General features: G+C 65.9%; 53 protein-coding genes (2 of these 53 only partly in view). 23 read left to right on the top strand and 30 right to left on the bottom strand.

Annotated features, from left to right (window positions below; all coding sequences use genetic code 11):
- The 3 genes from AC1MH0_RS15080 to AC1MH0_RS15070 form a co-directional block, all read right to left on the bottom strand.
- Positions 1-124, bottom strand: partial view of a hypothetical protein gene (locus AC1MH0_RS15080; protein ID WP_480963452.1) — the 5' end (the start) only. Its footprint begins 1190 nt before the window's first position; only the first 124 of its 1314 coding nucleotides appear in the window; its start codon is at positions 122-124; its stop codon lies off the left edge, out of view.
- On the bottom strand, positions 121-363 hold the full coding sequence (locus AC1MH0_RS15075) for a hypothetical protein (RefSeq protein ID WP_480963451.1): 243 nt from the start codon (positions 361-363) through the stop codon (positions 121-123). Before AC1MH0_RS15075 ends, AC1MH0_RS15080 begins: the two co-directional genes overlap by 4 nt.
- Positions 364-880: 517 nt before the next feature.
- Positions 881-1213: a hypothetical protein gene (locus tag AC1MH0_RS15070; protein ID WP_480963450.1), complete on the bottom strand. Its 333-nt coding sequence runs from the start codon at positions 1211-1213 to the stop codon at positions 881-883.
- Positions 1214-1317: 104 nt separating this feature from the next.
- Between AC1MH0_RS15070 and AC1MH0_RS15065 the strand changes: the two genes are divergently transcribed.
- Both AC1MH0_RS15065 and AC1MH0_RS15060 read left to right on the top strand, forming a co-directional pair.
- Positions 1318-1551 carry a DUF433 domain-containing protein gene (locus AC1MH0_RS15065; RefSeq protein ID WP_480963449.1) on the top strand — a complete coding sequence of 78 codons (234 nt, stop codon included), beginning with the start codon at positions 1318-1320 and terminating at the stop codon, positions 1549-1551.
- Entirely contained in the window at positions 1548-1871 is a 324-nt protein-coding gene (locus AC1MH0_RS15060) for a DUF5615 family PIN-like protein (protein WP_480963448.1), read from the top strand. The genes AC1MH0_RS15065 and AC1MH0_RS15060 overlap by 4 nt, the downstream gene beginning before the upstream one ends.
- 64 nt (positions 1872-1935) lie before the next feature.
- On the opposite strand, the gene relB is transcribed toward AC1MH0_RS15060, so the two are convergent.
- A complete protein-coding gene (gene relB, locus AC1MH0_RS15055) occupies positions 1936-2112 on the bottom strand; it encodes a type II toxin-antitoxin system RelB family antitoxin (protein ID WP_480963447.1) in 177 nt (58 codons plus the stop codon).
- Positions 2113-2381: 269 nt separating this feature from the next.
- Between relB and AC1MH0_RS15050 the strand changes: the two genes are divergently transcribed.
- Complete coding sequence (locus tag AC1MH0_RS15050) at positions 2382-3137, top strand: hypothetical protein (RefSeq protein WP_480963446.1); 756 nt, start codon at positions 2382-2384, stop codon at positions 3135-3137.
- Between the two features lie 21 nt (positions 3138-3158).
- On the opposite strand, the gene uvrA is transcribed toward AC1MH0_RS15050, so the two are convergent.
- The gene (gene uvrA, locus AC1MH0_RS15045) at positions 3159-6059 is read right to left on the bottom strand and encodes an excinuclease ABC subunit UvrA (RefSeq protein WP_480963445.1); all 2901 of its coding nucleotides are present in this window, start codon (positions 6057-6059) and stop codon (positions 3159-3161) included.
- Between the two features lie 167 nt (positions 6060-6226).
- On the opposite strand from uvrA, the gene AC1MH0_RS15040 reads away from it, so the two are divergent.
- Positions 6227-6814, top strand: a complete 588-nt coding sequence (locus AC1MH0_RS15040) for a hypothetical protein (RefSeq protein WP_480963444.1) — start codon at positions 6227-6229, stop codon at positions 6812-6814.
- 50 nt (positions 6815-6864) lie between these two features.
- Here AC1MH0_RS15040 and AC1MH0_RS15035 read toward each other — a convergent pair whose 3' ends face one another.
- The 12 genes from AC1MH0_RS15035 to AC1MH0_RS14980 all read right to left on the bottom strand — a co-directional run bounded on the left by AC1MH0_RS15035 (position 6865) and on the right by AC1MH0_RS14980 (position 21059).
- On the bottom strand, positions 6865-8016 hold the full coding sequence (locus AC1MH0_RS15035; protein ID WP_480963443.1) for a GGDEF domain-containing protein: 1152 nt from the start codon (positions 8014-8016) through the stop codon (positions 6865-6867).
- Positions 8017-9076: 1060 nt separating this feature from the next.
- Complete coding sequence (gene lpdA, locus AC1MH0_RS15030) at positions 9077-10471, bottom strand: dihydrolipoyl dehydrogenase (RefSeq protein WP_480963442.1); 1395 nt, start codon at positions 10469-10471, stop codon at positions 9077-9079.
- A gap of 97 nt (positions 10472-10568) precedes the next feature.
- Positions 10569-10856 carry a GIY-YIG nuclease family protein gene (locus AC1MH0_RS15025; RefSeq protein WP_279388894.1) on the bottom strand — a complete coding sequence of 96 codons (288 nt, stop codon included), beginning with the start codon at positions 10854-10856 and terminating at the stop codon, positions 10569-10571.
- Between the two features lie 94 nt (positions 10857-10950).
- Entirely contained in the window at positions 10951-12201 is a 1251-nt protein-coding gene (gene odhB, locus AC1MH0_RS15020; protein ID WP_121903545.1) for a 2-oxoglutarate dehydrogenase complex dihydrolipoyllysine-residue succinyltransferase, read from the bottom strand.
- A 100-nt stretch (positions 12202-12301) separates the two neighbouring features.
- Positions 12302-15235 carry a 2-oxoglutarate dehydrogenase E1 component gene (locus AC1MH0_RS15015; protein WP_480963441.1) on the bottom strand — a complete coding sequence of 978 codons (2934 nt, stop codon included), beginning with the start codon at positions 15233-15235 and terminating at the stop codon, positions 12302-12304.
- 160 nt (positions 15236-15395) lie between these two features.
- Positions 15396-16280, bottom strand: a complete 885-nt coding sequence (sucD, locus tag AC1MH0_RS15010; protein WP_056047458.1) for a succinate--CoA ligase subunit alpha — start codon at positions 16278-16280, stop codon at positions 15396-15398.
- A gap of 34 nt (positions 16281-16314) precedes the next feature.
- On the bottom strand, positions 16315-16605 hold the full coding sequence (locus tag AC1MH0_RS15005) for a GIY-YIG nuclease family protein (RefSeq protein ID WP_480963440.1): 291 nt from the start codon (positions 16603-16605) through the stop codon (positions 16315-16317).
- A gap of 90 nt (positions 16606-16695) precedes the next feature.
- Positions 16696-17658: a malate dehydrogenase gene (gene mdh / locus AC1MH0_RS15000; RefSeq protein ID WP_056060667.1), complete on the bottom strand. Its 963-nt coding sequence runs from the start codon at positions 17656-17658 to the stop codon at positions 16696-16698.
- Between the two features lie 127 nt (positions 17659-17785).
- Positions 17786-18877, bottom strand: coding sequence for a cell division protein ZapE (zapE, locus tag AC1MH0_RS14995; protein WP_480963439.1), 1092 nt, complete (start codon positions 18875-18877; stop codon positions 17786-17788).
- 97 nt (positions 18878-18974) lie between these two features.
- A complete protein-coding gene (locus AC1MH0_RS14990; protein ID WP_480963438.1) occupies positions 18975-19427 on the bottom strand; it encodes a PaaI family thioesterase in 453 nt (150 codons plus the stop codon).
- 122 nt (positions 19428-19549) lie between these two features.
- Positions 19550-20344 (bottom strand): succinate dehydrogenase iron-sulfur subunit, encoded by a 795-nt coding sequence (locus tag AC1MH0_RS14985; protein WP_480963437.1) that lies wholly within the window; start codon positions 20342-20344, stop codon positions 19550-19552.
- Between the two features lie 133 nt (positions 20345-20477).
- Complete coding sequence (locus AC1MH0_RS14980) at positions 20478-21059, bottom strand: ClpP family protease (protein ID WP_480963436.1); 582 nt, start codon at positions 21057-21059, stop codon at positions 20478-20480.
- A 99-nt stretch (positions 21060-21158) separates the two neighbouring features.
- Between AC1MH0_RS14980 and AC1MH0_RS14975 the strand changes: the two genes are divergently transcribed.
- Positions 21159-21407 carry a type II toxin-antitoxin system Phd/YefM family antitoxin gene (locus AC1MH0_RS14975; protein ID WP_107964063.1) on the top strand — a complete coding sequence of 83 codons (249 nt, stop codon included), beginning with the start codon at positions 21159-21161 and terminating at the stop codon, positions 21405-21407.
- Positions 21394-21687, top strand: a complete 294-nt coding sequence (locus AC1MH0_RS14970; protein ID WP_480963435.1) for a type II toxin-antitoxin system RelE family toxin — start codon at positions 21394-21396, stop codon at positions 21685-21687. The genes AC1MH0_RS14975 and AC1MH0_RS14970 overlap by 14 nt, the downstream gene beginning before the upstream one ends.
- Positions 21688-21803: 116 nt before the next feature.
- Here the strand turns inward: AC1MH0_RS14970 and AC1MH0_RS14965 are convergent, their stop codons facing one another.
- The 4 genes from AC1MH0_RS14965 to sdhC are packed head-to-tail and all read right to left on the bottom strand — an operon-like array spanning position 21804 to position 24677.
- Entirely contained in the window at positions 21804-22079 is a 276-nt protein-coding gene (locus AC1MH0_RS14965; protein WP_480963434.1) for a hypothetical protein, read from the bottom strand.
- A complete protein-coding gene (sdhA, locus tag AC1MH0_RS14960) occupies positions 22079-23881 on the bottom strand; it encodes a succinate dehydrogenase flavoprotein subunit (RefSeq protein ID WP_056047438.1) in 1803 nt (600 codons plus the stop codon). Before sdhA ends, AC1MH0_RS14965 begins: the two co-directional genes overlap by 1 nt.
- The gene (gene sdhD / locus AC1MH0_RS14955; RefSeq protein ID WP_480963433.1) at positions 23881-24267 is read right to left on the bottom strand and encodes a succinate dehydrogenase, hydrophobic membrane anchor protein; all 387 of its coding nucleotides are present in this window, start codon (positions 24265-24267) and stop codon (positions 23881-23883) included. Before sdhD ends, sdhA begins: the two co-directional genes overlap by 1 nt.
- The gene (sdhC, locus tag AC1MH0_RS14950) at positions 24267-24677 is read right to left on the bottom strand and encodes a succinate dehydrogenase, cytochrome b556 subunit (RefSeq protein ID WP_480963432.1); all 411 of its coding nucleotides are present in this window, start codon (positions 24675-24677) and stop codon (positions 24267-24269) included. Before sdhC ends, sdhD begins: the two co-directional genes overlap by 1 nt.
- Before the next feature lie 288 nt (positions 24678-24965).
- Between sdhC and AC1MH0_RS14945 the strand changes: the two genes are divergently transcribed.
- The 3 genes from AC1MH0_RS14945 to AC1MH0_RS14935 all read left to right on the top strand — a co-directional run bounded on the left by AC1MH0_RS14945 (position 24966) and on the right by AC1MH0_RS14935 (position 27992).
- Positions 24966-26309, top strand: coding sequence for a methyl-accepting chemotaxis protein (locus tag AC1MH0_RS14945; protein ID WP_480965761.1), 1344 nt, complete (start codon positions 24966-24968; stop codon positions 26307-26309).
- A gap of 68 nt (positions 26310-26377) precedes the next feature.
- Positions 26378-27067 carry an SDR family NAD(P)-dependent oxidoreductase gene (locus AC1MH0_RS14940; protein WP_480963431.1) on the top strand — a complete coding sequence of 230 codons (690 nt, stop codon included), beginning with the start codon at positions 26378-26380 and terminating at the stop codon, positions 27065-27067.
- Positions 27057-27992 (top strand): 50S ribosomal protein L11 methyltransferase, encoded by a 936-nt coding sequence (locus AC1MH0_RS14935; RefSeq protein ID WP_480963430.1) that lies wholly within the window; start codon positions 27057-27059, stop codon positions 27990-27992. The genes AC1MH0_RS14940 and AC1MH0_RS14935 overlap by 11 nt, the downstream gene beginning before the upstream one ends.
- A 241-nt stretch (positions 27993-28233) precedes the next feature.
- Here AC1MH0_RS14935 and phhA read toward each other — a convergent pair whose 3' ends face one another.
- Positions 28234-29112, bottom strand: coding sequence for a phenylalanine 4-monooxygenase (gene phhA / locus AC1MH0_RS14930; protein ID WP_480963429.1), 879 nt, complete (start codon positions 29110-29112; stop codon positions 28234-28236).
- Between the two features lie 22 nt (positions 29113-29134).
- Here phhA and AC1MH0_RS14925 point away from each other — a divergent pair, with 22 nt between their 5' ends.
- Positions 29135-29800, top strand: coding sequence for a TIGR02117 family protein (locus tag AC1MH0_RS14925; RefSeq protein WP_480963428.1), 666 nt, complete (start codon positions 29135-29137; stop codon positions 29798-29800).
- 253 nt (positions 29801-30053) lie between these two features.
- On the opposite strand, the gene AC1MH0_RS14920 is transcribed toward AC1MH0_RS14925, so the two are convergent.
- A complete protein-coding gene (locus AC1MH0_RS14920; RefSeq protein ID WP_480963427.1) occupies positions 30054-30332 on the bottom strand; it encodes a hypothetical protein in 279 nt (92 codons plus the stop codon).
- The gene (locus AC1MH0_RS14915) at positions 30333-31349 is read right to left on the bottom strand and encodes a glycerophosphodiester phosphodiesterase (RefSeq protein ID WP_480965760.1); all 1017 of its coding nucleotides are present in this window, start codon (positions 31347-31349) and stop codon (positions 30333-30335) included.
- Between the two features lie 141 nt (positions 31350-31490).
- On the opposite strand from AC1MH0_RS14915, the gene AC1MH0_RS14910 reads away from it, so the two are divergent.
- From AC1MH0_RS14910 to AC1MH0_RS14885, 6 genes are all read left to right on the top strand, one after another.
- Positions 31491-32054, top strand: a complete 564-nt coding sequence (locus AC1MH0_RS14910) for a 2Fe-2S iron-sulfur cluster-binding protein (protein ID WP_480963426.1) — start codon at positions 31491-31493, stop codon at positions 32052-32054.
- Positions 32051-33031, top strand: coding sequence for an FAD binding domain-containing protein (locus AC1MH0_RS14905; RefSeq protein ID WP_480963425.1), 981 nt, complete (start codon positions 32051-32053; stop codon positions 33029-33031). Before AC1MH0_RS14910 ends, AC1MH0_RS14905 begins: the two co-directional genes overlap by 4 nt.
- Before the next feature lie 2 nt (positions 33032-33033).
- On the top strand, positions 33034-35265 hold the full coding sequence (locus AC1MH0_RS14900; RefSeq protein WP_480963424.1) for a xanthine dehydrogenase family protein molybdopterin-binding subunit: 2232 nt from the start codon (positions 33034-33036) through the stop codon (positions 35263-35265).
- A 215-nt stretch (positions 35266-35480) separates the two neighbouring features.
- The gene (locus AC1MH0_RS14895) at positions 35481-37700 is read left to right on the top strand and encodes a molybdopterin cofactor-binding domain-containing protein (protein ID WP_480963423.1); all 2220 of its coding nucleotides are present in this window, start codon (positions 35481-35483) and stop codon (positions 37698-37700) included.
- Positions 37701-37798: 98 nt separating this feature from the next.
- A complete protein-coding gene (locus tag AC1MH0_RS14890) occupies positions 37799-38722 on the top strand; it encodes an XdhC family protein (RefSeq protein ID WP_107964075.1) in 924 nt (307 codons plus the stop codon).
- Positions 38709-39326 (top strand): nucleotidyltransferase family protein, encoded by a 618-nt coding sequence (locus AC1MH0_RS14885; RefSeq protein ID WP_480963422.1) that lies wholly within the window; start codon positions 38709-38711, stop codon positions 39324-39326. The genes AC1MH0_RS14890 and AC1MH0_RS14885 overlap by 14 nt, the downstream gene beginning before the upstream one ends.
- Here the strand turns inward: AC1MH0_RS14885 and AC1MH0_RS14880 are convergent.
- The 4 genes from AC1MH0_RS14880 to AC1MH0_RS14865 all read right to left on the bottom strand — a co-directional run bounded on the left by AC1MH0_RS14880 (position 39301) and on the right by AC1MH0_RS14865 (position 44281).
- Positions 39301-40509 carry an ABC transporter permease gene (locus tag AC1MH0_RS14880; protein ID WP_480963421.1) on the bottom strand — a complete coding sequence of 403 codons (1209 nt, stop codon included), beginning with the start codon at positions 40507-40509 and terminating at the stop codon, positions 39301-39303. The genes AC1MH0_RS14885 and AC1MH0_RS14880 overlap by 26 nt on opposite strands.
- A 190-nt stretch (positions 40510-40699) precedes the next feature.
- Positions 40700-41494 carry an ABC transporter ATP-binding protein gene (locus AC1MH0_RS14875; protein ID WP_480963420.1) on the bottom strand — a complete coding sequence of 265 codons (795 nt, stop codon included), beginning with the start codon at positions 41492-41494 and terminating at the stop codon, positions 40700-40702.
- Positions 41427-42809, bottom strand: a complete 1383-nt coding sequence (locus AC1MH0_RS14870) for an efflux RND transporter periplasmic adaptor subunit (RefSeq protein WP_132896869.1) — start codon at positions 42807-42809, stop codon at positions 41427-41429. Before AC1MH0_RS14870 ends, AC1MH0_RS14875 begins: the two co-directional genes overlap by 68 nt.
- Positions 42809-44281 (bottom strand): efflux transporter outer membrane subunit, encoded by a 1473-nt coding sequence (locus tag AC1MH0_RS14865; RefSeq protein WP_480963419.1) that lies wholly within the window; start codon positions 44279-44281, stop codon positions 42809-42811. Before AC1MH0_RS14865 ends, AC1MH0_RS14870 begins: the two co-directional genes overlap by 1 nt.
- A gap of 614 nt (positions 44282-44895) precedes the next feature.
- On the opposite strand from AC1MH0_RS14865, the gene otsB reads away from it, so the two are divergent.
- Genes otsB through AC1MH0_RS14850 form a run of 3 tightly spaced genes read left to right on the top strand, consistent with a single transcriptional unit; the run spans position 44896 to position 48865 of the window.
- Complete coding sequence (gene otsB / locus AC1MH0_RS14860; protein ID WP_480963418.1) at positions 44896-45687, top strand: trehalose-phosphatase; 792 nt, start codon at positions 44896-44898, stop codon at positions 45685-45687.
- A complete protein-coding gene (locus AC1MH0_RS14855; RefSeq protein WP_480963417.1) occupies positions 45684-47480 on the top strand; it encodes a glycoside hydrolase family 15 protein in 1797 nt (598 codons plus the stop codon). Before otsB ends, AC1MH0_RS14855 begins: the two co-directional genes overlap by 4 nt.
- The gene (locus tag AC1MH0_RS14850; protein WP_480963416.1) at positions 47477-48865 is read left to right on the top strand and encodes an alpha,alpha-trehalose-phosphate synthase (UDP-forming); all 1389 of its coding nucleotides are present in this window, start codon (positions 47477-47479) and stop codon (positions 48863-48865) included. Before AC1MH0_RS14855 ends, AC1MH0_RS14850 begins: the two co-directional genes overlap by 4 nt.
- Positions 48866-49020: 155 nt before the next feature.
- On the opposite strand, the gene AC1MH0_RS14845 is transcribed toward AC1MH0_RS14850, so the two are convergent.
- Positions 49021-50100 carry a mechanosensitive ion channel family protein gene (locus tag AC1MH0_RS14845; protein WP_480963415.1) on the bottom strand — a complete coding sequence of 360 codons (1080 nt, stop codon included), beginning with the start codon at positions 50098-50100 and terminating at the stop codon, positions 49021-49023.
- Positions 50101-50162: 62 nt separating this feature from the next.
- Between AC1MH0_RS14845 and AC1MH0_RS14840 the strand changes: the two genes are divergently transcribed.
- The 3 genes from AC1MH0_RS14840 to AC1MH0_RS14830 all read left to right on the top strand — a co-directional run bounded on the left by AC1MH0_RS14840 (position 50163) and on the right by AC1MH0_RS14830 (position 53382).
- The gene (locus tag AC1MH0_RS14840; RefSeq protein ID WP_480963414.1) at positions 50163-50948 is read left to right on the top strand and encodes a phosphocholine cytidylyltransferase family protein; all 786 of its coding nucleotides are present in this window, start codon (positions 50163-50165) and stop codon (positions 50946-50948) included.
- On the top strand, positions 50945-52060 hold the full coding sequence (locus AC1MH0_RS14835; protein ID WP_480963413.1) for a hypothetical protein: 1116 nt from the start codon (positions 50945-50947) through the stop codon (positions 52058-52060). Before AC1MH0_RS14840 ends, AC1MH0_RS14835 begins: the two co-directional genes overlap by 4 nt.
- A gap of 197 nt (positions 52061-52257) precedes the next feature.
- Positions 52258-53382: a CDP-alcohol phosphatidyltransferase family protein gene (locus tag AC1MH0_RS14830; protein ID WP_480963412.1), complete on the top strand. Its 1125-nt coding sequence runs from the start codon at positions 52258-52260 to the stop codon at positions 53380-53382.
- A 191-nt stretch (positions 53383-53573) separates the two neighbouring features.
- Here the strand turns inward: AC1MH0_RS14830 and asnB are convergent, their stop codons facing one another.
- Positions 53574-55508: an asparagine synthase (glutamine-hydrolyzing) gene (asnB, locus tag AC1MH0_RS14825; protein ID WP_480963411.1), complete on the bottom strand. Its 1935-nt coding sequence runs from the start codon at positions 55506-55508 to the stop codon at positions 53574-53576.
- 114 nt (positions 55509-55622) lie between these two features.
- Here asnB and AC1MH0_RS14820 point away from each other — a divergent pair, with 114 nt between their 5' ends.
- Positions 55623-56175, top strand: the start of a protein-coding gene (locus tag AC1MH0_RS14820; protein ID WP_480963410.1) for a lipopolysaccharide biosynthesis protein. Its footprint extends 800 nt past the window's final position; only the first 553 of its 1353 coding nucleotides appear in the window; the start codon lies at positions 55623-55625; its stop codon lies off the right edge, out of view.

Below are 56175 nucleotides of genomic sequence, written 5' to 3'. Positions count from 1 at the left end.
CGATGCGTTCGAGAAAGCCGCGCTGGCGCTCGGGGGACCAGCCGTCGATGCGTTGGCGATTTTGCCGCGTGAAGGAGTCTATGGGCGGCGCGTCGACACCTTGATCCTGGAGAGCGGCGGTCACTTGCGCATGGTCCGGGCGAGCGCGGTCCAGCGGTCGCGGTTGGCGGCGATCTCGGGCGATACGGGGATGCGGGTGCCGATCCGGCCGGCGTCGACATGCGCTTGCCAGGCCATGACGTGGCGGACCGCGTCGGGGAGATGGTCGGGGATCGGGGGTTCGTAGCGCGGCCTGGGGGCGGGCACGGCGCGCTTGGCCAAGTGGCAGGGTCGCGGATCGGCCGGAGTGGGTGCGTTTGCCATGGTCGATCCTCGCCTGAGAGAGGACCGATCAGGTATGCCGGATCGGGGTGTGTAGGACAGCGGTTTTATGGGGTGGGTGCGGGGTGCCGCGATGGGTTGGAGCGGCTGCCTTGTTCCCCCGCGCACGCGGGGGCCCAGGAGCCACGAGTACTGTCCTGCTTGGTCCTGGGCTCCTGCGTCCGCAGGAGAACACTTGGGGAAATGACGGCCCCTCTCCCGTCATACCGGACCCTTCGGCTTTGCTCAGGAGAGCCTTGTTCCGGTATTCACCGTTCCGCACACCGCCGCTATCGAGTTCGCCGGACCGTGGGCCCCGGAACCAGTCCGGGGTGACGGAGCGCGGGTGGAGGCCTGAAAGCCGACGTAGACCGTCGGGCCTTACTTATCCTCCCCCGCCAGGGGGAGGTGGCACCGTAGGTGACGGAGGGGGAGGACACGCAACAGGGGTAGTCAACTCCCCCTCCGTCTGGCAGGCGCCAGCCACGTCCCCCTTGCGGGGGAGGATCAGGAAGGCACCTCAGCCGAGCGTCGAACCGCGATCCGCGGCGAACGACGGCGCCGGGCCGGTGGCGGGGCGGAGCGACTCGCGCTCGGCCTTGGTGGGGACCGCGGTGGGATCGGGGCGGAAGGCGTGCGGCGCGCGATCGGTCGCACCCGGGCGGGGCTTGTCGAGCGCGAGATCGGGCGCGGCATGCTCGGCGGGGTTCGCCCTCGACCGCAGGAACACCGCCAGCAACGCACCCCCGAGACCGATCGCCGCGGCCCCGATCGAAAGCGCATTGATGCCGAACGTCTTCGACTTGGGCTTCGGGGCGCGCTCGTGCGGGTGATGTGGGTGGGGCTTGGGCATGGGTTTGTCCGGTGCTGTTGATCTGGCAGGTTCAACGAGTTGGGGTAGTAGCCTGTTCCGCTGATGGGCTTGACGATAGTACCTGTCCGTCGCACCTTCTCACCATGACGCTCGCCGGCTTTCCCCGCATCTCGATAGACCCCGGCGTTTGCGGCGGTTGGCCCGTTGTCACGGGCACGCGTGTTCGGGTTACCGACGTTCTCGAAATGCTGGCGGGCGGCGCGACTATCTTGGAGATCGTTGCCGACTTTCCGTATCTTAGCGAAGCCGATGTGCAGGCGACATTGGGCTATGCAGCAGCGACGACCGATCATCCGGTGGTGCTGGCCGCCGAATGAAGTTCCTCGTCGATGCGCAGCTACCTCCGGCTTTGTGCAGGTGGTTGCGCGATCGGGGCGAGGACGCGACGCATGTTTCGGAGATCGAGATGCTTGCCGCGAGCGATCGGGCCATCGCCGCTCGTGCCGAGGCGGATGGATCGGTGCTGGTCAGCAAGGACGACGATTTCGGCCATCTCCGGCACCCGGACCGGTTCGTCCTGTTGTGGCTGCGCTGCGGCAATGCGTCCAACCGCGCGTTGCTCGCATGGCTAGAGCCACGATGGGATCAGGTCGCGGTGCTACTTCGGAACGGCGAACGGCTGGTGGAAGTTCGCTGAGAGGATAAGGTCTAGGACAAGAAAAGCCGCCGTGTCGCTTTATCCGTCCAGACGAGCGGCAGCGTCAATGCGGCTTGTGTTTGTCGAGGATTGCCTGCGCCAGCGCCATTACCTCAGCGTGTGGAATGCTAAGTATGTCCGACGTCATCGCACGCTCGACCTTGGCGCGGAACCACGCGTCATACGCGGCGGCGTCTTCGCTCGTCGCAAATTCGGACTCGAAGGTCGACAACTCATCCACCCTCTTGGTCTATCATATTAGATCAACAGGGAAAGGGATTGATTTTCACCAAGAATGTAGCGCGATCGATTTCGCATCATAATTTTCTAAATAACCAGCCGGATTATGCGATGCATATTTTAGGCAGTTTCTAAAAGGACCGATGTGTTTGATCTAAGGCATCGCGGCTATCAACTCATGATGATTTCAGCGTTCGATGTTGCAGCATTCGTTTTTTGCCGCCACGGAATAGCCGCTACAGTTAAAGCCAAACCCTTATCGGAGCTATCATGCAATCGAGATTGATTCGGATCGTTGCAGATGAAACACCAGACGCCTGGGGTGATTGGGCAACGGAAACCGCTCATGAGGGCTTGCGTCGCGGTTTCCTTGGCCGATTTACTCCGACTAGAAGTCAGATTAAATCGGCCGGGACTACGGTCGCCGCCACGGCAAGCGGAGTTTTTCGCTTGTTTAGCAAAAGCGGCTCGGAGCAGATCGAGGCATTAAACCGATCTCAGGCGGCGGATATGCACGACGCAGAGGGTAGTCAGCTAAGCGTCGGTTCGATTTATGCCGCGCATCCCCTTGTGCAGGGCACAATGGTCAAAGCTGATGCGCTTCATTCGTATATTATCAAAGAACAACGCGCACAAATAATCAGATACTTCCGAACTGCTGTCGCCCTCAAGAGTCTCACTATCGAAGTTATATCCGACAACAGTGGAAAGTATTACGCTGGCGGCGGATGGAAAATTGCCACCGCAGGCGCTGGCAAAAGTCAAAGTAGCGAGCAACGCCACTGGTTCACTGCGACTTACAGTACCCCCCGCAAAGAGGACTCAAAAGAGACCGATCTTCTTTTTTGGATGCCTTATTTCGACGAAATTATCGCAGCAACAAAAGATGCAACCGGCGGCACCATCGAAAGTATCACTACGCTCAACACGGCTTTTGGAATATCTGCGGAAGCAGCATCCATTGCTAACATAGACGCAAACTGGATATCAAACCAAAGCTTTATAATCAAAGCGGAGTACGTCTGACATCCGGCCACAAATACGTATTTAGATGGCTTGCTTGACCACCCGCTTCTCTAGCAAAGGCGCCAGATACTTCCCCGTAAAGCTGCCCTTCGCCTTCGCCACCTTCTCCGGCGTGCCTTCGGCGACGATCTCGCCGCCCTTGACGCCGCCCTCCGGCCCCAGGTCGAGGACCCAGTCGGCGGTCTTGATGACGTCGAGATTGTGTTCGATCACGACGACCGTGTTGCCTTGCTCGACCAGCGCGTGGAGGACTTCCAACAGCTTCCGCACGTCCTCGAAATGGAGCCCGGTGGTGGGTTCGTCGAGGATGTAGAGCGTGTTGCCGGTGGCGCGGCGCGAGAGTTCCTTGGCGAGCTTGACGCGTTGCGCTTCGCCGCCCGAGAGCGTCGTCGCCTGCTGGCCGACCTTGACGTAGCCGAGGCCGACCTCGACCAGCATCGCCATCTTGTCGCGGATCGGGGGGACCGCCTTGAAGAACTCGGCGGCGTCCTCGACCGTCATGTCGAGCACGTCGGCGATCGAATGACCCTTGAACTTCACCTCGAGCGTCTCGCGATTGTAGCGCGCGCCGTGGCAGACGTCGCAGGTGACGTAGACGTCGGGGAGGAAGTGCATCTCGATCTTGAGCACGCCGTCGCCCTGGCACGCCTCGCAGCGGCCGCCCTTGACGTTGAAGCTGAAGCGGCCGGGCTTGTAGCCGCGCGCCTGCGATTCGGGCAGGCCGGCGAACCAGTCGCGGATCTGCGTGAAGCTGCCGGTGTAGGTGGCGGGGTTGCTGCGCGGGGTGCGGCCGATCGGCGACTGGTCGATGTCGATGACCTTGTCGAGATACTGGAGGCCGGTGATCTTGTCGTGCTTGCCCTGGACGATGCGCGCGCCGTTCAGCTCGCGTGCGGCGGCGGCGTAGAGCGTGTCGATCGTGAAGCTCGACTTGCCCGAGCCGGAGACGCCGGTGATGCAGGTGAAGGTGCCGAGCGGCAGGCTGGCGGTGACGCCGCGCAGGTTGTTGGCGACCGCGTTGTGGACGGTGAGCTTCTTGCCGTTGCCCTTGCGCCGCGTGGTTGGGACCGGCACCTCGCGCGTGCCGTTGAGATAGTCGGCGGTGATGCTGCCCTTCGACTTGAGGATCTGCTTCAGCGTGCCCTGCGCGACGACCTGGCCGCCGCGGACGCCGGCGCCGGGGCCCATGTCGATGATGTAGTCGGCGGTGCGGATCGCGTCCTCGTCATGCTCGACGACGAGCACGGTGTTGCCGAGATCGCGCAGACGGCGGAGCGTCTTGAGGAGCATGTCGTTGTCGCGCTGGTGCAGGCCGATCGAGGGCTCGTCGAGGACGTAGAGCACGCCCGACAGGCCGCTGCCGATCTGCGACGCGAGGCGGATGCGCTGGCTTTCGCCACCTGACAGTGTGCCGCTGGTGCGTTCGAGGTTGAGGTAATCCAGGCCGACATTGTTGAGGAAGCCCAGACGCTCGACGATCTCCTTGAGGATGCGTTCGGCGATCGCGTTCTGCTGGTCGCCGAGGTGCTGCGGCATGTCGGTGAAGAACTGGAGCGCGTCGACCACCGAGAGATGCGTGGCGTAGGAGATGTCCTTCATCGCGATCTTGACCGCGAGCGCCTCGGGTTTCAGGCGCGCGCCGCCGCAGACTTCGCAGGGGGCGGCGGACTGGTACTTGCTGAGTTCCTCGCGCATCCAGGCGGAGTCGGTCTGGAGCATGCGGCGGTTGAGGTTGCCGATGACGCCCTCGAACGGCTTGGAGACGTCGTACTTCTTCTTGCCGTCGATGAAGGTGAGCGTGACGGGCTTGCCCTTCGAGCCGTGCAGGATGGTGCTCTGGACCTCGGGCGGGAGGTCGGACCAGGGCGTCTCGATGTCGAACTTGAACTCGCGCGCGAGGCTGCCGAGGACCTGCATGTAATAGGGCGACGGCGGATTGGATTTCGCCCAGGGGACGACCGCGCCCTTCTTGATGCTGAGCATGTGGTTGGGGACGACGAGGTCTTCGTCGAACAGCAGCTTCTCGCCGAGGCCGTCGCAGGCCGGGCACGCGCCTTGGGGGGCGTTGAACGAGAACAAGCGGGGCTCGATCTCGGAGATGGTGAAGCCGCTGACCGGGCAGGCGAACTTCTCGCTGAACACGATGCGGCCGTCGGGGGCGTTGTTGCCGAGGATTTCGGACTTGGGGGTGTGCGGTTCGACCGGGTCTGCGGGGTCGACATAGGCTAGGCCGTCGGCGAGTTTCAGGGCGGTTTCGAACGACTCCGCGAGGCGCGTGGCGATCTCGCCGCCTACCACCAAGCGGTCGACGACGACTTCGATGTCGTGCTTGTACTTCTTGTCGAGCGCGGGGGCTTCGTCGATGTCGTGGATCGTGCCGTCGATGCGGACGCGCGCGAAGCCCGCCTTCTGCCACTCGGCGAGTTCCTTGCGGTACTCGCCCTTGCGGCCGCGGACGACGGGGGCGAGCAGGTAGAGGCGCGTGCCCTCGGGGAGCGCCATGACGCGGTCGACCATCTGCGACACGGTCTGCGCCGCAATGGGCTCGCCGGTCGCGGGCGAGTACGGGATACCGACGCGCGCCCAGAGCAGGCGCATGTAATCGTAGATTTCGGTGACGGTGGCGACGGTCGAGCGCGGGTTGCGCGACGTCGTCTTCTGCTCGATCGAAATCGCGGGCGAGAGGCCCTCGATGTGGTCGACGTCGGGCTTCTGCATCAGTTCGAGGAACTGGCGGGCATAGGCGGAGAGGCTCTCGACGTAGCGGCGCTGGCCCTCGGCGTAGATCGTGTCGAAGGCGAGGCTCGACTTGCCCGAGCCCGAGAGGCCGGTGATCACCGTGAGCGTGTCGCGGGGGATGTCGATGTCGACGTCCTTGAGGTTGTGCTCGCGCGCGCCGCGTACGGAAATCTTGGTCAGCATGAGGCGGTCTGTTCCATATTTGTTCGGGTGCGGCAAGCCTTGTGCGGCGCCGTCAGGTCGAGTGCAGAGATGGGTAACGCGGGTGCCGAACGAAAGGGGGCATTGTGGCACGGGCCGACGATACTTACATGGTGTATTGGACAGGCAATACAGTATCGGAGTGTGTGATGGGCAAGAAGAAGGACGAGCGAAAGCGGCGCGAGCGCGAGGCCGAGATGGCGGCGGCTCAGGGGCACTCGGGTGCTGAGCATGAGGGCCATGCGCATGACGCGCACAAGCATGACGGGCATAAGCATGAGGGCCGGAAGCACGAGGGGCGCAAGCATGATGGCGGCGCGCCGTTCGCCGGGATCGCTGCGACGATCGCGCGGCAGATGGGGACGCCGGTCGGGCGGCAGATGATCGCGGCGGGGCTGATGGCTGCGGCGACGGCGATCTCGAAGCATGACGCGAAGTCAAGCGCCCGGCCGACGCCGCCGACGCCACCGACGCCCCCTGCCCCACCTTCCCCTGACTCGTCATCGGCACAGGCTGAGCCTGCAGCGTCGAAGGTCGAGCCGGACGTGGCGGCCGAGACGACGAAGCCGCAAGGCAATGGTCCGTTTGCCGGGGATACGCCGGAGCCGCCGCGGAGCGAGGCGAACGTGCTGCCGCCGGAGTTCGCCAAGGTGCTGGACTCGGTCACGGTGGGGCTGGAGCGGTTGTTCGTCGGGTTCGGCAAGCCGACCGCGAAGAAGGACCCGCCTGCCGCTTGAGTGTGCAGGGCCGCGACGCCGCGGGCGGCGTCGCGATCCGGTCGGGCGGCTCAGGCGGCCTTGATGTAAACCGCAGGCTGGCGGCGATCGCCTTTCGCCAGATACATGGCGCGGTCGGCCGCGGCGATGAGGTCGACGATCGGGGTGTCGGATTCGCCCTCGACGACGCCGATGCTGACGCCGAGCGTGCCATGGGTCGACGTTCGCGGCGCCATGGTCTGCGCGAACCGGGTGGCGATGCGATTGCCGATCATGCTGGCCTGCTCGGTCGGCACATCGGGCAGCACGCAGACGAATTCGTCGCCGCCCCAGCGGACGAGGTAGCCTTGCCGGCCCAGGGCTTCTTGGGTGATCTCGGCGAAGGTGCGGAGCGCAGCGTCGCCGGCGGCGTGGCCTAGCGTGTCGTTGAGCGCCTTGAAGCGATCGAGATCCAGCATCATCAGCGTCAGGGTGCGCGGCGCAAGACGGCCCGTGAAGGTCTGCGCGATGCGGTCCAGGCCGGCGCGGTTGAACGCGCCGGTGAGCCAGTCGCGCTCCATCTGATCGAGCAGCAGGTTCTGGCCGCGCTCGGCCTGGAGGATCAGCAGCGAGAAGGCGCGGAAGATGATGAAGGCGATCTGCCCCGCCGCGAGCCATGCGCCGAAGTCATCGTGACGGCCGGTCAGTTGCGTGCCGATGCGGTCGCCGTAAGCCAGCCAGGCGCGACCGAGGAACATCGGCACGGTGACCGCGAACAGCGCGGCGACGATCCAGCCGGTCTGTAGCGACTCCCGGCGTGCGAGACGGATGGCGACGATCACCACGACGAGGTCGAACCCGGCGCGGATGACGCTGAGATAGGCGACGCGGAGGTGGAAATGCGCCGGGTCGTGGGTGAACCACAGGGGCAGGCCGACGATCGCGGCGATCGCCAGCAGGGACGTCAGGCGCGCGTCGGGGCGGCTGAACTTCACGACCGCGCCGGCAATCAGCGCATAGCCCATCACCACCGCGGGGTTGCCGATGCTGGGCGCCCAGGGGAGACCGATCCGATCATTGAGCACCGCCATCAGCGCGCCGCACCCGGCGATCAGGTGGCCGGCGCCCCATAGCCCTGCCCACGATCCGAACCGACCAGTCGCGAGGGGGATGAGGTGAATGAACCCGGCGATCAGCATGCCGAAGCCTGCGACGACGTAGAGAGTAGAGAGATCGAGCGCCACGGAGACCTTCTTGTTCGTTCGTTGCGCGGTTTAATAGGTTGGCTTTGCTAAGGATTGGTTCCGGTTGGGGGGGCGGGGGCGGAAGTTTCCGGGTTTTGGTTTTGGGTGGGTTGGGGGTGGCGCGACGAGGGGCCGGGTAGCGTCGAGGTGATGAGCGATGCGGAAGGCGGATGTGGTGGCTGTGCCAAGGATGTTTCCCCGCGAAGGCAGGGACCCAGACTGGGCTTTCGCCTTCGCGGGAGAACAAGAAGGCGGGCGGTATCGTTTGGGCGGGGTGGTTCTGACTTGACCGGCGTTGTCGGGCGTTTCGTGCACGCCACCCCAATTGCGCTCAGTTGTTGCGTTCCCTCCCCCTGTCATCCCGGCGGACGCCGGGACCCATGGTCGCGGACCGGGTCATGATGGGGGGATATCACTGGGTCCGCCGTAACCGTGGGTCCCGGCGTTCGCCGGGATGACGGGAGGGGTGTGTGGGTGGGTGAGTTTGAGGGGGGCGGAGCTTAGGGCTTGGACTGGGTGATGCGGTCAAGGACCTTGCAGATCGTCTGCTCGGGGTGGCCCACGCTGCCACTTGGTCGCGCCCCTCCCTTCTACCCTCCTACCCTTCTACCCTCCTACCCCTCCCCCGTCATCCCGGCGGACGCCGGGACCCATGGTCGCGGACTGGATGGTGATGGGAGAATATCACTGGGTCCACCGTGACCGTGGGTCCCGGCGTTCGCCGGGATGACGGAAGGGGTGGGTTGGGTTTTGCGGGTGGACGGGGCGTGGGCGAACTGGCGAACTGGCGAACTGGCGAACTGGCGAACTCGGGCAACATCCATTCCCCGATCGAACTCAACCTTTGCCCCCCTGCCTGCGCCTTCGCCGCCCTCGCGCTGCACCTTCAACTCTCGCGCTGCAACGCAGAGAGGGCGCCGGTGGATTGCCACTGACGCCCTATCGATCTTACTTCGGATGTGAAGCCCTGCTTGGCCGGACAGGGGCAAAGCCCCTGTCGTCGGACGGCGCTGGAGCGCCGCCGGCCGGGCAAACCCTTTCGATTCACATCTAGCTATTGCTAGATGTGAATGGGCTTGCCCTGCACCGCCATCGCCGCTTCCTTGATCGCCTCGGCATGCGTGGGGTGCGCGTGGCAGGTGTAGGCGATGTCCTCGCTGGTCGCGCCGAATTCCATCGCGATGGCGGCTTCGGCGATCAGCGTTCCCGCCAGCGACGAGACGATCCAGACGCCGAGGACGCGGTCTGTCTTGGCGTCGGCGATGATCTTCACGAAGCCGTCGGTGTCGCGGTTGGTCTTGGCGCGGCTGTTCGCGGCGAACGGGAACTTGCCGACCTTGATCTCGGTCTTGTCGCGCGCGGCTTCCTCGGTGAGGCCGACGCCGGCGATCTCGGGCATCGTGTAGACGACGCTCGGGATGACGTCCTCGTTGACGATGCCAGTCTGGCCGGCAATGTTTTCCGCGACCGCGACGCCTTCGTCCTCGGCCTTGTGCGCGAGCATCAGCCCGGGGATGCAGTCGCCGATCGCCCAGACGCCGTCGACCTTCGTGCGGAACGAGTGGTCGGTCTCGATCTGGCCGCGCTTGTTGAGTTCGAGGCCGATGGCTTCGAGGTTGAGGCCGTCGACGTTCGCTTTCCGGCCGATCGAGACGAGCACCGCGTCGGCGGTCAGCGTCTCTGACGCGCCCCCAGCAGCGGGCTCGACGGTGACGGTCGCGACGCCGTCCGCGACGGTCACGCCGGTGACCTTGGTCGAGAGCTTGAGCTCCATGCCCTGCTTCTTGAAGAGCTTGGCGGTCTCGCGGCGGACTTCGCCGTCGAAGCCGGGGAGGATCTGGTCGACGAACTCGACGACCGTGACCTTCGCGCCGAGACGACGCCAGACGCTGCCCAGTTCGAGGCCGATCACGCCGCCGCCGATGACGACCATGTGCTCGGGGACCTTGGGGATCTCGAGCGCGCCGGTGCTGTCGACGACGGTCTTCTGGTCGACCGTGACGCCGGGGAGCGGCATGACCGACGAACCGGTGGCGATGACGATGTTCTTCGCGGTGACCTTGTGGCCGGCGATCTCGACGGTGTGCGCGTCCTGGAATGCGGCCTTGCCCTTGAGCCAGGTGACCTTGTTCTTCTTGAACAGGAATTCGACGCCGCCGGTCAGTTCCTTGACGGCCTTGGCCTTCTCGGCGTGCATCTGGTCGAGGTTCAGCGTGACGCCCTGGAAGTCGATGCCGAACTTCGTCATGTGGCCGCCCTTGGCCTCCTCGTAAATCTCGGAGGCGTGGAGCAGCGCCTTGGACGGAATGCAGCCGACGTTGAGGCAGGTGCCGCCGAGCGTCTCGCGGGACTCGGCGCAAGCGGTGCGCAGGCCGAGCTGCGCTGCACGGATCGCCGCGACGTAACCGCCGGGGCCCGCACCGATCACGAGGACGTCATAGTCGTAGTCAGCCATGTTATGCTCCACGTGTTTTCCTGCGAACGCAGGAATCCAGGGTTATCGAGGGCGACGTTCTTGACCCTGGGTTCCTGCGTTCGCAGGAAAACAGAAATCAGAAGAGCGTCTCGTACAAATCCTTCCAGTGCGGGTTGGTCTGTTCGATCAGGTCGATCTTCCAGGCCCGCTTCCATTTCTTCATCTGCAACTCGCGTTGCCGTGCAGATTGTATGTCGTCACTCGCCTCGAACCACACAAGGAGGATGCAGCCATGCTCCTTGGAGAAGCCGTCGATCAGGCGGTTGCGGTGTTGGTAGGCTCTGGCGAGCAGGTCGCTGGTGACGCCGAGGTAGAGCGTTCCGTTGCGGCTGCTCGCCATGAGGTAGACGAAACCGGGCCTCATGTTTTCCTGCGCATGCAGGAATCCAGGGTTACGGAGGGTGGTGTCCGTGACCCTGGGCTCCTGCGTTCGCAGGAGAACGAGGAGCCGTCGTGGGTCAGAGGTCGATCAGGATGCGCGTTGGGTCCTCGATAGCATTTTTCAGCGCGACGAGGAACGTCACGGCTTCGCGGCCGTCGATCAGGCGGTGGTCGTAGCTGAGCGCGAGGTACATCATCGGGCGGATGACGATCTGGCCGTTGACGACGACCGGGCGCTCCTCGATGCGGTGAAGGCCGAGCACGGCGGACTGCGGCGGGTTGATGATCGGGGTCGACATCAGCGAGCCGAACACGCCGCCGTTCGAGATCGTGAAGGTGCCGCCCTTCATCTCGTCCATCTTGAGCGCGCCTTCCTTCGCGCGCTTGCCGAAGTCGCCGATCGTCTTCTCGATCGTCGCGACCGACATCTGGTCGGCATCGCGGATCACGGGGACGACGAGGCCGCCCGGCGACGAGACCGCGACCGAGATGTCGGCGTAATCGTGATAGACGATGTCGTCGCCATCGATCGACGCGTTGACCGACGGGATGTCGCGCAGCGCCATCGTCGCGGCCTTCACGAAGAAGCCCATGAAGCCCAACCGGACGCCGTGCTTCTTCTCGAACAGGTCCTTGTACTTGGCGCGCGCCTCGATCACCGCGGTCATGTCGACGTCGTTGAACGTCGTCAGCATCGCGGCGGTGTTCTGCGCTTCCTTGAGGCGCTTGGCGATCGTCTGGCGGAGGCGCGTCATGCGCACGCGTTCCTCGCCGCGCCCCGATGCGGCGGCGGGGGCTGCTGCCGGAGCAGGTGCTGCGGCGGGGGCAGGCGCTGGCTTGCTCGATGCAGCGGCGGTCACGTCTTCCTTGGTGATGCGACCGTCGCGGCCGGTGCCCTTAACGGTGCCGGGATCGACGCCGTGCTCGAGCACCGCGCGGCGGACCGACGGGGAGAGAGCTGCGGGCGAGTCGCTGGTGCCGGCGCCGGGCTGGTCGCCGTACCCTGCGCCGGACTCGTCCTTGGCGGGTGCGGACGGCGTTGCGGTCGCGGCGGGCTCGGGAGCCTTGGCCGGAGCAGCGGCGGCGCCGTCACCGGAGTCGATCGTGGCGAGCATCGCGCCGACCTGCACGGTGTCGCCGACGGCGACCGCGTGCTGGCCCATGACGCCGGCGACCGGCGACGGGACCTCGACCGAGACCTTGTCGGTCTCGAGGCTGGCGATCGGCTCGTCGACCGCGACGGGATCGCCGGGCTGCTTCAGCCACTCGCCGAGGGTGGCTTCGGTGATCGATTCACCCAGGACGGGGACGGTGACTTCGGTTGCCATGTTTGCTTCTACCTTTTGTGCTCCTGCGGACGCAGGGGCCTAGGGTTACTCTGCCGCACCCTGGGTTCCTGCTTTCGCAGGAAAACAGGGAGCGGGTTCATCAGTTTGCGCGGGTGCGGCGGATTTCGTCGCGGACGGAGTGGCCGAGCGCGTCGGCGACGAGCGCGCCCTGTTCGGCCTGGTGACGCTTCATCAGGCCGGTCGCGGGCGAGGCCGAGGCGTTGCGCCCGGCGTAGCGCGCGCGCTTCACGCGGGAGTCGACCGTTGCCAGCGCCTCCTCGATCAGCGGCTCGACGAAGAACCAATAGCCGTTGTTCTTCGGCTCTTCCTGCGCCCAGACGATCTCTTCCAGGTTCGGCATCCGTGCGACGCGCTCGGCGATCGGGTTGCCGGGGAAGGGATAGAGCTGTTCGACGCGAACGATCTGCGTGTCGGTGTCACCCGCCGCATCGCGTGCCTCGATCAGGTCGTACGCGACCTTACCGGTGCACAGGACCAGACGCTTCGTATCGACGTCGGCAGCCGGATTGGTATCCGACAACAGACGGCGGAAGTGGCTGTCGCCCTGGAAATCCTCCGCGTTAGACACCGCCAGCTTGTGCCGGAGCAACGACTTCGGCGTCATCACGATCAGCGGCTTGCGGAAGTTGCGATGCATCTGCCGGCGGAGCAGGTGGAAATAGTTCGCCGGGCTGGTGCAGTTCGCGACCTGGATGTTGTCGTCGGCGCAAGACTGGAGGAAGCGCTCGGGACGTGCCGAGCTATGCTCAGGCCCCTGCCCTTCATAGCCATGCGGGAGCAGCATCACGAGGCCGTTGGCGCGGAGCCACTTCGATTCGCCGGACGTGATGAACTGATCGATCATGATCTGCGCGCCGTTGACGAAATCGCCGAACTGCGCCTCCCAGAGGACCAGCGTCTTCGGGTCGGCGAGCGCGTAGCCATATTCGAACCCGAGCACGCCGTATTCGCTGAGCGGGCTGTCGAGCACTTCGAAACGGCCGTGCTCGATCTCCTGCAACGGCACGTACTTGTGCTCGTCAGTCTGGTCGACCCACACAGCGTGGCGCTGCGAGAAGGTGCCGCGGCCCGAATCCTGGCCCGACAGACGGACGCCATAGCCTTCCGAGAGCAGGCCGCCGAAGGCGAGCGCCTCGCCTGTCGCCCAGTCGAAGCCCTTGCCCGACTTGAACATCTCGCGCTTGGCATCGATCACGCGGTTGAGCGTCTTGTGGATCTTCACGCTGTCCGGGATCGTCGTCAGCGTGCGGCCGAGCGAGTCGAACAGCTTCGTGCTGAGGCCGGTCTCGACGTTGCGACGGGCAGAACCGCCATCGGTCGGCGCGCTGAGGCCGGTCCAGCGACCGCCGAACCAGTCCGCCTTGTTGGGCTTGTACGACGAACCGGCTTCGAACTCCCCCTCGAGGCGGAGCGTGAACTGCTTCACGTTCTCGTCGATCCAGGGCTGGTCGATCACGCCTTCCTTGATCAGGCGATCGCCGTACACCGACGAAACGCCGGGGTGCTTGCGGATGATGTCGTACATCAGCGGCTGCGTGAAGGACGGCTCGTCGCCCTCGTTGTGACCGAAGCGGCGATAGCACCACATGTCGATGACGATGTCGCGGTGGAACTTCTGGCGGAATTCCATGGCCATCTTGGTCGCGAAGGTGACCGCCTCGGGATCGTCGCCATTGACGTGGAAGACCGGCGCCTGGACGCCCTTGGCGACATCCGACGGGTAGGGCGACGAGCGCGCGAACTGCGGCGAGGTCGTGAAGCCGACCTGGTTGTTGATGATGAAGTGGACGCAGCCGCCGGTGTTGTAGCCGCGGATGCCGGAGAAGCCGAGGCACTCCCAGACGATCCCCTGCCCCGCGAACGCGGCGTCGCCGTGGATCAGCACGGGCAAGCTCGCGACGTGGTCCTTGAGGTCGTTGTTGAGCGTCTGGATCGCGCGCGTCTTGCCGAGCACGACGGGGTCGGCCGCTTCGAGATGCGACGGGTTGGCGACCAGGCTCATGTGAACCTTGTGGCCGTCGAACTCGCGATCGGTGCTGGTGCCGAGGTGATACTTCACGTCGCCCGAGCCGCCGATGTCGTCGGGATTGGCCGAACCACCGGCGAATTCATGGAAGATCACGCGCAGCGGCTTGGCCATCACGTTGGCGAGCACGTTGAGGCGACCACGATGCGCCATGCCGATGACGAGCTCGCGCACGCCCATCTGGCCGCCATATTTGATCACGCTCTCAAGCGCGGGGATCATCGATTCGCCGCCGTCGAGCCCGAAGCGCTTCGTGCCGACATACTTCTTGCCGAGGAATTTCTCCCACTGCTCGGCCTGGATCACCTTGGTGAGGATCGCCTTCTTGCCGTCGGTGGAAAATTCGATCGCCTTGTCCTGGCCCTCCATGCGCTCCTGGAGGAAGCGGCGCTCCTCGACGTCGGAGATGTGCATGTATTCGAGGCCGACATTGCCGCAGTAATTCTTGCGCAACGTGTCGACGAGCTCGCGGATCGAGACCCATTCGAAGCCCATCGTGCCGCCGAGATAGACCTTCCGGTCGATGTCGGCGTCGGAGAAGCCGTGATATTCGGTCTTCAGATCCTCGGGCATCTCGCGCTTCGAGAGGCCGAGCGGATCGAGGTTGGCGGCGAGGTGACCACGGACGCGGTAGGTGCGGACGAGCAGCTGCGCGCGGATCGCATCGGCCGCGGCCTTGGCGATCTCTTCCTTCGATACGGGAGCGGGCGCCGCTGCGGCGGGGGCTGGTTTCCCCTTTGCGGGCTTGGGCGCGGGCTCCATCTGGGTCGGATCGAGCGCTGCGGTCAGGTCGTCCGTGGTGGTGAGCGGCCAGCGGGCGCTCTCCCAGCTCGGGCCCTGCGCGGAGCCTTCAAGACCCTCGAAGAACGCGCGCCAACCGGATTCGACCGAGGCCGGGTCCGCGTTGAACTTGGCGTAGAGCGTCTCCACGAACGCCGGGCTGACGCCGGCTGCGATATCGCTGAAATCCTGGCCTTCGTAGCCCATCGTTCTCGTCCTCAGTGTCCCTCTCCCCGCGGGGGAGAGGGAGGGGCCCACTCGCACTTGCGGGTGGGAGGGTGAGGGCACGGGCGGTCACGTGCCCTCACCCTTCCGCTGCCAAGAGGCAGCTCCTTCCCTCTCCCCGAACGGGAGAGGGGTAGTCAGCTCAACCCTTCAACACGCTCAGCAGCGTCTCGCCGAGCAGGCTGGGGCTTTCCGAGACCTTGATCCCGGCAGCTTCCATCGCCGCGATCTTGCTCTCCGCGTCGCCCTTGCCGCCCGACACGATCGCGCCGGCATGGCCCATGCGACGGCCCGGAGGCGCCGTACGACCGGCGATGAAGCCTGCCATCGGCTTCGACCGACCGCGCTTGGCTTCGTCGCGGAGGAACTGTGCCGCCTGCTCTTCGGCGTCGCCGCCGATTTCGCCGATCATGATGATCGACTGGGTCTCGTCGTCGGCGAGGAACAGCTCGAGCACGTCGATGAAGTTCGTGCCGTTGACCGGATCGCCACCGATGCCGACTGCGGTCGTCTGACCGAGGCCTGCGTTCGACGTCTGGAAGACCGCCTCATAGGTAAGTGTGCCTGAACGGCTGACAACGCCGACCGAGCCCTTCTTGAAGATCGAACCGGGCATGATGCCGATCTTGCACTCGCCGGGGGTCAGCACGCCGGGGCAGTTCGGGCCGATGAGCCGCGACTTGGAGCCCGACAGCGCGCGCTTGACCTTGACCATGTCGAGCACCGGAATGCCCTCGGTGATCGCGACGATCAGCTCGATCTCGGCGTCGATCGCCTCGAGAATTGAGTCGGCGGCGAAGGGGGGCGGCACGTAGATGACCGACGCGGTCGCGCCGGTCATCGCCTTGGCTTCGGCGACGGTGTTGTAGACGGGGAGGTCGAGGTGAGTCGTGCCGCCCTTGCCGGGCGTGACGCCGCCAACCATCTGCGTGCCGTATTCCAGCGCCATCTTGGTGTGGAAGCTGCCGGTTTCGCCGGTCATGCCCTGGGTGATGACCTTGGTGTTCTTGTCGACGAGGATGCTCATCTAGTGCTCCTTGTGTCCCCGTTGGGGAACAGGATTAAAACAGTGACTCGAACAGGTCGTTCCAGTCGGGGTTCATTCGTTCGATCTCGGACAGTTTCCACTGCCGGTTCCACTTCTTCATCTGAAGTTCGCGCAGGCGCGCGTTGTCCAGACCGTCATGCACTTCATACCAAACTAGAAGTTTGCAGTGGTGCGTTTTCGTGAAACCGATGATCAGGCCGTTACGATGCTGGTAGGATCGTGCGGCGAGGTCGCTGGTGACACCGAGATATATCGTTCCGTTGCGCCGGCTCGCCATCATGTAGACGTAGCCGGCTGTGTTCACCGTCCGCTTCCTTGTTTCCCCGCGAAGGCGGGGACCCAGTCTGGGCACCCGCCTTCGCGGGTGAACAAGGAGGCAGGGCGGGAAGTCACCTTAGTTAAGCGAACCATCGATGCCCTTGCAGGCGACGATCAGCTCCTTGACCGCATCGACCGACACGGTGAGGTTCTGCTTGGCTTCGTCGTCCAGCTTGATCTCGACGATCTTCTCGACGCCGCCCGCACCGATCACCACCGGCACGCCGACGTACAGATCGGTAAGGCCGTACTCGCCCGAGACATAGGCCGCGGCCGGCAGCACGCGCTTCTGGTCGTACAGATACGCCTCGGCCATCGCGATGCCGCTGGTCGCCGGCGCGTAGTACGCCGAGCCCGTCTTCAGCAGCGCGACGATCTCGCCGCCGCCGCCGCGGGTGCGCTTGACGATCGCGTCGATCTTTTCCTGGCTCGACATGCCCATCGCGATGAGATCGGGAACCGGGATGCCCGACACGGTCGAGTAGCTGATGACCGGGACCATCGTGTCGCCGTGGCCGCCGAGCACGAAGCTGGTGACGTCCTTGACCGAGACCTTGAACTCGTCGGCGAGGAAGTGGCTGAAGCGTGCGGAGTCGAGCACGCCAGCCATGCCGACGACCATGTGGTGCGGCAGGCCCGAGAATTCGCGGAGCGCCCACACCATGGCGTCGAGCGGGTTGGTGATGCAGATCACGAACGCGTCGGGGGCGTTCGCCTTGATGCCCTCGCCGACGGCCTTCATGACCTTCAGGTTGATGCCGAGCAGGTCGTCGCGGCTCATGCCGGGCTTGCGCGCGACACCGGCGGTGACGATGATGACGTCCGCGCCGGCGATGTCGGCGTAGTCGTTCGATCCGGTGATCTGCGAGTCGAAGCCTTCGACCGGGCCGCATTGCGACAGGTCGAGCGCCTTGCCCTGGGGGATGCCCTCGGCGACGTCGAACAGGACGATATCGCCAAGGCCCTTGAGTGCTGCGAGGTGCGCGAGCGTACCGCCGATGTTACCGGCGCCGATCAGCGCGATCTTCTTGCGAGCCATTCCAATCCGTCTCCGTCTGATGTGCGGGGTGATTGGTGACGCCGGTTACGCGCATTATCCCGCTACGGCAACCGCTAAAAGGACAAAAGCAGGCCGTTATTGAGATTCGTTCGCATGTGCAATAAGCTTAGAGGTGGCCTTCGGCGAGATAGTCCTCGGAGCGCATCTCTTCGAGGCGGCTGATCGTGCGGTCGAATTCGAACCTGCCGTCGCCGCTTTCGTAGAGGTCGCCGGGTTGCGCATCGGCGGCGGCGAGGAGCTTGACCTTGTGCTCGTACAGCGCGTCGATCAGCGCGACGAAGCGCGCCGCCTCGTTGCGGTTCTCGGGGCCGAGCTTGGGGATGCCGACGAGGATGACGGTGTGAAATTTCCGCGCGATGGCGAGGTAGTCGGCCACGCCCCTCGCCTCGCCGCACAGCTTCTTGAAGCTGAACACGGCAACGCCCTTGAGCGATTTGGGCACCCGGAGCGTGCGGCCCTGCACCACGAGGTCTTCAGCGGGGACGTGCTCGCTGTCGTCGGTCGAGAAGTCGGTGAGGCGGAAGAATGCGGCGGAGAGTTGCGCGGTCGCCTCGGGGCCGTTGGGGACGAGCCATGTGTCCTGGCTGCCGAGCCGGTCGCGGCGATAGTCGACCGGGCCGTTGAGCGGGAGCACGTCGAGGCGGTGCTCGATGGTCGCGATGAAGGGCAGGAAATGCTCGCGGTTGAGGCCGTTCTTGTAGAGATCGGCGGGCGGGCGGTTGGACGTGGTGACGATCGTCACGCCGGAATCGAGCAGCGACGTCACCAGCCGCGACAGGATCATCGCGTCGGGGCTGTTGGTGACCATCATCTCGTCGAACGCGAGCAGGCGCGTCTCGTCGGCGATCGCGGTGGCGACGGGGACGATCGGGTCGCCGACTTCCTTGCGGCGCTCGGCGGCGATGCGCGCGTGGACCTCGAGCATGAACTCGCCGAAGTGGACGCGGCGCTTCTTCTCGACGGGGGCGTTCGCGAAGAACAGGTCCATCAGCATGGACTTGCCGCGGCCGACGCCGCCCCAGAGGTAGACGCCGCGGGGGTCGGCTTTTTTGGAGAAGCGGGCGAAGAAGCCGGTGGATTTGGGGGTGGCGAGTTCGGTCGCGAGGGTGTTGAGGCGGGCGGCGGCGGCGGCCTGTTCCGGGTCGGAGCGGAGTTCGCCGGAGGCTACGAGTGCCTCATAGGCTTCGAGTACCGTCATTTCCGTTCCCCCGCGCAGGCGGGGGCCCAGGCCCCCAGGCGTTGTATGTGTGGCTCCTGGACTCCCGCGTGCGCGGGAGAACAGAGAAATGCCGGTGCTATCTGGCAGTCGGCTTGCGGATCGTGGCCGAGAAGGCGGCGATCTTGGTTTCGTCGTCCCCTTGCACCACGAGGCCCCGGAGGAACAAGAGGCGGCCGGTTTCCTTGAGCACCTCGACCTGCGCCTCGATCGGCTCGCCGACGCGGCCGCCGCCGATGAATTGGGTGTTGAGATCGAGCGTGACCGCGGCGCCGGCGGTGATGAGGCCGAAGCCTCTGGCGGCGGCGAACAGCGCGACGTCGATGAATGCGAGCAGCGCGCCGCCGTGGACGTTGTTCTGGAGGTTGGAGTGGCGGTGCTCGGGGGTGATGCGGACGCGGACGGTGTGGCCGTAGACGCGGTAGAGCATGGGGCCGAGCAGGGTGTTGAAGCGGGTCGGGTCGGAGAGCGACCAGCTGCGCCAGCCCGGGTTGGCGGGGTCTTCGGCTTCGAGGAAATGGGGGGTGATCAACAACCTGTCCTTCGATACGCCGCTTCGACAAGCTCAGCAGCTACTCAGGACGAACGGAAATTTATACCCCCCGTTCGTCCTGAGTAGGGACTGAGCGAAGTCGAAGGCCCGTATCGAAGGGATCAGATGACCCGTTCGACTTCCATCTTCTTGATCTCGGCGATCGCCTTGGCGGGATTGAGACCCTTGGGGCAGGCGTTCGCGCAGTTCATGATCGTGTGGCAGCGATACAGGCGGAACGGATCTTCCAACTCGTCGAGGCGCTCGCCGGTCATCTCGTCACGGCTGTCGGCGAGCCAGCGATAGGCCTGCAACAGGATCGCCGGGCCCAGGAACTTGTCGCTGTTCCACCAGTAGCTCGGGCACGAGGTCGAGCAGCACGCGCACAGGATGCACTCGTACAGGCCGTCAAGCTTCGATCGATCTTCCGGCGACTGAAGGCGCTCCTTGCCCGAGGGCGGCGGGGTGACGGTCTGCAGCCACGGCTTGATCGACGAGTACTGCGCGTAGAAATGCGTGAAGTCGGGGACCAGATCCTTGATCACGTCCATGTGCGGCAGCGGCGTGATCTGGACCTCGCCCTTGCAATCCTCGATCGCGGTCGTGCAGGCGAGGCCGTTCTTGCCGTTGATGTTCATCGAGCACGAGCCGCAGATACCCTCGCGGCAAGAGCGACGGAAGGTGAGCGAGGAATCCTGCTCGCTCTTCATCTTGATCAGCGCGTCGAGCACCATCGGGCCGGTGTCGTCGAGATCGAGCGCGAACGTGTCGTAGCGCGGGTTCTCGCCGCTGTCGGGATCGTAGCGGTAGACCTTGAACGATTTCAGACGCTTGCTGTCCCCCGAACCCTGGCTGGTCGAGGCGTGCTTGACGCCCTTCTTGACGACGCTGTTTTTCGGGAGCGAGAATTCGGCCATTGCGAGCGGTCCGTCCGTGGTGTGATTATAGGTTGTCAGAGCCGATACATGACAGGGGCCCTCCCCGCAAATCCTTAGCTTCGCGGGTGCAACATGCGTCACACCCGCGGTCGCGTTACCTGCGCGTGCCGGGTCAGATGATGTCGAGGACGAGGCCGAGGTCGCGGGCTTCCTCGGCTTCGATGTACCAGTTGGAGGGGGCTTTCTTCTTCAGCTCCTCGAGCGATACCTTCGAACCCTCGACGATCGCACGGAAGCCTTCCTCCTGGATATTGATCGAATCCTCGATCTCGTGGAGCTTGGCCTTGAGCGCGTATGACAGCGTGTTGAGCGGGCCGTTGAGTTCGATCGTGCTCTGCATCTGGCGCTCGTGGATCATGATGCGGCTGTTGCGGGTGAGGAAGCGGCTATCGACCGGGAAGGCGGACATGAACGTCGCGCCGGCGGAGTAAACCGCGACCTTGCCGAGGAAGAGCGTCTCGCGGCCGGTATATTCGCGGAGCAGGCGGATGTTGTCGCCCATCGCGCGGGCGACTTCGGGGTCGCCGCCGAGCGTGGTGATCGAGACGACCAGCGGGCCTTCGGTGGGGGCGGCGACGAGTTGCGACTTGAAGTTGTCGTACATCGCGTCGTCGACGGGGCCGTGGAGGTGAATGTGGGGGGCGGCCAGCAGCGGGTAGTTGCGGGCGTTCGAGGCGGGGGATGTGTCGGTCATGCCGCGGCAAACTTTTGCGGGGGCGGCGGGTTCCGGGAGTATTGCGGCATATCAGCACGGCGATTTGGTCCGACCTGTTCGACGTGCTATATACTGGTCATGATCGAGACCATATTTGCCGGCGCGACGGTGAGCATCAGCGACCTGAAGAAGAACCCCTCCGGAGTCATCGAGGCTGCTGGCGGATTTCCAGTGGCTGTGCTCAATCGGAATACGCCCGCCGCGTATCTCGTGCCGGCGGCGGCTTGGGAAGAGTTGATGGACCGGTTGGAGGACGTCGAACTGGCAGACCTGGTGCGGGCGCGTGCCGACGAGGTGCCGGTCGCGGTGTCGCTTGGCGACCTATAGTCTCGCTTTCCTGCCCAGTGCGCTACGGGAATGGGAGAAGCTTGGCGCCAATGTTCGCGAGCAGTTCAAGGCGAAACTTACGGAGCGGTTGGGCGAGCCGCATATCGCGAGTGCGCGGCTGGGCGGGATGACCGGGTGCTACAAGATCAAGCTGCGGGCCGCGGGGTATCGACTTGTGTACCGGGTCGATGACGGCCTGGTGACGGTGATCGTCGTGGCCGTCGGGCGGCGGGATCGGAATCTGGTGTACAAGATTGCGGCTGGGCGGGTGGAGCGGTAGCATGTCTGTCTCGGTCGCCGGTTCTCCTGCGAACGCAGGAGTCTAGGGTAACGGAGCGCGGCGTTTGAGATCCTGGGCTCCTGCGTTCGCAGGAGAACGGGACTTTAGAACAACGCTTAGTTTGCCTGCTTGGCCGAGCGCTTGTATTGGAAGATCCAGCCTACCAAGCCGCCTGGGACTCCGCCTACCAGCGAGAAGAGCGCGTAGAAGGTGATCGCGATCTTTTGGGGTTCTTCGCCGACACCGCGGGGTTCGATGCCGAAGACGTAGATCGCGGTCAGGATCGCGACGACCACCGGCCATAGGAAGCCGGCGATCATCGGTTGGAAGCGCGTCAGGAGCCCCACCGCGACGGGCACGAGGAACCCGATCGCGATGATGGCCCAGGTCATTAATATACCCGCTTCTTGGGCTTGATGTAGTCGATGTCGTCGGTAAGCGTGTAGTCGTGGACCGGGCGGAAATCGATCTTGGTCTCGCCGCCCTTGCCGCCCCAGCCGTTGAAGGTGGTGATGGTGTGCTTCATCCAGTTCGCGTCGTCGCGCTCTGGGAAATCCTCGTGCATGTGCGCGCCGCGCGACTCGGTGCGGTTCGCCGCCGAGTTCATCGTCACGACCGCCTGGCCGATCAAATTGTCGAGCTCCATCGTCTCGACCAGATCGGTGTTCCAGATCATGCTGCGATCCTTCACGGCGACGTCGGTCATCCGGCTGTAGATCCCGGCCATCTTCTCGACGCCCTGGTTGAGCAGTTCGGTGTCGCGGAACACCGCGCAATGCTTCTGCATGGTCTGCTGCATGTCGAGACGGATCTGCGCGGTTGGCGAACCCCCCGACGCATTGCGGAAATGGTCGAGACGCGTCAGCGCGAGGTCTTCCGACCCCTTGGGCAGCGGCGCGTGCGCCGTACCGGGCTTCAGCGTGTCCTTGATCCGCAGGCCGGTCGCGCGGCCGAACACCACGAGATCGATCAGGCTGTTCGAGCCCAGACGGTTGGCGCCGTGGACCGAGACGCAGGCTGCCTCGCCAACCGCGAACAGGCCGGGGACGACCGCGTCGGGGTTGCCGTCGACGAGGTTGACGACCTCGCCGTGGAAGTTGGTCGGGATTCCGCCCATGTTGTAGTGCACGGTCGGCGTGACGGGCAGCGGCTGGCGCGTGAGATCGACGCCGGCGAAGACCTTGCCGGTCTCGGTGATGCCCGGCAGGCGCTCGGCGAGCACCTTGGGATCGATGTGATCGAGATGCAGGAAGATGTGGTCGCCGTTCTTGCCGACGCCGCGGCCTTCGCGCATTTCGAGCGCCATCGAGCGGCTGACGACGTCGCGCGAGGCTAGGTCCTTCGCCGACGGGGCATAGCGCTCCATGAAGCGCTCGCCCTCGGAGTTGGTCAGGTACCCGCCCTCACCGCGTGCGCCCTCGGTGATGAGCACGCCCGCGCCGTAGATGCCGGTCGGGTGGAACTGGACGAACTCCATGTCCTGGAGCGGCAGGCCGGCGCGGAGCACCATCGCGTTGCCGTCGCCGGTGCAGGTGTGCGCCGAGGTCGCCGAGAAATAGACGCGGCCATAGCCGCCGGTGGCGAGCACGGTCTGGTGGCTGCGGAAGCGGTGGATCGAGCCGTCTTCCATGCACAGCGCGATGACGCCGCGGCAGACGCCGTTTTCCATGATCAGGTCGAGCGCGAAATACTCGACGAAGAAGTCCGTGTTGTACTTCAGGCTCTGCTGATACAGCGCGTGGAGCATCGCGTGGCCGGTGCGATCGGCGGCGGCGGCGGTGCGTTGGACCGGGGGCCCCTCGCCCATGTTCTGCATGTGGCCGCCGAACGGACGCTGATAGATCGTGCCGTTCTCGTTACGGCTGAACGGCATGCCGGCATGTTCGAGCTCGTAGACCGCCTGCGGAGCCTCGCGGCAGAGATACTCGATCGCGTCCTGGTCGCCGAGCCAGTCGGAACCCTTGACGGTGTCGAACATGTGCCAGGTCCAGTGATCCGGCGAGTTGTTGCCAAGGCTGGCGGCGATGCCGCCCTGTGCGGCGACGGTATGCGAGCGGGTCGGGAAGACCTTGGTGATGCACGCGGTCTTCAGGCCGCTCTCGGCGATGCCCATCGTCGCGCGCAGGCCGGACCCGCCGGCACCGACGACGACGGCGTCATAGGTATGATCGATGATCTTGTACGCAGCAGACATCAGGCGGGGGCTCCGGCGAAGGCGACCTTCAGGATCGCGAACAGGGCGATACCGCCCAGCGTGAAGGTGAACAGGTTGAGCAGGATCATCGCCACGACGCGGCTTTCGCCGTGCTGGTAATCCTCGATCACGACCTGGAGACCCATACGGAAATGGTAGAATACCGACAGGATCAGCAGCGCCATCGGCACCGCCGCCCAGGCGGACTGCAGCCAGAGGTGGACGGCGGCGTAATCATAGCCGGGCATCCGCGCGACCGAGATCATCAGCCACGCCATCAGGAACAGGTTCGAACCGGCGGTCAGGCGCTGCTGCCACCAGTGGCTCGCACCGTGCTTGGCGCTGCCGAGACCGCGGACGCGACCGATGGGAGTACCGGTACCCATTACTTGATCCCCATGTAGAGCCAGAACACGATCGTCAGCGCTACCGATGCGACCATCGTCGCCAGCGCGCCCATCTTGTTCCGCTTCAGTTCGTAGCCGGCGCCGATATCGAGCACCATGTGGCGGATGCCCGTCATCATGTGCTGGAACAGCGACAACGTCAGGCCGACCGCGATGACGTAGCCGAGGATGTTGAGACGGCCGGTGTCGGTAGTGAACACGTCGACGAAGGTCGCATAGGCCTGATCGCCCGCGGCGATCGCGGCGAGCCACCATACGAGCAGCAGGCTGCCGACGGTCGCCATCCCGCTGCCGGTCGCGCGGTGCAGGATCGAGACCAGCATGTGCGGCCCCCATTTATAGACCTGCAGATGGGGAGAAAGCGGGCGTGCCGGGTTGCGCGATGCCAAGGGCGGAGTCCTCGAACCAGAAGATGACGAACCAAAAACAACTTGGTCCAGAATATAGATATCGGCGACCTATTAGCCACCGCGTGCTGCGATGCAACCCATTGGGGCCGATCCGATAACCCATGACACCACCCGCGGCACCATGCACAAGTAGCCCACACCGTCGGGGCCGAAACGATCGAGGATGCGCGCCACATCGCATCGATCCCTAACCCGGCCTTAAGATATGACGTGTAGCGCTGGTCCGGTACACCCGATCCGGAGTCCTTCGCCTTGACCACCAACGACCTGCCGACGCCCGGCGCGACCGCGGCCTCCGTCGACCTTGCGGCACGGCTGCGGGTGTTCGATTTCGACGGCACGCTGACGAGCGCGAGCCGCCAAGTCTGGGCCGCGCTCGCGCCCGAGATCACGCACGTGTCGAAAGCGTTCTGGGAGCAGTGGCTGCAATGCTTTCCCGACGAACGGATCTGGGCGCCGCACGAAACCGACCAGATGATCGAGATCGGTTGCACGTTCCTGCGCAATCGCTTCCTGGACACGAGCGGGCGGGCCTGGATCGAGTCGATCGAGCGGTCGGTCGCGACGGCGTATGTCGCCGACGTCTCGCCGATGGCGCTGCTGTCGATGATCAGCGCGAGCGACCGGGCGGCGCTGGACGTGCTGATGCGGCGGGTCGATCGGTCGGACCCCAAGCTGCCGGTCTATATCGATACGCTGATGCGGCTGTCGGCGCTGGAAGGCGAAATCACGGTCGCGATCTATAATTGTTATCGGACGCACACGGCACAGGTCGCGCGCGATACGCTGGCGGCGGAGTTCCGCGACGGCATCGCGGCGATGGTCGAGACCGCGACCGACGAGGGCCATATGCTGCGCGAGCAGGCGATGCGGAGTTCCGCGTCGACTCGCGCGGTGCTCGGCAAGGCGAGCGAAGTCGCAGCGGCCGCCGAGCAATCCGCGGTGGCGATGCGCGAAGCCGCGCAGACCGCCGCCGGCCTGATCCGCGCGATCGAGGACGCACGAACCGAAGTGGAGGCCGCGGCCGAGATCGCCAATCGGGCATCGGCGCAGGCTGGCCAGGCGGTCGGCATGTCGGAAACGCTGAGCGATCATGCGAAGTCGATCGAGTCGATCCTGGGGCTGATCCGCGACATTGCCGGGCAGACCAACCTGCTCGCGCTGAACGCGACGATCGAGGCGGCGCGCGCGGGCGATGCCGGGCGCGGCTTCGCGGTGGTGGCGCAGGAGGTGAAGAGCCTCGCCAACCAGACCGCGCGGGCGACCGACGACATCGCTGCGAAGATCGCCGCGATCCAGTCGGCAACGCGCTCGACGGTCGAGACGAATGCGTCGATCAAGTCGACGGTGGCGGAGGTGCAGGAAAGCGCCGACCGCATCCGTTACGCGATGGAGGCACAGGCGCAGACGGTGACCGCGATCACCGCGGCGGTGGACGAGACCGCGCTAGCGGCGGATTCGATGTCCAACACGATCGCCGCGATCCGCGAGGATACCGAGACGGTGGCGACCGAGATCGACGGGGTGGGTCGCGGGTTCGACGTGCTCGACGGGCGACTCAGCAATTTGAAGAACAGCGCGGGCGATTTCGTCGCGAAGGTTGCGGCGTAAGTGTTCGCTGTGGTTCGGGGTGCGGGATTGGCGTGACGGGGCGGCGTGGCGCGCGCTAGAGGTGCGGCATGACCATTCTTCTTACAGGCTCCAGCCGCGGTATCGGCGCGGCCATTCATGCGGCGCTGACCGATGCGGGCGCGTCCGTCATCGGACACGGGACAGCTAGCGGCATCCCGGCTGACTTTAGCGATCCTGCGGGGCCGACTGCGTTGTGGAACGCGGCGCTGGAACAGGCTGGCGGCGCGATCGATGTGTTGATCAACAATGCTGGCGTGTTCGAGGCGGCACCGCTCGCCGATGGCGACTGGACCGCGCAGTGGGAGCGGACGATGCGGATCAACCTGACCGCTTCGGCCGAGCTTTGCCGGTTGGCGGTGCTGCATTGGCAGGCGCGCGGATTTGGTGGTCGGATCGTCAATATCGCGAGCCGGGCGGCGTATCGCGGGGATTCGCCGGCGCATTGGCATTATGCCGCGTCGAAGGCGGGAATGGTGGCGATGACCAAGACGATCGCCCGGGGATATGCTCGAGAGGGGATCCTCGCGTTTGCGGTGTGCCCGGGGTTCACGATGACCGGTATGGCGGGGGACTATTTGTCGAGCCGGGGAGGCGATGCGTTGCTGGCGGACATTCCGCTCGGACGGGTGGCGGCACCTGACGAGATCGCGGCGGCGGCTAAGTTTTTGGCGTTGGAGGCGCCGGCTTCGATGACGGGGTCGGTGATCGACGTGAACGGGGCGAGCTATGTCCGATAGTTGGAAGCTCACCCTCCCCTGCACGCGCGCGGAGGCGGAGGCGATCGACGCGAGCGATGATCTGACGATCGATGGCGTGTTGATGACGACCGAAGAGATTGAGGACGACGTCGAGTCGTGGCGGCTCGATGCGTATTTCGAGCATGAGCCGGCGGCCGACACGGTCGCGGCGGTGCGGGCTCTGGTGCCGAGTGCGGCGGGGGCCGAGATTGCGGTCGAGCGGTTGGGCGATGCAGACTGGGTTACGATGAGCCAGGCCGGCCTGGAGCCTTTGTCGGTCGGGCGGTTCTTCGTGCACACGGGTGCGCATGCGGGCGCGGTGCCGGCGGACAAGCGGGCGTTCCTGATCGAGGCTAGCCGGGCGTTCGGGACCGGTCATCACGAGACGACCAGCGGATGTCTGGCGATGCTCGACGGGTTGGCCGATGCGACGTTTGCGAACGTGATCGATATCGGGACCGGGACGGGGTTGCTGGCGTTTGCGGCGGCGCATCTTTGGCCTGGGGCCAGGGTGATGGGGACGGATATCGATCCGGTCTCGATCGATGTGACGGCGGAGAATGCTGCGCTCAACGGGGTCGAGGGGATCGATCTGGTTGTGGCGGATGGTGCGCTGGACGATGCGATCGTGGTTCGCGCGCCGTATGATCTGGTGATCGCGAATATTCTGGCGGGGCCGCTGGTGTCTATGGCGCCGGAGATCGCTTCGATTTCGGATGCGGGGGCGGCGATCGTGCTGGCCGGGTTGCTGGAGACGCAGCGGGCTGGGGTCGTGGCGGCGTATGAGGCTTGTGGGTGTTCGCTGGAGGCTGTCGACCGGCGGGGGGATTGGAGTGTGCTTCGGTTGCGCGCTGGAGCGGCGCGGTTTGTGGCGGAGGGGCCGTTCGATCCCAAGGGGCGCGATGGGTGGGCGCTGGATATTTGAGGGCTGCGGATTGCTGAGAGCTGCCCTGCCCCGAAGAAGGTTGTTCCCCCGCGAAGGCGGGGGTCCAGTCTGGGCCCCCGCCTTCGCGGGGGAACATCCTTTGGGAGGGTTGCGCTCACCCCGCACATCACACCACCCCGGCGGAGGCCGGGGCCCAGTTGGGTGAAGCTTTAAGATAGAACCGCACCGCTATCCCAACTGGGCCCCGGCCTTCGCCGGGGTGGTGGCTTCTAGAGGATGCTTATGCGGTCTCGGTTGACGCCTTCGACGTCGCGTACTCCTGCGTGCCCTCGGTAATCACCACATCCCCCGGTTCGATCCGCGCGACGGGGATATCCGGGAGTGCCTTCAGCTCTTCGTACAACGGCGCGAAGTCCGTCTCGACCGTCAACCGCAGCAACTCCTCGAAGCTTGGGATGACGAAGTAGTTCTGCTGGAAATCGTCGATCCGGTATTCGGTCCGCATCACCCGGGCGAGGTCGAGCGCGATCCGGTTGGGGCTCGGGTCGTCCAAGGCAAATCGCGTTTCCGCGTAGCTGGAGACGATCCCGGAGCCGTAGATGCGCAGGCCTTCGGGTTCCGCGATCAGGCCGAACTCGACCGTGTACCAGTAGAGGCGTCCGAGATATTTCAGCGCGTCCAACCCCAAAGCGCGCTGGCCACCGCGGCCATAGGCGGCGAGGTAGTCGGCGAACACCGGGTCAGCGAGCATCGGGACGTGGCCGAAGACGTCGTGGAAGACGTCGGGTTCCTGGAGATAGTCGAGTTGATCGGGGCGGCGGATGAAGTTGCCCGCGACGAACCGGCGGTTGGCCATGTGGTCGAAGAACACGTCGTCGGGGACGAGGCCGGGGACCGCGACGACCGACCAGCCGGTAAGCTTGGTCAGGCGTTCGGAGAGTTCCTCGAAATCGGGGATGCCGGGCTTCGAGAGCTTCAGCACGTCGAGCCCGCGCAGCCAGGCGTTCGACGCGCGGCCGGGGAGCAGTTTCGACTGGCGCGCGAACAGCGTGTCCCAGGTCGCGTGATCCTCCGCGGTGTAATCCGCCCAGTTCTGCGGGATCGTCCAGTCGGGCGCGCCTTCGGGCGGGGTGCTCAGCACATGTGTGTCATTGGCCATGCGGCTGGTCTAGCATGACGGAATGAAGACGGAAACGCGTTGGGTTAAGTCGATTTTATGGGCGGTCGCCGCAGTGTTTGGGGTGATTGCGAGCTATGCGGTGGCGGGGCTGGTCGGCGGATCGATCCCGAGCAATCGTGACTGGCGGGCGCCGGCCGAGGGCGTGCATATCTTCGTCGAGAGCAACGGCGTGCATACCGGGATCATCGTGCCGAAGGTGGCCGCTGGGGTGGACTGGCGCGGGGTGGCTCGGGCGGAGGATCTGCGCGATCCGCGCTATGGGGCGTTCGATCATGAGTCGTTCGGGTGGGGGGAGAAGACCTTTTATCTGGAGACGCCGACCTGGGCGGACGTGAAGCTGCGAACCGTGGTTGCTTCGGCTGTCGGGAGTGATCGGACGTTGATGCATGTCGATCATCTGCCGAGGCCGCGCGCGGGGGATGGGGCTCGGGAGATCGTCTTATCGCCGGCGCAGTATCGGCGGTTGGCGGCGTATATCCGGGCGAGCTTTCGCGATGGGGGTGCGCGGTATCGAGGGTATGCCGGGTATGACGCGTTTTACGAGGCTAACGGGCGGTATAGCGCGGTGCGGACGTGTAATGCGTGGACGGGGGATGCGCTTCGGTTTGCGGGGGTTCGGGTTGGATGGTGGACGCCGTTTCCGGTTACTGTGATGGGGTGGTTTTAGGGGCTGTCGCGAACCTCACAGCTTGTTCTCCCGCTGCTTTGTTCTCCCGCGAAGGCGGGAGTCAGACTGGGCTCCCGCCTTCGCGGGAGAACAAGGAAGTCAGGGCGACCTGAACTAGCCACTACCCCGGCGAAGGCCGGGGCCCAGTTGGGAGGCAGCGGTAACAGCGCGTAGTCCGTCGTTAGCGACGTCCCCCAACTGGGCCCCGGCCTTCGCCGGGGTGGCGGTAGTTTTGGTGGTATGGGGATGCCCCTCAGTTTCCTGCGCGGTAGCCTTGGTACTGGCCGCATTCCGAGCGCCTCGGGTCCTTCTTGCAGCGCTTCGCCAGTTCCTTGCGCTGCTTGCCCTCTTCGGCTTCCTGCTTGCGCATCTTCTTGCCGTAGTTGCGGTCCGATTCTTCCTGGCTGGTCGTGCTCCAGTCGACTGCCTTGCCGGCGACCTGGAACGGTGCCTTCACGATCGAGGTTGCGGTGCTGATGCAGCCACTTACGAGGAACGGCAGCACCGCGAGTACGGGAAGAACCTTACGCATTTACTTTACTCCTGCACGCGCGGTTCCCTGGGCTCGGTCGCGCGCTTGGGCCCCGTATAGCGGAAAGTCGGTGAAGAAACCGTCGATACCTTGTGCAAGGCCTGCGTCGATCTCCGCAGCGATGTCGCCGTGTGCCGCGGGGTCGGTGCCGCGGCGGAAGCGGGTGGGTTCGAAGTAGTTTTCGGCGCGGTAGGTCCAGGGGTGGACCCGCAGGCCGGCCGCGTGCGCATCGGCGACCAGCGTGGTCGGGGTCGCGTCGGTCCAGAGCATGCTCTTGTTCGGGCCGATGCCGTAGGCGTAGGCGGCGACCGCCTTCAGGCCCTCGGGCGTGATCATCGCCTTGTAGCTCGGCTGCGCGCCGTCGGCGGGACCGCCCTCCCCGTCCATGAGCTGGATCAGGCGGATTTTGGTCATCTTGTGGAGGCGCTGGAGGTTGGCGACCTCGAACGACTGGATGAACACCGGCGCTTTGGCTGAGTCCCAGCCGGCCTCGCGCAGTTCGGCGACCAGTTTGGCGTCGGTCGAGTGGCCGATCTTGGCGAAATAGGTCGGGTGCTTGGTCTCGGGATAGATGCCGATCGTCCGGCCCGTCTCGGTCGTGCGGCGCTTGGCGAGCGCGATGATCTCGGCAAGCGTGGGGATCTGGAACTGGCCGTCATAGGCGGTGTTCGCGGGGCGGAGCTTGGGCAGCCGCTCCTTCGCGCGCAGCGTCTTCAGTTCTGCGAGCGTGAAGTCCTCGACGAACCAGCCGGTCATCGTCTGGCCGTCGATCGTCTTGGTGGTCTTGCGCGCGGCGAACTCGGGATGGTCGGCGACGTTGGTCGTCTCCGCGATATTGTTCTCGTGCCGCGCGACGAGGACGTCGTCCTTGGTCGGCACCAGATCGGGCTCGATGAAGTCCGCGCCCTGGTCGATCGCGAGCTCATACGCCGCCAGCGTATGCTCGGGCCGGAGCCCGCTTGCGCCACGATGCGCAATGACGATCGGGGGCGACAATCGGGGAGAAGCTGGCGTCATCGCCGCAGCTTGCCCGCTTGCCGCGACGAGCGCCAGCGCACCGATGTGTGAGAGCTTGTCGCAATAGGAAACGATCGGTCGCATCGGCGTTGAGTCCTCGAAATCCGTACATTCCCGGCACATTCAACCAGGGGCACCGCCATGCATTTCACGATCAATGGTCAATCATATGACGCTGAGCCCGATATTCGTACGTCGGTGCTCGACCTGTGCCGCGAGCATCTCGGGCTGACGGGGTCGAAGAAGGGCTGCGACCATGGCCAGTGCGGCGCGTGCACGGTGCTGATCAACGGGCGCCGCATCAATTCCTGCCTGACGCTCGCGGTGATGCACCAGGACGACGAGATCACGACGATCGAGGGCATCGGCCAGCCGGGCAATCTCCACGCCTTGCAGGACGCGTTCGTGCGGCATGACGGATACCAGTGCGGCTATTGCACGCCGGGGCAGATCTGTTCGGCGGTCGGCATGCTCGACGAGGTCAAGAAGGGCTGGGCCAGCCATGCGTCGGGCGACCTGACCGATCCGAAGTTCGACGACGCCGAGATTTCCGAGCGGATGAGCGGCAATCTGTGCCGTTGCGCCGCGTATCCGAACATCGTCGATGCGATCCGCGAAGTCGGTGGTGCCGAGCCCGCAGGCCGGACCGCGGACGAGAAGGACGCCGCGATGGAAGCCAACGCGCGCGGGGAGCTGGTGGCATGAAGACCTTCACCTACGAGAAGGCCGCTACGCCCGAGGCTGCGGTCAAGGATATCGATACGGCGGGCGCGAAGTTCATCGCGGGCGGTACCAACCTGCTCGACCTGATGAAGTTGCAGGTCGAGACGCCGGACAAGCTGGTCGACATCTCGCGGCTCGATCTCGCGAAGATCGAGGAACGCGAGGATGGCGGGCTGACGATTGGTGCGCTGGTGCCGAACAGCGATCTCGCCGCTGATCGCCGCGTCGTCGCCAAGTACGAGGTGCTGAGCCGCGCATTGCTCGCCGGGGCCTCGGGGCAGTTGCGCAACAAGGCGTCGACCGGAGGCAATTTGCTCCAGCGGACGCGGTGCTATTATTTCTATGATACCGCGGCGGCGTGCAACAAGCGCGAGCCGGGCAGCGGCTGTTCGGCGATTGGTGGCTTCAACCGCATTCTTGCCGTGCTGGGGACGAGCGAGCATTGCATCGCGACGCACCCGAGCGACATGGCGGTGGCGATGCGTGCGCTCGACGCGACGATCGTGACGTTGAAGGCGGATGGCGATCGTCGGCGGATCTCGATCCACGACTTCTATCGCCTGCCGGGCGACACGCCGCAGATCGAGAACGCGCTCGAAGCGGGTGAACTGATCACGCACATCGAGCTGCCGGCACCGGTCAAGGGCAAGCAGGAATATCGCAAGGTGCGCGATCGTGCATCGTATGCGTTCGCGCTCGTTTCGGTGGCGGCGATCGTCGACGTGCAGGACGGCGTGATCGCGTCGGCCTCGCTCGCGTTCGGCGGGCTCGGCCCGATGCCTTGGCGCAACCCGGCGGTCGAGGCGGCTCTGGTCGGCAAGGCGCCGTCCGATGCCGTGTTCGAGGCGGCGGCGACCGCGCTGCTGGCCGACGCCAAGGGCTATGGCTCGAACGACTTCAAGATCCCCCTCGCCCGTCGCACGCTGATCGCGACGCTGCGCAACGTCACGGGAGCATAAGCATGTTTGGTCTTGGCACTACGAACAGCCTGACGATGGACAAGCCGCATCCGGACAGTCTTCTGGATACGGGCGTCCAGGGCGTCATCGGCAAGCCGCTCGACCGGATCGACGGTCCGCTGAAGGTCACCGGCACGGCGACCTATGCCGCGGAATACCAGTTCGCCAACATGGCGTACGGCGTGCTGGTCGGCACGAAGATCTCGGCGGGCAAGGTCGTTTCGATCGACGTCGATGCCGTGAAGGCGATCCCCGGCGTGATCGACGTCGTCACCGATTTCGACCAGTTCATCCGCGTCTCTGCGCAGGGCGGCGCGACCGACGCCCCGACGCAGGGCGTGAAGGACATCGCGTTCTTCGGCCAGATCGTCGCGATCGTGCTCGCCGAGAGCTTCGAAGTCGCGCGCGATGCCGCGGCGCGGCTGCCTATCGAATATGACGAAGCCGAGGGTCAGTACGACTTCGCCGCGCACCGCGACGAGACGCGGACGCCGCCGGACGACGCGACGCCTGCGCACTTCAAGCAGGGCGACGTCGACAAGGCGATGGCCGAGGCGGCGGTGACGATCGATTCGACCTATGTCACGCCGAGCCAGAATTCGGCGGCGATGGAGCCGCATGCCTCGACCGCGGTATGGGAAGAGGACGGTTCGCTGTCGCTGTACGGCGCGTACCAGATGCCGACGTCGGACGCGCAGCAGCTGGCGAAGTCGCTGGGGCTGTCCGAGAAGAAGGTGCGTATCATCGCGCGCTATATCGGCGGCGGGTTCGGATCGAAGCTCGGCATCGCACCCGAGAGCGTCGCGGCGGCGATCGCGGCGAAGCAGCTTGGCCGTCCGGTCAAGGCGGTGATGTCGCGGCCGCAGGTGTTCGAGGCAACCGTGCGGCGGTCGAATACCGAGCAGCGCGTGCGGCTGGCGGCGGATGCGGACGGCAAGCTGTCGGCGATCGGTCACGAGACGCTGACATCGAACCAGCCGACCGAGGATTATTTCGAGCCGGCCGGGATCGGCACGCATCTGCTGTACGGCGGTGAGAACCGGCTGATCACGCATGAGGTGGTCGATGTGAACTTCGTGCTGTCGGGTTCGATGCGCGCGCCGGGCGAAGCCGTCGGGATGCTCGCGCTGGAAGGCGCGATGGACGAGCTGGCCGAGAAGCTCCAGATGGATCCGATCGAGCTGCGCAAGCGCAACGATCCGAAGATCGACCCCGAAAAGGACGTACCCTATTCGTCGCGCAACCTGACGCGTGCGCTCGACGAGGGTGCGAAGAAGTTCGGTTGGGACAAGCGCCAGAAGGCCGGCACGCGGCGCGAGGGCGAGTGGCTGATCGGCATGGGCGTCGCTTCGGCGGTGCGCGGCAACATGATGATGGAATCGTCCGCCAAGGTCGAGATCCACCCGGACGGCTCGGCGACGGTGTCGTCGGCGATGACCGATATAGGCACCGGCAGCTACACGATCCTGGCACAGATCGCGTCGGAGATCCTCGGGATTCCGGTCGAGAACATCACGATGTCGCTGGGTGATACCAACGATCCTCCGGCGGCGGGTTCGGGCGGTTCGTGGGGTGCGGCGTCGTCCGGGACCGCGGTGTATCTCGCGTGCGAGATGCTGCGCGGGAAGCTCGCCAAGGCGGCGGGCGTCGACGAGGACGGCCTGACGCTCAAGGACGGCAACGCGATCGGCGACAACCGCTCGACGCCGATCGGCGAGCTGGTCGGCAAGGGTCTCGAGGCTACCGGGCACATCAAGCCGGGCAAGCAGGAGAAGGAGACGTCGCAGGCTGGGTTCGGTGCGCATTTCGCCGAGGTCGCGGTCAACGTGATCACTGGCGAGACGCGGGTGCGGCGGATGCTCGGGTCGTTCGCGGCGGGGCGCGTGCTCAATGCGAAGACCGCGCGGTCGCAGTGCCTCGGCGGGATGACCTTCGGGATCGGCACCGCGCTGACCGAGGACCTCGTCCACGACACGCGGACCGGCAAGCTGGTGAACCACGATCTCGGCGAATATCACGTGCCGGCCAATGCGGACGTACCGCAGATGGATGTCCACTTCGTCGACGAGCGCGACATCCATGCGAACCCGATCCATGCGAAGGGGATCGGTGAGCTGGGAATCTCGGGTGCGGGTGCTGCGGTGGCGAACGCGGTGTTTAATGCGACCGGCATCCGGGTGCGCGAGTTCCCGATTACGCTGGACAAGTTGCTGGATCAGTTGCCGGCTGTTTGAGGGCTGACGATACCATAGACAGGTACCACCCCGGCGAAGGCCGGGGCCCAGTTGGGGGACTAAGATAACGAAGGATCGTCCTCCGTTATCGAGACCTTTCCAACTGGGCCCCGGCCTTCGCCGGGGTGGCGGCGAGGTAGAGGGCGTCTCACTCTCAACCCTCGTCAAACGTCCCCGCCCTACCCATATCCTTCCCTCCACCCGAGGACCGCAGAATGAACGAACACGTGATGGATGCGGCGTTTCGGCCGGGTGGGCTCGACCGCGCGAAGCAGGGCGTCCTCGGGCTTGGGCTCGACCGGATCGAGGGGCCGGCTAAGGTCACCGGCGTTGCGGATTATGCGTATGAGGGCACACCCGACGGCATCGCCTATGCCGCGATCGTCGGCACGCCAGTTGGCAGCGGGCGCATCCTCGGCATCGACGTGAGTGCCGCCGAGACGTTGCCTGGCGTCATTGCTGTCATCCATAACGACGCGCGCATGCCTGCCGGCGAGTCCAACTCGCGCGCGATGCCGCTGTTCGATACCGACGTCATTCTCCACCTCGGCCAGCCGGTCGCGATCGTCGTCGCGGAGGACCAGGCGATCGCGCGCGATGCCGCGGCGCTGGTCGTGGTTCGCACCGAGGCGGGCGAGGATCGGTTCGACGTCGAGGCGCAGCCGGTCGATACCGCTCCGAAGATCGGCTTCCTGCCGCCGATCGACAACGGCGATCTCGACGCGGTGATGGCGGACGCGGTGATGGCGGACGCGGCGGTGACGTTCGACCGGACCTACACGACCCCCGTGCATTTCCCCGCCGCGCTGGAGCCTCATGCCACCACCGCGTGGTGGGAGGGCGACAAGCTCACCGTGCGGTCGAGCAACCAGGTGATCGGCGGCGCGCGCAAGACGATCGCGAAAGCGCTTAAGATCGATGCGGACAAGGTGCGCGTGCTGGCGCCGTATGTCGGCGGCGGGTTCGGGGGCAAGACCGGTGTGGGTCCGGAAACGATCCTCGCGGCGATCGCGGCGGAGGTCGTTGGGCGGCCGGTGAAGGTCGCCCTCCCCCGTCGCCAGACTGCGTATATGGTGCATCACCGCTCGCACACGACGCAGCGCATCCGCATTGCCGCCGACGAGCACGGCGTCATCCTCGGCATGGGGCATGAGAGCGTCGTCGCACAGAACGACGATGGCGAGTTTCTCGAGCCGGTGCCGTTCGGGACGCTGCCGCTGTACCGGGGCGACGCGCGGCGCTTCAAGACCGACCTTGTCCGCGTCGACCTGCCGGCGAGCGGTGCGGTGCGTGCGCCGGGCGAGGCGGTCGGGACGTTCGGCGTCGAGTGCGCGATGGACGAGCTGGCCGAGCAGCTCGGGATCGACCCGATCGAGCTGCGGCGGCGCAACGAGCCCGAGACCGATCCGGTAAGCGGCAAACCGTTCTCCACGCGGCGGATGCTTGATTGCTACACGCAAGGTGCCAAGCGGTTCGGATGGCCGGACACGGTGCCGGCGCCGGGGTCGGTGCGCGACGGCGAGTGGCTGGTCGGGATCGGCATGGCGGCGAGCCTGCGCGGCAATTTCACCGTCGAGGCGCAGGCGCGCGTGCGGCTGGAGGCGGATGGCCGCGCGACGGTCGAGTGCGACATGACCGACATCGGCACGGGGACGTACACCATCCTCGCGCAGACCGCCGGCGAGATGCTTGGGCTGCCGGTCGCCGAGGTCAATGTGCGGCTCGGCGATACCGACTTCCCGCCGAGCGCGGGGTCGGGCGGGTCGTTCGGCGCGGGCAGCGCATGTTCGGCGGTGGTGCTGGCATGCGAGGATATCCTTGGCGAACTGGCGTTGCGGATGAACGCTGCGCCAGAGGAACTGAGCCTGCACGACGGCTGCGTGAGCGCGGGCGGACGATCGGTGAAGCTTGCCGATCTGGTGCGCGGTGAGCCGATCGTGGCGATGGGCAAGACCAGGCCGGGTGCCGAGAGTAAGCGCACCAGCCAGGCGAGCCACGGCGCGCACTTCGTCGAGGTCGCGGTGAATGCGGTGACGGGCGAGACGCGCGTGCGGCGGATGCTGGGCGTGTTCGACGTCGGCCGCGTGCTCAATCGCAAGACCGCGACGAGCCAGATTACGGGCGGGATGGCGTGGGGGATCGCCTATGCCCTCAGCGAAGAGGGCATCGTTGATACGCGGACCGGGGCGTTCGTGAACCCCGATTTCGGCGAGTATCATGTCGCGGTGAATGCCGACATTCCGCAGCTCGAAGTGCATTTCATCGAGGACATCGACGATTCCGCGAACCCGGTTGGGGCGAAGGGCGTTGGGGAGCTCGGGATTTCCGGCGCGGGGGCTGCGGTGGCGAATGCGATCTACAACGCGACGGGGGTGCGAGTTCGGGACTTTCCGGTGACGCTCGACAAGCTGCTGGCTGGACTACCCTCCCTATAAGAGCTGTTCCCCCGCGCAGGCGGGGGGCCAGGATACCAAACGGAGCGTTCGTGGCTCCTGGGCTCCCGCCTTCGCGGGAGAACGAGAAGAGAGACAACATGGCCGAAAACGATAGCGTGCTCGCTGCTGCGAAGACCTGGAAGGGCGAGAAGATGGCGATCGCCACGGTCGTCTCGACCTGGGGATCCGCGCCTCGGCCCAAGGGGAGCCATATGCTCGTCCATGCCGATGGGCGGTTCGAGGGATCCGTCTCCGGCGGCTGCGTCGAGAGCGATATTCTCGCTACCGCCGCCGAGGTGATCGCGGGGGCGCCGTTCCAGGTGCGCAACTACGGCGTGGCGGATGCGGCGGCGTGGGAGGTCGGGCTGCCGTGCGGCGGCGAGATCGCGGTAATGGTGCAGCCGGTGTCGGCCGAGGGGTTCGATCCGGAACTGTTCGACCGGATCGCCGATGCGCGCGACCAGGGCGATGCGCTGACCGTGACGACCGATCTCGCGACCGGACACAGCGACGCGCGCCCGCTGGAGACCGGCGAGGTGTTCGTCAACCGCTACGATCCACCGCGCCGGTTGCTGATCGTCGGCGCGGTGCAGATCGCGCAGGCCTTGGCGGGCCTCGCGCGTGAGCTCGGGATCGAAACCGTCGTGATCGATCCGCGGGCGCGGTTCCTGACCGAGGAGCGGTTTCCGGGCGTGACGCTCGACGACCGCTGGCCGGACGAGGCGATTGCCGCGCTCCGCCCCGGTCCGTCGACCGCTGTCGTGACGCTGAGCCACGACATCAAGATCGACGACCCGGCGCTGATCGCGGCGCTCGCGTCCGATGCCGCGTATGTCGGCGCGCTCGGCAGCCGCAAGAGCCACGCGGCGCGGCGCGAGCGGCTTGCTTCGGAGGGCGTTACGGCGGAGAACATCGACCGGATCGACGCGCCGGTCGGGCTCGACATCGGTGCGATCGGACCCTCGGAAATCGCGCTATCGGTGGCCGCGGCGATGATAGGAGCGTTCAATGATCGCCGCTGAAAACGTCTTCCTCATCCTCCTCGCGGCCGGGCGCTCGGAGCGGTTCGGCATCCCCAACAAGCTCGAGGTGCCGTTCCTCAACAAGCCGCTCGGGATGCACGTCGTTACCGCGTTCGAGAACATTCCGTTCAAGCGCCGGCTGGTGGTCACCGATGGCTGCAAGCTCGACTTCATCAGCCATCATTTCGAGGTGGTGCATAACGACGATCCGTCGTCGGGGATGTCGCAGTCGGTGAAGCTCGGCGTGCAGTGCGCCAAGGACGAGGGCGCGGAGGCGGTGCTGATCGCGCTGGCGGACATGCCGCGCGTGACCGCGGCGCATATCTACCGGATGCTCGATGCCGCCGACAGCGCCGACGCGGTGGTCGCGTCGAGCGATGGCGAGAAGCCGAGCCCCCCTGCCCTGTTCGGGCGCGAGCGGTTCGATTTCCTGCTGACGCTTGACGGCGATGCCGGCGCGCGCGATCTGGTGCAGGCGGGGCGGCACGTCGTCACCGCGCCGGCCGAACTGATCGATATCGACACGCCCGAGGATCTCGACCGGCTGCAGGCGCTGGTCCGTGATCCCGAGGCGGCGATCACTCGTGCCTTAACGCGTCGATAGGGTTCATCGCCGCGGCACGCCGTGCGGGGAAATAGCCGAAGACGACGCCGATCACTGCGGAGATCGCGAACGCGAAGATGTTGATCTCGGGCACGAACAGCCACTGAACCTTGATCAGCGGCGCGATGATCGCGATCGCGGCCTGCGCGACGATCAGCCCGATGACACCGCCGAGGCACGACAGCGCGATGGCTTCAACGAGGAACTGCAGCAGCACCTCGCGCGCGACCGCGCCGATCGCGAGGCGGATGCCGATCTCGCGCGTGCGCTCGGTCACCGACACCAGCATGATATTCATGATGCCGATCCCGCCGACCACCAGGCTGATCCCGGCTACCGCGGCGACGATGCCCGTGAGCAGGGTCGTGGTACCGGTTAGCGTGTCCGAAATCTGCTTGGTGTCGAAGATGTTGAAGTCGTCGGGCTTGTCGCCGGTGATGGTGCGACGTTCGCGGAGCAGGTCGGTGATCCCGGCCTGGACGGTGCTGGTCGAGAAACGCTCGTCGACGCCGACCAGCATCAGGCGGATATCGCGGTTGCCGGTGAAGCGCCGCTGGACCGCCTTGATCGGCATGACCACGGTGTCGTCCTGATCGCCGCCGAACCCGGCCTGGCCGCGCGTGGTCAGCACGCCGATCACGTCGCAGCTGATCGGTCCGATACGGAACCGGTGGCCGACCGGATCGCCGCCGGGGAACAGGTTTTTCGAGACGGTATTGCCGATGATGCAGACCGCGGCACCGGCGCTTTCCTCGACCGGCGTCCAGCGGCGGCCCGCGGCGAGCGGCCATGGCTGGACCTGGAAGATGGCGTCGGTGGTGCCGTTGATCGTGGTCGACCAGTTGGCGCCTTCGTAGATCGCGGTGGCAGTGGCGCTGGCTTGCGGCGCGACCGCGGTGACGCCGGCGATCTGGTTGGCGATCGCGGCGACGTCCTCGGGCTTGAAGTCGGGCGGACGCGGGCCCCCGCCGCCACGACCGAAGCCCTGGCCGGGGCGGACTTGCAGGATGTTGGTGCCGAGCGTGGAGATCGACTGCTGGACGGCGGCGGTGGTCGCCTTGCCGAGCGTGACCATCGTCACGACCGCGCCGACGCCGATGACGATGCCGAGGATGGTGAGGAACGACCGCAGGAGGTGGCGGCGGATCGAGCGGAGCGCGAGGACGAGGGTGGTGCCGAACATTAGCTTTCTTCCCCGCGCGAGACTTCTGCTCCCCCGCCCGCTTGCGGGAGGGGGTTGGGGGGTGGGCTCGCGGGTTCGGCAAACGCAGCGGTCGAAGCGCGCGCCGGAGCTACGGCTGGCGTTGCGTTCGAGGTGAGCGCGTGCCCACCCCCGGCCCCTCCCGCTTGCGGGAGGGGGGAAGAAAGGGCGCTCACGAGTCCACCCTCTCACCTTGGCGGTGCTGGCTTTCGATGCGTTCTACCAGGCCATCCTTGAAGTGGACCACCGTCCTGGCGAAGGCGGCCATGTCGGGTTCGTGCGTGACCATCAGGACCGTGATGTTCTTTTCCGCGTTCAACCGCGTGAGCAGCTGCATGATCTCGACCGAGCGTTCGCTGTCGAGATTGCCGGTGGGCTCGTCGGCGAGCAGCACGTCGGGACTCGTGACCAACGCGCGGGCGATCGCGACGCGCTGTTGCTGGCCGCCGGACAGTTCGGCCGGGGTGTGGTCCCACCAGTCCGCGAGGCCGACGGTGTCGAGGCTCGCCATCGCGGCATCCCTACGCGCGCGCTTTTCGTCGCCGCGGTAGAGCAAGGGGAGTTCGACATTCTCCAGCGCGGAGGTGCGCGAAAGGAGGTTAAAGCCCTGGAACACGAAGCCGAGATATTTTCGGCGGAGCAGCGCGCGCTGGTCGCGGTCGAGCGTCTCGACGTGGTGGCCGCGGAACAGGAAGGTGCCGTCGCTGGGCACGTCGAGACAGCCGAGGATGTTCATCGTCGTCGACTTGCCTGACCCCGACGGCCCCATCACCGCGACGAAATCGCCGGCCGCGATGTCGAGGTCGACGCCCTTGAGCGCCTGGAACATCGTCGCGCCCTGCCCGTACGTCTTGGTGACGCCGCGCAGGGAGATGAGCGGTTCGGCGGTGAGCGGCGCGTTACTGGCCACCGCCCCCACCCTTGCTGGCGCCGCCTGAGCGGCGTGGGCCGCCGCTGCGCTTGGCATCGTCGCCGCCGCTCGCCAACTGGCCGGTAATGACCTGCGCGCCGGGTTGGAGATTGCCCGACAGGACTTCGGTCATCGTGCCGTTGGTGTCGCCGGTGGTGATCTGCACGGGCTGCGGCGTGCCGTCCGCGCCCTTGACGTAGATCGTCTGCTGCGCGCCGCGAGCGACCGTCGCGGTGCGCTCCGCACCACCGCCACGGCGCGGACGGAAGGTCAGCGAGCCGGCGATACCGCCGCCTGCATCGCCGGACGCCGCGGTCGGCTTGAAGCGCAACGCGGCGTTGGGGACGAGCAGGACGTTGCGCTTGTCCGACGTGACGATGTCCGCGGTCGCGGTCATGCCGGGGCGCAGCGTCAGCGACTGATTGCCCACCGTCAGGTCGGCCGCGTACGAGACGACCTGCCCGGTGGTCGAGGTCGCGGTGGTCGAGGTCGACGAGGTGGCCGAACTGACCGTCAGGTTCGAACCGAGATCGACGCGGCTGATCGTCGCGGGGAAGGTCTGGCCTGGGAACGCATCGACGGTGAAGCTGGCCTTCTGGCCGATCTTGACCTCGCCCACGTCGGCTTCGTCGATCGCGACCTCGAGCTTCATCTTGGTGAGGTCTTCGGCGATCACGAACAGCGTCGGGGTGTTGAACGAGGACGCGACGGTCTGGCCGGGATCGATCTGGCGCGCGAGCACGACGCCGGTGACGGGCGAGCGGATGATTGCACGCGCCCGCTGCGTCTGGTTCTGCGCGAGGAGCGCGCGGCTGGCGACGACGTTGGCTTCGGCGACCTTCTGCGCCGCGACGGCGCGCGCGTAATCGGCGCGACCGGTCTGGAGCTCGGTCTTCGACGGCACGCGACCGCCCGACAGGCGCGAGACCTCTTCGAGGCGATTCAACTGCGCGCGCGATTCGGCGACGGTGGCCTGTGCCTGCGCCACCTGCGCCTGGTTCGCCGCGAGCTGGGCGCTGGTCTGGCGGATCTGGTCGTCGAGCTGTTCGGGGTCGATCAGCGCGAGCGGCTGGCCCGCCGTGACGCGGTCGTTGACGTCGACGACGACCTTGGTGACGAGGCCCGACAGCTGCGAGCCGACCGTGACCTGCGTGGTCGGGGCGAGCTTGCCGGTTGCCGAAACGCTGACGGTCAGGTTGCCGCGCTGGGCCGCCTGCGTCGAATATTGCGTCTGCTCCTTCGCGCCGAAGCACTTGGCGAGCAGGAGGCACAGCAGGACCACGCCGACCGCGATCACGACCCACTTTACGTAGCGTTTCCAGGGGGCCTGCGGCTTCACGCCGAGGAAGTCGTCGATCGATGCGTCGGCCATCAGCGTGCCTCTGGATTGGATATGGGCGCTTGCGGGATCACGGTGGAGTCCCAGCCGCCGCCGAGTGCGGCATAGAGTGCGATCAACGCGGTGGCCGCGTCGGCGCGCGCCTGCGTGGCGCCGTTGCGCGCGGACAGGAGCGCGGTTTCCTGCTGGTTGAGCGTGGTGAAGTCGGTGAGGCCGGTGCGGTACTGGCTGCGGCTGAGGATCGCGGAATTGTTCGACGCGTCGAGCGCGATCGCGAACTGTCGCTCGCGTTCCTGCGCGGTCTGGAGCGCGACGACGGCGTTCTCGACATCTTCGAGCGCGGTGAGGACGGTGGACTTGTAGAGCGCGAGCGCGCCGTCGGCGGCGGCTTCGCTCGTGCGGACCTGGCTTCGCAACCGCCCGCCGTTGAAGATCGCCTGGGTCAGGCCGGCGAAGAGGCTGCCGGTGATCGCGTCGCCGATGTTGCCGATCGAGGTCGCGTTGGTGTTCAGGTTGCCGGTGATCGCGAGCGCGGGATAGAGCTGCGCCTTGGCGACGCCGATCCGCGCGGTGGCGGCGGCGAGCGCGCGTTCGGCGGAGCGAATGTCGGGACGCTGGCGCAACGTGTCGCCGGGAATGCCGACGCCGACCGCGGCGGGACCGGTCGGGATCGCCTTCACGGGCGCCATCATCGCCCGGAGCGCGCCGGGCGCCTGCGCGGTCAGCACGCCGATACGCGCGACGGCAGCGGCATATTGCTGGTCGAGGCTCGGGATCGTCGCGGCGGTCTGCGCGCGCTGGGCCCGCGCCTGTTCGGCGTCGACGCTGGAGACGAGCCCGGCCTGGACGCGGAAGCCGGCGATCTCGAGATTGTCGTCCTGGATCGCGAGCGAGGCGCGGGCGTTGGCGAGTTGCTGCTGGTACGAGCGGGCGAGCACGTAGTTGCGCGCGACCTCGCTTTCGACCGAGATCAGCACGGTGGCGTAGTCGTAGCCCGACGCGGCATAGTCGGCGCGGCTGGCCTCGACGGTGCGGCGGATCTCGCCGAAGACGCCGACCTGATAGCTGGCGCTGGCGCCGAGCGTGAAGCTGTTGGCACCGCCGCCGCCGGTATCGACGACCGTGCCGTCTGGGAGCGTGAACGAGCGCCCGCCGCCACGGACGTTCTCGTTGCGCTGATACCCCGCCGAGCCGTTGACCGTCGGAAGCAGCGACGCACGGTTCTGGAGCAGGCTTTCGCGGGCCTGGCGGAGGCGGGCGACGGATTGCGCGATGTCGAGGTTGGCGGCGGCGGCCTGCTCGACGAGCTGGCCGAGGACGGGGTCGTCGAACTTCTGCCACCAGCGGGTGAGGTCTTCGGGGCTGGTGACGGGGGTGACCGAATAGGCGTCGGGGACGCCCAGCTCTGCCGCTGCCTTGGGTTGGTAGTCCGGGCCGACGGTGCAGCCGGCTAGCAGGACGGCCGCGGAGACGGGTGCGATGAGGAGGGCGCGGACGCGGGACATGGACGGCAGGCATGACCAAGCGGCTGGGGCTAGTCCAGCGGTTTTGTGTCGCGAGGTGTCGCAGGTGGGGTGGATTGGAGGGGTGTGGCTTCATCTAGCGCCGGCGCCGCGGACTTGCTCGGCTGCTATCCCGATGGGATGTGTGTGCGCTGTTTAGCGTGGGCCACCCCCCGCTACTTGTTCTCCCGCGAAGGCGGGAGCCCAGTCTGGGTCCCCGCCTTCGCGGGGAAACAAGGTTTGCAGGCCTGAAATGGAGTGAGATGTGCATCCTTTAGCACCTCCTCGGCGGAGGCCGGGGCCCAGTTGGAACGTCTGAGGTGATATCGCGCAACATGCTTCATTGCCGTCCCCCAACTGGGCCCCGGCCTTCGCCGGGGTGGTAGGATGCGATGGGAAAATCAGGGTCCGCCTCTTTCTTGTTCCCCTGCGGAGGCGGGGGGCCAGGGTTACGGGCGCTGCGCTGCTGGATCCTGGGCTCCCGCGTTCGCGGGAGAACAGGAAGGGTGGTCGCGCTAATCAAGCCCACCGCCCCCTCACCCATCCCAAAATTCGAACCGCACCCGTTCCAATTTTGCAGTGCAGCGGAACGGAGCGGTGGCGCTAGGGGTTCAGGGATGATGCTAGCCGAACGCCAGCCCGCGACTGATATCCTCGCGCCGCCCCCCACCTTGCCCTACGCCGTGCCCGACGCCGTGAGCCTTTTCTTCGATTTCGACGGGACGCTGGTTGATCTTGCCGCGACGCCGGATGCGGTCGTGGTGAGCCAGGTCCTGCTCGATACGCTCGATACGCTCGCCGAGCGCTTCCCCGGTCGCGTCGCGATCATCAGCGGGCGCTCGATCGCGCAGCTCGACGCGATGCTCGGCCGCCACGCGCATTTGTTCGCGGTCGCGGGCAGCCACGGCGCCGAGACACGCACGCCCGACGACGGCCACGTCGCCGCCAAGCGCCCTGCCTCGCTCGAAGCCGCCTCCGACTCGTTCCGTAACTTCGCCGACGCCAACGGCCTCGTCTACGAAGCCAAGAGCCTTGGCGCCGGGTTGCACTACCGGATGGCGCCGGACTTCGAACCCGCCGCGGTTCGCCTCGCCGAAGACCTCGCCGTCACCCACGGCCTCACGCTTCAGCGCGGCAAGATGATGGTCGAGCTGCGCACCCCCGGCGACAAGGGTGCAGCGCTTCGCAAACTGATCGATGCCCCGGCGATGGCGGGCAGCGTGCCGTATTTCTTCGGCGACGACGTTACCGACGAGGACGGGTTCGAGGCCGCGCGCGACCTTGGCGGGGCGGGCGTGCTGATCGGCGAGCAACGGCCTACCGCCGCCACCTACCGCCTGAACGACGTTGCCGCACTTCGCGACTGGATTGCTGCCATATTGAAAACACCCACGTTGGAAACACGATGACCGCACCCACCCAAAAAGCCGACATGAACCTGTGGCCGATCGGCAATTGCCAGGTCTCCGCGCTGATCGACAGGACCGGCACGTTCGTCTGGGGCTGCGTGCCTCGCGTCGATGGCGACCCGGCGTTCTGCGCGCTGCTCGGTGGCGATGCGCCCAAGACCGGGTTCTGGGCGATCGAACTGGAGGGCGGGGCGAAAACCACGCAGGCCTATATTCGCAACACGCCGATTCTGGTGACGCGGCACGAGGACGAGGCGGGCAACGCGGTCGAGGTGATCGATTTCTGCCCGCGCTTCGTGCGCGAAGGCCGCACCTATCGCCCGACCAGCTTCGTCCGGATCGTCAAGCCCGTGGCTGGCTCGCCGCGCATTCGCGTTCGGATGCGGGTCGCGACGAACTGGGGGAAGCCGACCGAGCACACGCAGGGTTCGAACCACATCCGTTTCCTGATGGACGACCAGACGCTGCGGCTGACCACCGATGCGCCGGTCGGGCATATCGTCGGCGAGAACTGGTTCCGGCTCGAGCGCCAGATGCACCTGTTCCTCGGCCCCGACGAGAGCTTCGCGGGCGTGCTGCACGAGGCCGCCGAGGCGATGCTGTCGCGGACCAAGGACGAGTGGCGCCACTGGGTGCGCGGACTCGCGACGCCGGTCGAGTGGCAGGACGTCGTCATCCGCGCCGCGATCACGCTGAAGCTGTGCCAGCACGAGGAGACCGGTGCGATCGTCGCCGCGCTCACCACCTCGATCCCCGAGCATGAGGGGTCGGAGCGCAACTGGGACTATCGCTACTGCTGGATCCGCGACGCCTATTATACCGTGCAGGCGCTGAACCGGCTGGGTGCGCTCGACGTGCTCGAAGGCTATCTCGAATATCTGCGCAACATCGTCGACGCATCGAAGGGGGGGCACGTCCAGCCGCTCTACGGCGTCGGCGGCGAGGCGACGCTGATCGAGCGGATCGAGAGCGACCTGCCCGGCTATCGCGGCATGGGTCCGGTGCGTGTCGGAAACCAGGCGTACGAGCAGATCCAGCACGACGCGTACGGCCAGATCATCCTGTCCGACGTCCAGGCGTTCTTCGACAAGCGGCTGTTCCGGATGTCGAGCGAGGAGGACTTCAAGAGCCTCGAGCTGGTCGGCGACCGTGCGTGGGAGACGTACGACAAGCCCGACGCGGGGCTTTGGGAATTGCGGACCAAGGCGCACGTCCACACCTATTCGGCGGCGATGTGCTGGGCGGCGTGCGACCGGCTGGCCAATGCTGCGGAGGTTCTCGGGCTCGAGGATCGCCGGACGTTCTGGGAGGAGCGCGCCAACACGATCCGTACGACGATCGAGCAATCGGCGTGGCGCGAGGATACGCAGCGTATCTCGGCGACGTTCGGTGGCGATGATCTTGATGCGAGCCTGATCCAGCTGCTCGACCTGCGCTTCTTCGCGCCCGACGATCCGCGGTTCCAGTCGACGCTGAAGGCGGTCGAAGAGGGTCTCAGGCGCGGCAGCCACATGCTGCGCTATGCGACCGAGGATGATTTCGGCCTGCCGCACACCGCGTTCAACGTCTGCACCTTCTGGCTGATCGAGGCATTGCATGCGACCGGCCGCACTGCCGACGCACGCGCGCTGTTCTGCGAGATGGTCGCGCGGCGGACACCTGCCGGGCTGCTGTCGGAGGATATCGACCCGAACACCGGGGAGCTGTGGGGCAATTATCCGCAAACCTATTCGCTGGTGGGGCTGATCAACTGCGCGGTCCTGCTCAGCAAGCCGTGGAGTGCCGTCCGATGAGCCGCCTCGTCGTCATCTCGAACCGCGTCCAGTCGGTCGATGCGCCTTCGGGCAACCAGGGTGGCCTTGCCGTCGCGTTGCTCGCGGCACTCCGCGAAAAGGGCGGCGTGTGGTTCGGCTGGTCGGGCTCGACCACCGAGACCTTTACCGGCCACATCAATTTCCAGCAGGGCAAGGGCGTCACTACCGCGACGATCGACCTCGAAGAGCAGGATTTCGACGAATATTATAACGGCTATGCGAACCGGACCTTATGGCCGCTGTTCCATTACCGGATCGACCTGACCGAGTTCGAGCGCGACTTCTCGAGCGGCTATGCTCGCGTAAACAAGCGGTTCGCGGAGACGGTGCTGCCGTTGATCGAACCCGAGGATCTGGTGTGGGTCCACGATTACCACCACGTCCCGCTCGGCCAGGAACTGCGCAAGCTCGGCGTCGAGAACAAGATCGGGTTCTTCCTCCATATCCCGTGGCCGCCGATGGCGATGCTACTGTCGCTGCCGAGCCATCGCGCGCTCGTCGAATCGATGTTCGCGTACGACGTGGTCGGGTTCCAGACGCAGGACTGGCTCGACAGCTTCCTGCATTACGTCACCAGCCAGCTGGACGGCGTGGTCGGCGAAGATGGCTGGGTGACGGTCGGTGACCGCACGATCAAGGCGATCACGACGCCGATCGGGATCGAGACCGCGGACTTCGAGAAGTCGGCGAACAGCGACGCCGCGCGGCATGCCAAGGAGCGGATGTACATGTCCGCGACCGGGCGCAGCCTCATCGTCGGGGTCGACCGGCTCGATTATTCGAAGGGTCTCGCCGAGCGGTTTGCTGGGTACGAGCGCTTCCTCGGGTCGCATCCGGATCGGCGTGGGCTGGTCTACATGCTCCAGATCGCGCCGCCTTCGCGCGAGAAGGTCGACACGTACCAGGAGATCCGCGCGAACCTCGATTCGATGTCGGGGCGGATCAACGGCGAATATTCGGACATCGACTGGACGCCGATCCGCTACGTCAACCAGGGTTTTCCGCGGGATGTGCTGGCCGGGATCTACCGCGCGGCGCGCGTCGGGTTGGTGACGCCGTTGCGCGATGGGATGAACCTGGTCGCGAAGGAATATGTCGCGGCGCAGGATCCCGAGGATCCGGGCGTGCTGGTGCTGTCCCACTTCGCGGGCGCGGCGACGCAGCTGAAGGACGCGGTGCTGGTCAATCCGTACAGCCCCGAGGAAATGTCCGACGCGATCGACCGGGCGCTGAAGATGCCTCTCGCCGAGCGGAAAGCGCGGTGGGAGAAGCTGATCGACAACGTGCGGAAGGAGGACGTTATGTGGTGGTGCGAGCTGTTTATTACGGCGCTCGAGGCGGTGCCGGAGCACGTCGAGGCCTGACGTCTTGGCGCCTTGAATAGGGGGGAGCCTAACTTCTTGCCCCCCTCCCTGGAAGGGAGGGGTTGGGGGGTGGGTCGGCCAGTTTCAGCCAATACGCCTGAGAATTTGCGGAAGCCAACCCACCCCCGGCCCCTCCCTTCCAGGGAGGGGGGAAGTTAGGCTCGACCCACCGGGTCCGGCGCCATCAGCAGGCGGTTGCGGGGGATAGCCTCAGGCATTTCCTCGCGGATATACTTCAGCAACGCCTCGCGCACGTCACACCGCAGGTCGAACGCGATCGCGGCGTCCTTGGCGGTCATCAGCCCACGCAGTTCGATGCAGTCGGTCTTCACGTCGGTCACCTGGAGGTTGTAGAACCTCTTGTCCCAGCGCGGGTTCGACGTGACGATCTCGCCCAGTTTCTCGCGCAGCTGCGGCACGTCTGCGGACGGATCGAGATACCAGAACACCGAGCCCATCAGCTGGCTCGTCTCGCGCGTCCAGTTCTGGAAGCTCTGTTCGAGGAACTTCGACACCGGCACGACAAGGCGGCGTTCGTCCCAGATCTTGATGACCACGAATGTCAGGTTGATCTGCTCGACCCGCCCCCATTCGCCGTCGACGATCAGCACGTCGTCGATCCGGATCGGCTCGGTGAACGCCATCTGCACGCCCGCGATCAGGTTCTTCAGCGCCGGCTGTGCGGCGGCACCGACGACGAGGCCGGCGATACCGGCCGACGCCATCAGCGTGACGCCGATCGAGCGAATGCCTGGGACGCTGAGCAACATCAGGCAGACGCTGACGAAGATGATGAAAAACGTGCCTATCCGCCCAAGGATCGCCGCCCGCGTGCGCTTGCGGCGGGCGCGGAGATTGTCCTCGACCGAGATGTCCGCGCGGATCTCGATGACGTCCTGAAATGCGCGGAGCGCCGCGACCGCGAGCCAGCCGAGCAACCCGGGGACGAGGAAGCCGAGCAGCTGTTTCCACAAATCCTCGATGTCGTTGTCCATCGGCAGGATCCGCGAGACGAACGCGACCGCGACCGAGACGAACACCGCGCGCAGCGGGCGGCGCACGCGGGCAAGAACGAGGCCGTCGGTCTTGGCGGTCGAGCGACGCTGGGCGTGGCCGCCGATCCGCATCGTCAGCCAATGCGCGACCAGCGCGACGAGGACGGCCGCCGAGACGACGGCGACGCTCTCCAGCCAGACCCATTCGGGGGGTATGTGGAGCGATCTGAACATGCGCATTTGAGCGCAACGGCCGGGTGGGCATGCGAGTTCCGCTGCAGTGCAGCATGATCGCGCGATACATGGCAGCTTTTTTCCTGCCACACTTCGTGCGTAAGTCCGCGCCCATGAAGGCCATCATCCTTGCTGCCGGTCACGGATCACGGCTGCTGCCGTTGACGCTGACGACGCCGAAATGCCTCGTGCAGGTCGGTGGCCGCGCGATCTTGGATCATCAGCTGGATGCGGTGGCGGATGCCGGGTTCGAGGGGGCGGTGATCGTCGGCGGCTACCGGATCGAGCAGGTCGCGGCGCATCTGGCGGCGCGCGAAGGCGGCGTACCCACCGAACTCGTGTTCAACCCGTTCTGGGCGATCGCCAACAGCATCGGTAGCGTGTGGGCATCGCGCGGATTTCTCGAAGAGCCGTTTGCATTGATGAACGGCGACACGCTGTTCGATGCGGCGATTTTGCGCGCCGCGCTTGCCGATTCCGGATCGGGTGTGAAACTGGTCATCGAGCCGCTGGTGACGCCGGGGCTCGATGACATGCTGGTCGAGGCGGACGGCGACGCTGTCGTCGCGGTCGGCAAGCATCTGGTCGGGCACCAGGCGACCGATCGATCGCTCGGGCTGATCGTCTCGACCGGCGGCGGCGTCTATGCCGAGGCGTTGCGCGCGGTGATCGGCGAGGACGACGGCATCCACGCCTATCATCACGCGGTCGTCCGCCGCGTCGCGGAGACCGTCGGCGTCCGCGCGGTGCGAATCGGGAGCGATGTCCGCTGGCAGGAGATCGACCGGCCGGAAGACATCGCGCTGTGGCAGCATGACCATGACGCGCCTGCGGGCGGCGCTTCGGGGTCATGACGCGGAAAGTCGCGTTCCTGTTTCTCGGCGAGACGCTGCTGATTCCGCATCTGTATCCGATCGTCGAGGCGCTCGCTGCGAAGTCGGACGTGCCGATCGAGCTTTGGGTGAGCACGTCGGTGCACGAGACGTTGCTGACGCGGTGGACGGCGCGCTTCCCTAATGTGCGGGTCCGGCGAGCACCGGGGTTTCGCGCGGTTGCCGACGATGGGACCGGGCGCAATCCGGTGCTGCCGGCGAAGATGCCGATGCTGGTGCGACTGCTTCCCTATCTGCGCAGCGCGGCGGTCGTCGTGTGTGCCGAGCAGACGAGCCTGTGGCTGCCGCGGCTGTTCCCGATGCGCGCGAAGTTCGTGAAGACGTCGCACGGAGTCGGCTCGATGAGCGCGCGCGACGATCGGCGGCGGCGGGCGGCGGCGTTGACTCTGGTGCCGAGCGAACTGGAGCGGCAGACCTATCTCGACCGCGAGTTTGCGCCCGAGCGGTTCGTCGCGACCGGCTATGTAAAGGCTGACTTCACGCACCGGACGCACGCCGCGCCGCCGTTCGCGGATATGCGGCCGGTCGTGCTGTATACGCCGCACTGGCAGGAGCATCGCTCGTCGTGGTGGCGCTGGGGGGCGGAGGTGGTGCGGCGGATCGTCGCGGACGGGCGCTACAATCTGATCTTCGCGCCGCACCAGCGACTGGTCGAGCGCGCGCCCGAGGTGGCGGAATTGATGCGCGAGATCGAGGGGTTGCCGCATGTGCACTGCGACATCGACGGGTTCGCGATGGTCGATGGAAGCTATACCGGCGTGGCGGACGTGTATCTGGGCGACACGTCGAGCCAGGTGATCGAATTCCTGATGCGGCCGCGGCCTTGCGTGTTCCTCAATGCGGGGGGTGCCGCCTGGGAGGGCGATCCGAACTACGCGATGTGGGCTTGTGGGGAGGTGGTTGGCGACGTTGCGGATGTCGTGGCGGCGGTGGATCGCTCGGCTTTGCGGCATGCGGAGTATGCGGCGGTTCAGGCGGAGTTTGCCGGGCGGTCGCTGGGGGCGGTCGAGGGTGGCGCGGCGAGAGCGGCGGGAGAGATTGTTCGAGTGTTGGGGGCCACGCCCATTCGATAACTGCACCGCCCCGGCGGAGGCCGGGGCCCAGTTGGGGGACTTCGCTAACGACGGACTGCGCGCAGTTACTCCGGACATTCCAACTGGGCCCCGGCCTCCGCCGGGGTGGTGGACTTGGGTAGCGCCCTCTCCTTCGCCGTACACTCTCGCCCCACCCCCCTCTCGCTTTCACGACCAGATCGGGTAACGGGTGCGGCATGGTAGATTCGACAGCCCCTACGCCAGCGCTCCGGACCGTCCGGGCGAACGACACGCTGCTCTGGGGCATGACCAATGCCGAGCGGATCCGGCGGATCGGCGTCGCGCAGGGTCTGGCCACCGATGGCGACGGCGACACCGGGCCGGTGATCCTCGCCAACCTCGCCTATGCGTTCGACCCGATGTGGATCGCGTATCTGAAGACGCGGCCGGGTACCGTCGTGACTCGTACCGGCGTGCCCGTGCTCGCGCATGTCCGGGATGCCGACGAGCGCGCGCGGATGACCGCGGCGATGCTCGGCGAGGCGCCGCTGGTGACCGGGCTGACGGTGATCGCCGCCGAAACCGAGGAAGGCATCTTCAACGAGGCGTTGCGCAAGCGCGAACGCCCGTTCGCCGAATTGCTGACCCCCGCCGCGGTGCCGGCGATCGAGCGGGCGAGCTATGTCGGCGCGTACAAGGGCGTCACCGACCTGCTGACCAAGTATCTGTGGCCGGAATGGGCGCTGGCGATCACACGGGTCTGCGCGCGCGCCGGGATCACGCCCAACCAGGTGACTGCGCTCGGATCGGTGCTGTGCATCGTCGCGACGGTAGCGTTCTGGTATGGCTCGTTCTGGACCGGGCTCGGCACCGGGTTGTTCTTCATGGTGCTCGACACCGTCGATGGGAAGCTCGCGCGGTGCACGATCACCTCGTCGAAGCTGGGGAATGCGTGGGACCACGGGGTCGATCTGGTGCATCCCCCGTTCTGGTGGTGGGCCTGGGCAGCCGGCTGCGCGCCGTACGGGCGGCCACTCGAGGACGGCGTGTTCTGGGCGGTGATCGGGACGATGCTGTTCGGCTATGTCGCGCAGCGGCTGATCGAGGGGGCGTTCATCGTCCGGTTCGGGATGCACATCCATGTGTGGGAGCGGTTCGACAGCTGGTTCCGGCTGATCACCGCGCGGCGCAATCCGAACATGGTGATTTTGTTCGCGGGGCTGGTGGTGACACGGCCGGATTGGGGGATCGTCGGGGTGGCGGCGTGGACCGCGATCTCGTTGGTGGTGCATCTAGTGCGGCTGCTGCAGGCGATGGTGCGCAAGGCCAAGGGTGAGACGCTGACGAGTTGGATGGCTTGAGGGCATTGTCGTCATCCTGACGAAAGTCAGGACCCAGGGTGACAAAGGTGGACGTCCGTTGCTCTGGGTCCTGACTTTCGTCAGGATGACGGTGAGTGATTGGTGCCCTGTTCTCCTGCGAACGCAGGAGTCCAGGATTACGAGGGGTGGCATTTGTAACCCTGGGCTCCTGCGTTCGCAGGAGAACAGGGTCAGAAAGTGGTGACAGCCAAGGCTTTGGGCCGTCCGATCCACCAGAGGCAGTAGATCGCCAGCGCGTACAGGAAGCGGCTATGGTCGCGCTTGCCCGCGCGGTGATCGGCGAACACCTTGTCGACCGCGCCAGCGCGCCAGATGCTTTGCTCGCGGACGCCGCTGGCGCGCCAGAGTTGCTCGGCATACGCGCCGAAATCGCCGGCGAACCACGCCGCCAGCGGCATCTGGAAGCCCTGTTTCCGCCGGTCGAGTATCCCTTCGGGCAGCCACGGCGCGATGGCCTGGCGGATCACGTATTTGCCGATCTTGCCGTGCAGCTTCATGTTGGCAGGCATCGACAAGGCCAAGTCGACCATCCCCTGCCCCAGCATCGGCACGCGCACTTCGAGCGAATGCGCCATGCTCGCGCGGTCGACCTTGGTCAGCATCGCGCCGGGCAGATTGAGCGCCAAGTCGGCGAGGCCGAACTGTTCGAGTGTGTCGGTCGAGATCGCGTCGGGATCGGGGAAGTATTCCGCGACCAGTGCGGCGATCCCGCGTTCTTCCTCGGCAATGAACTCGGCGGAGAATATCTCGCGGCGGAAGGCTTCGTTGGTGATCTGCGTCTTGGCGAAGAACCGCGCGATGCCGTTCGGGAGTGCGGCGCTGCCGGTGGTCTTCCGCCAGCGTTGCAACACGGCGTTCGCATGGCGTGAGGGCAAGGTCGGGACAGCATCCAGCGCACGCGCCAAGCGACGCAACGGCGCGGGCAGCGCCCCGATCCGGCGTTCGGTCGCGTGGCGCTTGTAGCCGAAGAACAGTTCGTCGCCGCCATCGCCCGACAGCGCGACCTTGACCTCCTGCGCGGCGATCTGGCTGACGTACCAGGTCGGCACCGCGGAGGGATCGGCAAACGGCTCGTCATAGCAATGCTGGACCTCGGGGAGCATCGCCTGCGCATCCGCCAGTTCCAGGGTGCGCGTGACGTGGTGGCAGCCGAGATGCCGCGCGATCGCCTCGGCATGCGGCGATTCGTCGAAGCGCGGGTCGGGGAAGCCGATCGTGAAGGTGCGCACGGGCCGATCCGAGACCCGCGCCATCGCCGCGACCACCGCGGACGAATCCACCCCGCCGGACAGGAATGCGCCGACATCGACATCCGCGACCATCTGCTTGCCGATCGTGTCGAGCCATTCGTCGCGGAAGCGCTCGATCCAATCCGCCTCGGACCGGGTTTCAGAAGGATGATAGGCGGGCGTCCAATAGGCGCGCATCGTCGGCGTGCCGCTCGCCTCGACGGTCATCACATGGCCTGGCGGCAGCGTGCGGACCTGCGCGTAGATCGAGCGCGGGGTGCGGACATGGCCGAAGCTGAAATAATCGTGGAGTGCACGCCGATCGACGTCGAACGCCATGCCGGGGAGCAACGTCAGCGTCTTCAGTTCTGAGCCGAACGCGAACCCGGCGGCCTGGTCGGTGTAGTAGAGCGGCTTGATCCCGATCGGGTCGCGCGCCAGCGTCAGGCGGCGGGCGTGCGTATCCCATACCGCGACCGCGAACATCCCGTCGAGCCTTGCCCAGACGTCGTCGCCCCAGCGTTCGTAGCCGGCGAGGATGACTTCGGTATCGCCCGCACTCTCGAACACGCGGCCGAGCGCCTGCAACTCGCGGCGCAATTCGCGGAAATTATAGATCTCGCCGTTGAAGACGAGCGCATAGCGGTGGTCGGGCGAATGGAACGGCTGGTGCCCGCCCTCGATGTCGATGATGCTCAGCCGGCGCATGCCGAAGCCGAAATCGCCATCGGTCATAACGCCCTGGTCGTCGGGTCCGCGGTGCAGGATCGTATCGCACTGCGCGGTAATGAGGCGGGGCGAGACGACATCGCCACCTCGTGCGTAAAGGCCGGCAATTCCGCAGATGACGAACGATCCCTCGCATGACGGCAGCACCGCCGCCCGATCGCGCGGTCTAGGAGCCGACCGCCGCTTTGTCACCTCCGGGGCACCCTAGTACCGCCGGGCATCTTGCCGCCCTCGCCATCGCGCTCTAGGGGCCGGTCGCAGATGGTTCAGGACCCCGCGCCCATTCCGGTTACCACCGGCTCGACCGGGATTTTCCGGGCGGCGGCGCGCAACCTCGGCTGGCTGCTTGCCAGTCGCAGCGTGCTGGCGATCCTGTCGCTGTTCTATCTCGGATTTGCGACGCGCACGCTGGGCGTGGTCGATTTCGGCCGGTTCGCGCTGATCTCGGGTGCGGCGCAGGCGCTGGCGACCTTCGTCGGCTTCCAGACGTGGCAGATCATCGTTCAATACGGCGTCGAGCCGATCCAGCACGGCGACACGCCACGGCTCGCGCGGCTGCTGCGGTTGTCGGCGATCCTCGACATGTGCAGCGCACTGGTCGGCGCCGCGCTGACCGTGGCGATCCTGTTCGCGTGGAGCGACGGGTTCGGCATCCCACCCGACCTGATGCGCGACACGCTGATGTTCGCGGTGGTGCAGCTGATCACGATCCGCTCGACCCCGCTGGGCATCCTGCGGCTGCGCGACAAATTCTCGTTGTCGGCGGTGGCGGACAGCATGACGCCGATCATGCGCTTCGTCGGTGCGGGCGCGG

Source organism: Sphingomonas sp. AP28, from assembly GCF_056680455.1.
Note: the sequence above shows the minus strand (reverse complement) of the source record. Positions and strands in the feature narration are given on the sequence as shown.

Coding starts and splice junctions, on each gene's coding strand:
- AC1MH0_RS14900 (WP_480963424.1), top strand. CDS start 33,034: ATGTTTGGTCTTGGCACTACGAACAGCCTGACGATGGACAAGCCGCAT.
- AC1MH0_RS14885 (WP_480963422.1), top strand. CDS start 38,709: ATGATCGCCGCTGAAAACGTCTTCCTCATCCTCCTCGCGGCCGGGCGC.
- AC1MH0_RS15025 (WP_279388894.1), bottom strand. CDS start 10,856: ATGAGGCCCGGTTTCGTCTACCTCATGGCGAGCAGCCGCAACGGAACG.
- AC1MH0_RS14975 (WP_107964063.1), top strand. CDS start 21,159: ATGATCGAGACCATATTTGCCGGCGCGACGGTGAGCATCAGCGACCTG.
- AC1MH0_RS14915 (WP_480965760.1), bottom strand. CDS start 31,349: ATGACGCCAGCTTCTCCCCGATTGTCGCCCCCGATCGTCATTGCGCAT.
- AC1MH0_RS14830 (WP_480963412.1), top strand. CDS start 52,258: ATGGTAGATTCGACAGCCCCTACGCCAGCGCTCCGGACCGTCCGGGCG.
- AC1MH0_RS14940 (WP_480963431.1), top strand. CDS start 26,378: ATGACCATTCTTCTTACAGGCTCCAGCCGCGGTATCGGCGCGGCCATT.
- AC1MH0_RS14845 (WP_480963415.1), bottom strand. CDS start 50,100: ATGCGCATGTTCAGATCGCTCCACATACCCCCCGAATGGGTCTGGCTG.
- sdhA (WP_056047438.1), bottom strand. CDS start 23,881: ATGTCTGCTGCGTACAAGATCATCGATCATACCTATGACGCCGTCGTC.
- sdhD (WP_480963433.1), bottom strand. CDS start 24,267: ATGGGTACCGGTACTCCCATCGGTCGCGTCCGCGGTCTCGGCAGCGCC.
- AC1MH0_RS15040 (WP_480963444.1), top strand. CDS start 6,227: ATGGGCAAGAAGAAGGACGAGCGAAAGCGGCGCGAGCGCGAGGCCGAG.
- phhA (WP_480963429.1), bottom strand. CDS start 29,112: ATGGCCAATGACACACATGTGCTGAGCACCCCGCCCGAAGGCGCGCCC.
- AC1MH0_RS14870 (WP_132896869.1), bottom strand. CDS start 42,809: ATGGCCGACGCATCGATCGACGACTTCCTCGGCGTGAAGCCGCAGGCC.
- otsB (WP_480963418.1), top strand. CDS start 44,896: ATGATGCTAGCCGAACGCCAGCCCGCGACTGATATCCTCGCGCCGCCC.
- AC1MH0_RS15075 (WP_480963451.1), bottom strand. CDS start 363: ATGGCAAACGCACCCACTCCGGCCGATCCGCGACCCTGCCACTTGGCC.
- AC1MH0_RS14890 (WP_107964075.1), top strand. CDS start 37,799: ATGGCCGAAAACGATAGCGTGCTCGCTGCTGCGAAGACCTGGAAGGGC.
- AC1MH0_RS14965 (WP_480963434.1), bottom strand. CDS start 22,079: ATGACCTGGGCCATCATCGCGATCGGGTTCCTCGTGCCCGTCGCGGTG.
- zapE (WP_480963439.1), bottom strand. CDS start 18,877: ATGACGGTACTCGAAGCCTATGAGGCACTCGTAGCCTCCGGCGAACTC.
- AC1MH0_RS14840 (WP_480963414.1), top strand. CDS start 50,163: ATGGCAGCTTTTTTCCTGCCACACTTCGTGCGTAAGTCCGCGCCCATG.
- AC1MH0_RS14875 (WP_480963420.1), bottom strand. CDS start 41,494: ATGCCAAGCGCAGCGGCGGCCCACGCCGCTCAGGCGGCGCCAGCAAGG.
- AC1MH0_RS15065 (WP_480963449.1), top strand. CDS start 1,318: ATGACGCTCGCCGGCTTTCCCCGCATCTCGATAGACCCCGGCGTTTGC.
- AC1MH0_RS14980 (WP_480963436.1), bottom strand. CDS start 21,059: ATGACCGACACATCCCCCGCCTCGAACGCCCGCAACTACCCGCTGCTG.
- AC1MH0_RS14905 (WP_480963425.1), top strand. CDS start 32,051: ATGAAGACCTTCACCTACGAGAAGGCCGCTACGCCCGAGGCTGCGGTC.
- mdh (WP_056060667.1), bottom strand. CDS start 17,658: ATGGCTCGCAAGAAGATCGCGCTGATCGGCGCCGGTAACATCGGCGGT.
- AC1MH0_RS15015 (WP_480963441.1), bottom strand. CDS start 15,235: ATGGGCTACGAAGGCCAGGATTTCAGCGATATCGCAGCCGGCGTCAGC.
- uvrA (WP_480963445.1), bottom strand. CDS start 6,059: ATGCTGACCAAGATTTCCGTACGCGGCGCGCGCGAGCACAACCTCAAG.
- AC1MH0_RS15050 (WP_480963446.1), top strand. CDS start 2,382: ATGCAATCGAGATTGATTCGGATCGTTGCAGATGAAACACCAGACGCC.
- AC1MH0_RS14865 (WP_480963419.1), bottom strand. CDS start 44,281: ATGTCCCGCGTCCGCGCCCTCCTCATCGCACCCGTCTCCGCGGCCGTC.
- AC1MH0_RS15060 (WP_480963448.1), top strand. CDS start 1,548: ATGAAGTTCCTCGTCGATGCGCAGCTACCTCCGGCTTTGTGCAGGTGG.
- AC1MH0_RS14855 (WP_480963417.1), top strand. CDS start 45,684: ATGACCGCACCCACCCAAAAAGCCGACATGAACCTGTGGCCGATCGGC.
- AC1MH0_RS14895 (WP_480963423.1), top strand. CDS start 35,481: ATGAACGAACACGTGATGGATGCGGCGTTTCGGCCGGGTGGGCTCGAC.
- AC1MH0_RS14935 (WP_480963430.1), top strand. CDS start 27,057: ATGTCCGATAGTTGGAAGCTCACCCTCCCCTGCACGCGCGCGGAGGCG.
- lpdA (WP_480963442.1), bottom strand. CDS start 10,471: ATGGCTGACTACGACTATGACGTCCTCGTGATCGGTGCGGGCCCCGGC.
- AC1MH0_RS14985 (WP_480963437.1), bottom strand. CDS start 20,344: ATGGCCGAATTCTCGCTCCCGAAAAACAGCGTCGTCAAGAAGGGCGTC.
- AC1MH0_RS14910 (WP_480963426.1), top strand. CDS start 31,491: ATGCATTTCACGATCAATGGTCAATCATATGACGCTGAGCCCGATATT.
- AC1MH0_RS14920 (WP_480963427.1), bottom strand. CDS start 30,332: ATGCGTAAGGTTCTTCCCGTACTCGCGGTGCTGCCGTTCCTCGTAAGT.
- AC1MH0_RS14850 (WP_480963416.1), top strand. CDS start 47,477: ATGAGCCGCCTCGTCGTCATCTCGAACCGCGTCCAGTCGGTCGATGCG.
- AC1MH0_RS15070 (WP_480963450.1), bottom strand. CDS start 1,213: ATGCCCAAGCCCCACCCACATCACCCGCACGAGCGCGCCCCGAAGCCC.
- AC1MH0_RS14880 (WP_480963421.1), bottom strand. CDS start 40,509: ATGTTCGGCACCACCCTCGTCCTCGCGCTCCGCTCGATCCGCCGCCAC.
- odhB (WP_121903545.1), bottom strand. CDS start 12,201: ATGGCAACCGAAGTCACCGTCCCCGTCCTGGGTGAATCGATCACCGAA.
- AC1MH0_RS14925 (WP_480963428.1), top strand. CDS start 29,135: ATGAAGACGGAAACGCGTTGGGTTAAGTCGATTTTATGGGCGGTCGCC.
- AC1MH0_RS14835 (WP_480963413.1), top strand. CDS start 50,945: ATGACGCGGAAAGTCGCGTTCCTGTTTCTCGGCGAGACGCTGCTGATT.
- sucD (WP_056047458.1), bottom strand. CDS start 16,280: ATGAGCATCCTCGTCGACAAGAACACCAAGGTCATCACCCAGGGCATG.